At 67.4% G+C, this 57,671-nt stretch carries 45 protein-coding genes, 5 tRNA genes and 3 pseudogenes (1 of these 53 only partly in view); 10 read left to right on the top strand and 43 right to left on the bottom strand.

Features of this window, described 5'->3' with window-relative positions; all coding sequences use genetic code 11:
• Positions 1-37 precede the first annotated feature (37 nt).
• The gene (locus tag VGI12_09205) at positions 38-532 is read right to left on the bottom strand and encodes a DinB family protein (protein ID HEY2432834.1); all 495 of its coding nucleotides are present in this window, start codon (positions 530-532) and stop codon (positions 38-40) included.
• A gap of 96 nt (positions 533-628) precedes the next feature.
• On the opposite strand from VGI12_09205, the gene mutM reads away from it, so the two are divergent.
• Together mutM and VGI12_09195 are read left to right on the top strand one after the other, a co-directional pair.
• Positions 629-1,441, top strand: coding sequence for a bifunctional DNA-formamidopyrimidine glycosylase/DNA-(apurinic or apyrimidinic site) lyase (mutM, locus tag VGI12_09200; protein HEY2432833.1), 813 nt, complete (start codon positions 629-631; stop codon positions 1,439-1,441).
• A 45-nt stretch (positions 1,442-1,486) separates the two neighbouring features.
• Positions 1,487-2,569: pseudogene (locus tag VGI12_09195) on the top strand (AI-2E family transporter).
• A gap of 677 nt (positions 2,570-3,246) precedes the next feature.
• On the opposite strand, the gene VGI12_09190 reads toward VGI12_09195, so the two are convergent.
• Positions 3,247-4,488 carry a crosslink repair DNA glycosylase YcaQ family protein gene (locus VGI12_09190; GenBank protein HEY2432832.1) on the bottom strand — a complete coding sequence of 414 codons (1,242 nt, stop codon included), beginning with the start codon at positions 4,486-4,488 and terminating at the stop codon, positions 3,247-3,249.
• A 79-nt stretch (positions 4,489-4,567) separates the two neighbouring features.
• Positions 4,568-5,356 carry a hypothetical protein gene (locus tag VGI12_09185; GenBank protein ID HEY2432831.1) on the bottom strand — a complete coding sequence of 263 codons (789 nt, stop codon included), beginning with the start codon at positions 5,354-5,356 and terminating at the stop codon, positions 4,568-4,570.
• A 70-nt stretch (positions 5,357-5,426) separates the two neighbouring features.
• Between VGI12_09185 and VGI12_09180 the strand changes: the two genes are divergently transcribed.
• On the top strand, positions 5,427-7,898 hold the full coding sequence (locus tag VGI12_09180; GenBank protein HEY2432830.1) for an ABC transporter permease: 2,472 nt from the start codon (positions 5,427-5,429) through the stop codon (positions 7,896-7,898).
• Positions 7,899-7,942: 44 nt separating this feature from the next.
• On the opposite strand, the gene VGI12_09175 is transcribed toward VGI12_09180, so the two are convergent.
• Genes VGI12_09175 through VGI12_09165 form a run of 3 tightly spaced genes read right to left on the bottom strand, consistent with a single transcriptional unit; the run spans position 7,943 to position 13,647 of the window.
• Positions 7,943-9,505, bottom strand: a complete 1,563-nt coding sequence (locus tag VGI12_09175) for a D-aminoacylase (protein HEY2432829.1) — start codon at positions 9,503-9,505, stop codon at positions 7,943-7,945.
• 3 nt (positions 9,506-9,508) lie between these two features.
• Positions 9,509-11,008, bottom strand: a complete 1,500-nt coding sequence (locus VGI12_09170) for an amidohydrolase family protein (protein ID HEY2432828.1) — start codon at positions 11,006-11,008, stop codon at positions 9,509-9,511.
• Between the two features lie 2 nt (positions 11,009-11,010).
• Entirely contained in the window at positions 11,011-13,647 is a 2,637-nt protein-coding gene (locus VGI12_09165) for an amidohydrolase family protein (GenBank protein ID HEY2432827.1), read from the bottom strand.
• Positions 13,648-13,762: 115 nt separating this feature from the next.
• Here VGI12_09165 and VGI12_09160 point away from each other — a divergent pair, with 115 nt between their 5' ends.
• A complete protein-coding gene (locus VGI12_09160; protein HEY2432826.1) occupies positions 13,763-13,975 on the top strand; it encodes a hypothetical protein in 213 nt (70 codons plus the stop codon).
• Between the two features lie 9 nt (positions 13,976-13,984).
• On the opposite strand, the gene VGI12_09155 is transcribed toward VGI12_09160, so the two are convergent.
• Both VGI12_09155 and VGI12_09150 read right to left on the bottom strand, forming a co-directional pair.
• Positions 13,985-15,277, bottom strand: a complete 1,293-nt coding sequence (locus VGI12_09155; protein HEY2432825.1) for an SGNH/GDSL hydrolase family protein — start codon at positions 15,275-15,277, stop codon at positions 13,985-13,987.
• Positions 15,274-16,143: an alpha/beta hydrolase gene (locus VGI12_09150; GenBank protein ID HEY2432824.1), complete on the bottom strand. Its 870-nt coding sequence runs from the start codon at positions 16,141-16,143 to the stop codon at positions 15,274-15,276. The genes VGI12_09155 and VGI12_09150 overlap by 4 nt, the downstream gene beginning before the upstream one ends.
• 55 nt (positions 16,144-16,198) lie before the next feature.
• Between VGI12_09150 and VGI12_09145 the strand changes: the two genes are divergently transcribed.
• Both VGI12_09145 and VGI12_09140 read left to right on the top strand, forming a co-directional pair.
• Entirely contained in the window at positions 16,199-16,867 is a 669-nt protein-coding gene (locus VGI12_09145) for a hypothetical protein (GenBank protein HEY2432823.1), read from the top strand.
• On the top strand, positions 16,857-17,843 hold the full coding sequence (locus tag VGI12_09140) for a c-type cytochrome (GenBank protein HEY2432822.1): 987 nt from the start codon (positions 16,857-16,859) through the stop codon (positions 17,841-17,843). Before VGI12_09145 ends, VGI12_09140 begins: the two co-directional genes overlap by 11 nt.
• A gap of 25 nt (positions 17,844-17,868) precedes the next feature.
• Here VGI12_09140 and VGI12_09135 read toward each other — a convergent pair whose 3' ends face one another.
• Genes VGI12_09135 through VGI12_09125 form a run of 3 tightly spaced genes read right to left on the bottom strand, consistent with a single transcriptional unit; the run spans position 17,869 to position 21,262 of the window.
• Positions 17,869-18,882 carry a methyltransferase gene (locus tag VGI12_09135; protein ID HEY2432821.1) on the bottom strand — a complete coding sequence of 338 codons (1,014 nt, stop codon included), beginning with the start codon at positions 18,880-18,882 and terminating at the stop codon, positions 17,869-17,871.
• Between the two features lie 14 nt (positions 18,883-18,896).
• Positions 18,897-20,330, bottom strand: coding sequence for a Xaa-Pro peptidase family protein (locus tag VGI12_09130; GenBank protein ID HEY2432820.1), 1,434 nt, complete (start codon positions 20,328-20,330; stop codon positions 18,897-18,899).
• Between the two features lie 14 nt (positions 20,331-20,344).
• Positions 20,345-21,262: a hypothetical protein gene (locus VGI12_09125; protein HEY2432819.1), complete on the bottom strand. Its 918-nt coding sequence runs from the start codon at positions 21,260-21,262 to the stop codon at positions 20,345-20,347.
• 208 nt (positions 21,263-21,470) lie between these two features.
• On the opposite strand from VGI12_09125, the gene VGI12_09120 reads away from it, so the two are divergent.
• A complete protein-coding gene (locus VGI12_09120; GenBank protein HEY2432818.1) occupies positions 21,471-21,632 on the top strand; it encodes a hypothetical protein in 162 nt (53 codons plus the stop codon).
• 44 nt (positions 21,633-21,676) lie between these two features.
• On the opposite strand, the gene VGI12_09115 is transcribed toward VGI12_09120, so the two are convergent.
• The 4 genes from VGI12_09115 to VGI12_09100 all read right to left on the bottom strand — a co-directional run bounded on the left by VGI12_09115 (position 21,677) and on the right by VGI12_09100 (position 27,011).
• Positions 21,677-24,145 carry an ABC transporter permease gene (locus VGI12_09115; protein ID HEY2432817.1) on the bottom strand — a complete coding sequence of 823 codons (2,469 nt, stop codon included), beginning with the start codon at positions 24,143-24,145 and terminating at the stop codon, positions 21,677-21,679.
• Between the two features lie 64 nt (positions 24,146-24,209).
• Positions 24,210-24,695 (bottom strand): VOC family protein, encoded by a 486-nt coding sequence (locus VGI12_09110; GenBank protein HEY2432816.1) that lies wholly within the window; start codon positions 24,693-24,695, stop codon positions 24,210-24,212.
• Between the two features lie 88 nt (positions 24,696-24,783).
• Positions 24,784-26,049, bottom strand: coding sequence for a M20/M25/M40 family metallo-hydrolase (locus VGI12_09105; GenBank protein HEY2432815.1), 1,266 nt, complete (start codon positions 26,047-26,049; stop codon positions 24,784-24,786).
• 29 nt (positions 26,050-26,078) lie between these two features.
• On the bottom strand, positions 26,079-27,011 hold the full coding sequence (locus VGI12_09100) for a hypothetical protein (GenBank protein HEY2432814.1): 933 nt from the start codon (positions 27,009-27,011) through the stop codon (positions 26,079-26,081).
• Positions 27,012-27,052: 41 nt separating this feature from the next.
• On the opposite strand from VGI12_09100, the gene VGI12_09095 reads away from it, so the two are divergent.
• Entirely contained in the window at positions 27,053-28,978 is a 1,926-nt protein-coding gene (locus tag VGI12_09095) for a M20/M25/M40 family metallo-hydrolase (GenBank protein ID HEY2432813.1), read from the top strand.
• A 115-nt stretch (positions 28,979-29,093) separates the two neighbouring features.
• Here VGI12_09095 and VGI12_09090 read toward each other — a convergent pair whose 3' ends face one another.
• The 6 genes from VGI12_09090 to VGI12_09065 form a co-directional block, all read right to left on the bottom strand.
• Positions 29,094-29,903 (bottom strand): DUF6159 family protein, encoded by an 810-nt coding sequence (locus VGI12_09090; GenBank protein ID HEY2432812.1) that lies wholly within the window; start codon positions 29,901-29,903, stop codon positions 29,094-29,096.
• 36 nt (positions 29,904-29,939) lie between these two features.
• Positions 29,940-30,824, bottom strand: coding sequence for an ankyrin repeat domain-containing protein (locus tag VGI12_09085; protein HEY2432811.1), 885 nt, complete (start codon positions 30,822-30,824; stop codon positions 29,940-29,942).
• Between the two features lie 6 nt (positions 30,825-30,830).
• The gene (locus VGI12_09080; protein HEY2432810.1) at positions 30,831-31,124 is read right to left on the bottom strand and encodes a MoaD/ThiS family protein; all 294 of its coding nucleotides are present in this window, start codon (positions 31,122-31,124) and stop codon (positions 30,831-30,833) included.
• Positions 31,125-31,126: 2 nt separating this feature from the next.
• The gene (locus VGI12_09075) at positions 31,127-32,239 is read right to left on the bottom strand and encodes a hypothetical protein (protein HEY2432809.1); all 1,113 of its coding nucleotides are present in this window, start codon (positions 32,237-32,239) and stop codon (positions 31,127-31,129) included.
• 183 nt (positions 32,240-32,422) lie between these two features.
• Positions 32,423-33,088, bottom strand: coding sequence for a hypothetical protein (locus VGI12_09070; protein HEY2432808.1), 666 nt, complete (start codon positions 33,086-33,088; stop codon positions 32,423-32,425).
• Positions 33,089-33,175: 87 nt separating this feature from the next.
• Positions 33,176-35,005 (bottom strand): DUF885 domain-containing protein, encoded by a 1,830-nt coding sequence (locus tag VGI12_09065; GenBank protein HEY2432807.1) that lies wholly within the window; start codon positions 35,003-35,005, stop codon positions 33,176-33,178.
• Between VGI12_09065 and VGI12_09060 the strand changes: the two genes are divergently transcribed.
• Positions 35,004-35,201 (top strand): hypothetical protein, encoded by a 198-nt coding sequence (locus tag VGI12_09060; GenBank protein HEY2432806.1) that lies wholly within the window; start codon positions 35,004-35,006, stop codon positions 35,199-35,201. The genes VGI12_09065 and VGI12_09060 overlap by 2 nt on opposite strands.
• 303 nt (positions 35,202-35,504) lie before the next feature.
• Positions 35,505-36,101 (top strand): outer membrane beta-barrel protein, encoded by a 597-nt coding sequence (locus tag VGI12_09055; GenBank protein ID HEY2432805.1) that lies wholly within the window; start codon positions 35,505-35,507, stop codon positions 36,099-36,101.
• Between the two features lie 126 nt (positions 36,102-36,227).
• Here VGI12_09055 and VGI12_09050 read toward each other — a convergent pair.
• The 22 genes and pseudogenes from VGI12_09050 to gltX all read right to left on the bottom strand — a co-directional run.
• Positions 36,228-36,992 (bottom strand): annotated as a pseudogene (locus tag VGI12_09050) (oxygenase MpaB family protein).
• An 87-nt stretch (positions 36,993-37,079) separates the two neighbouring features.
• Positions 37,080-37,547, bottom strand: a complete 468-nt coding sequence (locus tag VGI12_09045; GenBank protein HEY2432804.1) for a DUF1801 domain-containing protein — start codon at positions 37,545-37,547, stop codon at positions 37,080-37,082.
• Positions 37,548-37,568: 21 nt separating this feature from the next.
• Positions 37,569-38,372 (bottom strand): carbon-nitrogen hydrolase family protein, encoded by an 804-nt coding sequence (locus VGI12_09040; protein ID HEY2432803.1) that lies wholly within the window; start codon positions 38,370-38,372, stop codon positions 37,569-37,571.
• 72 nt (positions 38,373-38,444) lie between these two features.
• Complete coding sequence (locus VGI12_09035; GenBank protein ID HEY2432802.1) at positions 38,445-41,060, bottom strand: ABC transporter permease; 2,616 nt, start codon at positions 41,058-41,060, stop codon at positions 38,445-38,447.
• A 6-nt stretch (positions 41,061-41,066) separates the two neighbouring features.
• Positions 41,067-41,423, bottom strand: a complete 357-nt coding sequence (locus VGI12_09030; GenBank protein ID HEY2432801.1) for a PadR family transcriptional regulator — start codon at positions 41,421-41,423, stop codon at positions 41,067-41,069.
• A gap of 344 nt (positions 41,424-41,767) precedes the next feature.
• Positions 41,768-45,970, bottom strand: a complete 4,203-nt coding sequence (gene rpoC / locus VGI12_09025; GenBank protein ID HEY2432800.1) for a DNA-directed RNA polymerase subunit beta' — start codon at positions 45,968-45,970, stop codon at positions 41,768-41,770.
• Between the two features lie 69 nt (positions 45,971-46,039).
• Positions 46,040-50,305, bottom strand: a pseudogene (gene rpoB, locus VGI12_09020) (DNA-directed RNA polymerase subunit beta).
• A 274-nt stretch (positions 50,306-50,579) separates the two neighbouring features.
• The gene (gene rplL, locus VGI12_09015) at positions 50,580-50,960 is read right to left on the bottom strand and encodes a 50S ribosomal protein L7/L12 (GenBank protein ID HEY2432799.1); all 381 of its coding nucleotides are present in this window, start codon (positions 50,958-50,960) and stop codon (positions 50,580-50,582) included.
• Between the two features lie 117 nt (positions 50,961-51,077).
• Positions 51,078-51,605 carry a 50S ribosomal protein L10 gene (gene rplJ, locus VGI12_09010; GenBank protein HEY2432798.1) on the bottom strand — a complete coding sequence of 176 codons (528 nt, stop codon included), beginning with the start codon at positions 51,603-51,605 and terminating at the stop codon, positions 51,078-51,080.
• A gap of 67 nt (positions 51,606-51,672) precedes the next feature.
• The gene (gene rplA / locus VGI12_09005; GenBank protein ID HEY2432797.1) at positions 51,673-52,374 is read right to left on the bottom strand and encodes a 50S ribosomal protein L1; all 702 of its coding nucleotides are present in this window, start codon (positions 52,372-52,374) and stop codon (positions 51,673-51,675) included.
• A 124-nt stretch (positions 52,375-52,498) separates the two neighbouring features.
• Positions 52,499-52,924 (bottom strand): 50S ribosomal protein L11, encoded by a 426-nt coding sequence (rplK, locus tag VGI12_09000; GenBank protein HEY2432796.1) that lies wholly within the window; start codon positions 52,922-52,924, stop codon positions 52,499-52,501.
• A gap of 3 nt (positions 52,925-52,927) precedes the next feature.
• The gene (gene nusG / locus VGI12_08995) at positions 52,928-53,470 is read right to left on the bottom strand and encodes a transcription termination/antitermination protein NusG (protein HEY2432795.1); all 543 of its coding nucleotides are present in this window, start codon (positions 53,468-53,470) and stop codon (positions 52,928-52,930) included.
• Positions 53,471-53,482: 12 nt separating this feature from the next.
• Positions 53,483-53,752, bottom strand: a complete 270-nt coding sequence (gene secE, locus VGI12_08990) for a preprotein translocase subunit SecE (GenBank protein HEY2432794.1) — start codon at positions 53,750-53,752, stop codon at positions 53,483-53,485.
• Positions 53,753-53,774: 22 nt separating this feature from the next.
• Positions 53,775-53,850, bottom strand: a tRNA-Trp gene (locus VGI12_08985).
• A gap of 295 nt (positions 53,851-54,145) precedes the next feature.
• Positions 54,146-54,295 carry a 50S ribosomal protein L33 gene (gene rpmG / locus VGI12_08980; protein ID HEY2432793.1) on the bottom strand — a complete coding sequence of 50 codons (150 nt, stop codon included), beginning with the start codon at positions 54,293-54,295 and terminating at the stop codon, positions 54,146-54,148.
• Between the two features lie 82 nt (positions 54,296-54,377).
• Positions 54,378-55,577 carry an elongation factor Tu gene (tuf, locus tag VGI12_08975; protein HEY2432792.1) on the bottom strand — a complete coding sequence of 400 codons (1,200 nt, stop codon included), beginning with the start codon at positions 55,575-55,577 and terminating at the stop codon, positions 54,378-54,380.
• Positions 55,578-55,690: 113 nt separating this feature from the next.
• A tRNA-Thr gene (locus VGI12_08970) sits at positions 55,691-55,766 on the bottom strand.
• 88 nt (positions 55,767-55,854) lie between these two features.
• A tRNA-Gly gene (locus VGI12_08965) sits at positions 55,855-55,929 on the bottom strand.
• 149 nt (positions 55,930-56,078) lie between these two features.
• Positions 56,079-56,165: transfer RNA gene (locus VGI12_08960), tRNA-Tyr, on the bottom strand.
• 60 nt (positions 56,166-56,225) lie between these two features.
• A tRNA-Thr gene (locus VGI12_08955) sits at positions 56,226-56,299 on the bottom strand.
• Positions 56,300-56,401: 102 nt separating this feature from the next.
• Positions 56,402-57,133 (bottom strand): 23S rRNA (guanosine(2251)-2'-O)-methyltransferase RlmB, encoded by a 732-nt coding sequence (rlmB, locus tag VGI12_08950; GenBank protein HEY2432791.1) that lies wholly within the window; start codon positions 57,131-57,133, stop codon positions 56,402-56,404.
• Positions 57,134-57,168: 35 nt separating this feature from the next.
• Positions 57,169-57,671: the final stretch of a glutamate--tRNA ligase gene (gene gltX / locus VGI12_08945; protein HEY2432790.1), read on the bottom strand. 1,015 nt of this gene lie beyond the right edge of the window; 503 of the gene's 1,518 nt are visible here — the last part of the coding sequence; its start codon lies beyond the right edge, outside the window; the stop codon is at positions 57,169-57,171.

Here is a 57,671-nt window from a genome sequence, read left to right as displayed (position 1 = left end):
CGGCGTACGGCTGGAACCCTGGTCGGCCGGCAGGCGGTCAGGCCAGCAGCTTCGCCGTCGACGTCGCCTGGCCGATATGACGCTGCGTGTGCTCGGCAGCGTGAAACAGCAAGCCGACAACGGTCGATGGCAGCCTGCCGCGTCCGACGGCACGAGCGTCGGTCAGCGCTGACGCGCTGGTCCCACGCAGCTGATCGAGCGCGCGCGTGACCGCCGCGTCGAATCCGGCGATCAGCTCGTCGGCCGCGAGCTCGGGATCCGGCCCCGCTTCCTGCCGCAGCACCTGCAGTTGCGCGTCTGACAACATCGCGCCGCGCGCGTAGGTGAACAAGCGATCGAGGCTGCCGAGGGCGTGCAGGACGTGGAAACCGACGGTCGCGGCGCCGTGGCGCGCCTGCCAGATCACGGCAGGCGTCATCCCCGTCAGCAGGTGTTCCACTTCTTCGCGGCTCTGCAGCAGGCTGTGTGCGACCGGCTGCAGCAGCGGCGGCACCCCCTCGACGATTCCTCCGCGCAGCCAGACTTCGCGCATCGCTTGTAGCCTAGCGGAAACCGATCGCGGGAGTTCAGGAGATCCGGAGCCGCGGGGCAACGGGATGAGTCGTGGATCTGCGATGCTGAAGCACCCATGCCCGAGCTTCCCGAAGTCGAAACCGTTCGCCGCCGTCTCGAACCCGCGATGGCGGGCAAGGCGTTCGTGCGGGTCATCCTCAACCGCCCCGATCTGCGCACGCCGTTTCCGCCGCGCTTCGCGGCGCGGCTGACGGGGAAGACGGCGCTCGCGGTCCAGCGGCGCGCCAAATATCTCGTCGTCCCGCTCTCGTCTGGGGAGACGCTCGTGATGCACCTCGGCATGTCGGGCTGGTTCGAAATCGACGTCAGGCGCGAGGATCCGGAGGACGCGCGCCACGATCACGTGATCTTCCGGATGTCTTCCCGGCGGGTCGTCACCTTCAACGATCCTCGGCGGTTCGGGTTCATGGATCTGGTCGCGCGAGGCGCGGCGCATCCCGTCCTCAGCACGCTCGGCCCGGAACCGCTGTCGCCCGAGTTCGACGCAGCCGCGCTGGCCAAAGCGGTGACGGGCAGGAAGGCCCCGCTCAAATCGCTGCTCCTCGACCAGCATGTCGTCGCCGGGCTCGGCAACATCTATGTGGTGGAGGCCCTGCATGTTGCGAAGCTGTCGCCGGAGCGTCAGGCGTCGACGATGGCGACGCGGGCGGGAGCGCCGACAGACGCGGCGCGGCAGCTCGTGCGGGCGATCAAGCAGGTGCTGACCGAAGCGATCGACCGGCAATCGCGCGCGACGTATCGCACCGAACGGTTCCGCGTCTACGATCGCGAAGCCAAACGGTGCCGCCGCCCGGGATGCGGCGGCACCATCGTGCGCCGTAGGTTGGCGGGCCGGTCGACGTTCTTCTGCTCTGTCTGCCAGCGATGAACGACACGCCCGTTCCGTGCGGGGTCGCGTGCGGTCGCTCATGGCATGCTTGTATGCGACATGCCCGAGCCGTCAACAGCCGAGCTGCGGATTCCCGAAGCGCGCGCTCTGCTCGCGCTCGCGATCGGCGTCATCGTGATCGCCGCGCTCTACGTGGCGAAGGAGGTCTTCATCCCGATCACGCTGGCCGTGATCCTGTCGTTCATCCTGTCGCCGCTCGTCAACCTGCTCGGCCGCCTCGGACTCTGGCGCGCGCCGGCGGTCGTCGCCAGCGTGCTGGTCGCGCTCGGGGTGATTGGACTCATCGCCACGCTCCTCGGCACCCAGGCGTCGACGCTCGCTGACAACGCGCCGCAATACGCCGAAACGATCGGCCGCAAGATCGACGGCGCGCAGACATTCGCGACGGCGCGCTTCGATGCGCTCGCCAGGCTGATTCCCGGCGTGACGCGCCCGCCGGCCGCCGCACCGCCGGCTCCGGTCCGGACGCCGGCGGGCCGCGCGCGCAGCGCCACCCCCGCGTCGCCGACCGTCGTCGAAGTCGCGCCGCAGGCGGCCTCGCCGTTCGCGATGGCCGGTACCATCATCAAGCCGGTGGTGGGACCCCTCGAAACCACAGTCATCGTCATCGTCGTCGCGATCTTCATCCTGATCCAGAAGGAGGACCTGCGCGACCGCTTCATTCGCCTGGTGGGCTCCTCGGATCTGAACCGCACGACGCTCGCGATCGACGACGCGGGCCAGCGGCTGAGCCGCTATTTCGTGTCGCAACTCGCCGTCAACACGACCTTTGGCATCGTGATCGGCGTGGGATTGTGGGCGATCGGGATTCCATCGCCGGCGGTGTGGGGCGTGCTGGCCGGCGTGCTGCGGTTCGTGCCCTACGTCGGTCCGATCCTTGCCGCCATCGCACCGCTGGCGCTGGCCGCCGGCGTCGATCCGGGCTGGACGGCTGCCGTCTACGTCGGCCTGCTCTTCGTCGTCGTCGAGCCGATCACGGGTTACGTTGTCGAACCGCTGCTCTACGGCCACTCGACCGGGCTGTCGCCGATCTCGGTGATCGTGGCCGCGCTGTTCTGGACATGGCTGTGGGGGCCGATGGGCCTCATTCTGTCCACGCCGCTGACGTTGTGTCTCGTCGTCGTGGGCCGCCATGCGAAGCCTCTCGAGTTCTTCGACGTACTGCTCGGAGACCGGCCGGCGCTGCCGGCCGCCGATCGTATCTACCAGCGGATCCTGTCCGGCGATCTCGACGACATCCTGGCGCACGCCGAGGCCTACGTCGCCGGCCATTCGCTGGTGGAGTACTACGACTGCGTGGCCTTGCCCGCCCTGGTGCTGGCCGCGCACGACGAAGCGCGTGGATCGCTCGAGCCGACGCGGGTGGAGGCGATCCTCCGGTTGATGACGTCGATCGTCGACGAGCTCGGACGCCTGACGGCGACGCGGAACGGCGAACCGCCGGCCGCCAGGGACGGCGTCGTGGCGTGTGTCGCCGGGCGCGGCTGCCTCGACGAAGTGGTGGCGGCGATGCTGGAGCAGTTGCTGACGCGGGACGGTTTCCGGACCGAGCGCGTGCCGCATCACGCGGTGTCACGCGCCGAGATCGGCGGGCTCGATCTCACCGGCGTCAGCGCGGTCGCGATCGCGCATCTCGAGTTGAACGGCTCGCCGCCGCATCTCAGGTACCTCGTCGATCGCGTCCGCCATCAGGCGCCTGCAGCGACGCTCGTCGTCGGCATGTGGCCGGCCGGTGACGCGATGCTGAGCGACGACGCTGCACGCAAGTCGGTCGGCGCGGATCGCTACACCGGATCGCTCGGCGACACGATCGCCGCCTTGAGCTGGGGCGAGAGGCCGCCTTTCCGCGCGACGACGAACGACGACAGCGCGAGCCATCGTGCCAGCGTGCGCAGCTCCGCCGCCAGCGCCAAGGCGACGCGCGCGGCGTCGAAGCCCGGCTCGAGATAGGCGGCGTGCACGATCAGCGTCGAGCGCTTGCGATCCGCCTTGAGATCGACGCGCGCGGCGAACCGATCACCGAGCAGGAACGGCAGCACGTAGTAGCCGTGGACCCGCTTCGGGCCCGGCACGTAAATCTCGATCTGGTAGTCGAAGCCGAACACGGCTTTGGTCCACTTGCGCTCCCACAGCACCGGATCGAATGGCGACACGATGGCGCGCGCCTCGATCGCGCGCGGGATTCGTGCGCCCGCCGCCAGGTAGGCCGGCGCCTTCCAGCCCTCGACGCCGACGCGCACGAGTTGACGGTCCTCGACGAGCTCGTCGAAGAGTCGCTGTCCCCCTCCGGGCTTGCGGAGGCCGTCGGGCGTGAGCCGATCCCACCAGGCGTCGATGTGAAAGTACTGCGCGATGTCTCTTGCGGTGCCAACGCCCATCGCGCGGGCCGCGCGGACGAGCAGCGACTTGCGTGCGTCGTCAGGCGCGGCGCGCGGCGCATTCCAGACCGCTTCGGGAATGACGCGCTCGGAAAGATCGTAAAGGCGCTCGAAATGGCGGCGTCCCGCAATCGCCAGGTGTCCCTGGCGAAACAGCAGTTCGAGCGCTTCCTTGCCGTCCGACCATCCCCACCACGGCCCCGTGCTCTTGCCGCCGATCGACAGCTCACCGGCCGCGAGCGGGCCACGCGTCGAGACTTCCTCGCGGACGCGTTCCAGGAACGCGCGTTTCTTCTTCGGCAGCGCCGACCAGGCCTCCCGCTGGTTGTCCATCCGCCAGCGCATCAGCGGATACAGATCCATCGGCAGGAAACACGCCGCGTGTCCCCAGTACTCGAACAACTCGCGGCGGCTGTGCGCGAGATCGTCGAGCGCCGCGGTCGGATATGGCCCGTACCGCGAGAACGTCGGCAGGTAATGCGCGCGCGCGAGGACGTTGACCGAGTCGATTTGGATCGCGCCAAGCCGGGCCGCGGTGGCACGCACGTGTGGCACACCGGCTCGCGTCGGGCGCGCGGCGCCGAAACCGAGCGACGTCAGCGCCAGCCGCCGCGCGTCCGCAAGTGAGAGGTGGGTGCCGCGTGGCAATGACGTGAACCCGGGAATTGTACGCAGAAAGTGGACGTGGCGCGATCGTTCGACGTTCCGGATCGCCCAGTTTCGTCGGTCAGGACCCCGTCGTCTTGCTCACCGTGATGCGCGCCTGCTCGACGATCACCGGATACGAGTAGCCGCTGCCGATGTCCTTGTTGATCCCGACCAGACCGGTGGCGACGGCGGTATCGCCCGGCTTGACCGCCACGTCGCCAGCCGCCGTCACCGTGATGTCGTTGCTGCCGTCGCCCGCGCTGCCGGTGCCGTCCTGCAGATGGATCCAGGTCAGGCCGAGGATGCCGGCGTTCAGCTTGACGACGACGCCGTGGACGGTGACCGGCTTGCCGGCGAGCGCCGTGCGGTTCGCCCACAGTGCCGCGATCGTGACGCCGCCGGCCGGCGCTGGCATCGGCGTGGTGACGGCGGACGGCGTCGAGCGGACCCCGGCATGCGGATCACCCGCTGGCGCACTGGCTGACGGCGCTCCGGCTGGGGTGATCTGCGTGACGAAATACAGGAGCGGAAAATCGCGCTTCAGGCTTGCGCTGTGGAAGTTGACCATCGGCATCTCGAGCGATACGCGCACCTGTTCGCCGATCCTCACGGCAAACTCAGGGGCCGCGGCCCAGATATCGCCGTTGGCGCCGTGCACCCGCACGTAGGTGTAGGATGCCGCGTTCATGGTCTCGACCACCGCGCCCGTCACCGTTCCCGATGCCGGTGCCGGCGCCGCCCCGGCAGCCGCCGGCGCGGAAGCCGGCCGCGTCGCCACCGCCACGGCCCGCGGGGTGGGCGCCTCGGGCTTCGAGCAGGCGCAGCAGGCGGCAAGTAACACTAGAAGGGCGCGGCTGGATGGATTCACGCCCCCATCGTGTCACCAGCCGGCGTTTTGCCCAAACCTCCCTTCCGCGGCCTGCGTCTAATTCCCCGGAATGGAAACACTGCTGCAAGATCTCCGTTTCGCGGTCCGAGGCTACCTTCGAGCCCCGGCTTTCCCACTTGCGGCCATCGCCACACTGGCGCTCGGGATCGGCGCGACGACGGCTATCTTCAGCACGCTCAACGCGGTCCTGCTCAAGCCGTTACCCTATCCGGACGCCAACAATCTCTACAGCATCCGGACGACGCTGACCGACGGGCGCGTCACGACCGGCTTGCTGTCGAACGGCGAGATCTCCCGCCTCAACGGCACGACGTCGACGATCGTGCGCGCCGCGGGCCTGCAGAGTAACGATCTCACGCTGCTCCACAAGGACGGCACCCCGCAGCACGTCAAGGTCTATGGCGTGACGGAAGGGTTCTTCGACCTCTTCGGCCTGCCGATGACGCTGGGCGGCTTCACGCACCAGAACTTCGCCCGCCCCGTGCCGCCGCCACCGCCGGCGCCCGGCACGCCGCCCCGACAGGCACCGGCCGGGCCACCGCCGGCACCGCCGGTTGTCGTCATCTCGTATCGCGTCTGGCAGGAGCTCTTCAACGCTGACCCCGCGATCGTCGGCAAGCCGATTCACTTCGCCGAGATCAACACGACGATCGCCGGCGTGGCCGGGCGGGACTTCGACACGCCGCACGGCGGCGACTTCTGGTTCAGCCAGCAGCTCGCGCCCGACGACATCAATCACTTCTTCGAAGGCTTCATGCGTTTGAAGCCGGGCGCGACGCTGCCTCGGGCGAGCGCCGAAATGACGCCGATCATGAACAAGCTCGGCCAGGACTTCCCAGCCGCCGACAAGAACCGCGCCTACGTCACGCGGTCGCTCGTCGCGCAGGTGGTCGGCGACCTTGGCCCGATTCTCGTGATCGTGATGTCGGCGACAGGCCTGCTGTTGCTGCTCGGATGCGTGAACGTCGCCAACCTGCTGCTGGCGCGCGGCGCGGCGCGGGCCCGCGAAATGGCCGTGCGGGTCGCCATCGGCGCGCCGCGGTCGCGCATCATCCGGCAGCTGCTCACCGAGTCGGTGCTGCTGGCGACCTGCGGCGCCGTCCTCGGTTTCGCGCTGGCGTGGCTCGGCGTCCGCGCGCTGCTCGCGCTCGGCGCGTCGAAGCTGCCGCGGCTCGACGCCGTCAGCTTCGACGGCCGCGTGCTGCTGTTCTCACTCGTGGCGCTGGTCGTCAGCGGCCTGCTGGTCGGCTTCGCACCGGCCCTGCGCCTGGCGGCGACGGACGTCCGCACGCTGATGAGCGAGAGCACACGCTCGGCGAGCGGCGGCCGCGGCACCGCGCGCTGGCTGAGCACGATGACGGTGATCGAGATCGCGCTCGCGATCCTGCTCGTCGCTGGCGCCGGCTGGCTGGTGCGTGGTTTCGCCAACCTGCGCACGACCGATCTCGGCTTCGCTGCCGACCAGCGCCTCATCTTCGACGTCTCGTTCCTCGGCCCGAAGTATCCCAACCCCGACGCCGTCGTCACGGCCTCACAAACGCTGATGGATCGGCTCGCCGCGCTGCCGGGCGTCACCGGCGTCGGCTCGACTTCGAGCTTTCCGCTGAGGAACACGCTCGAGAGCTCCCTCATCGCCGCGTTCCACGGGCATCCCGTCGATCCCGCGCACCCGATGGGCACGCGCCAGCGCCTCGCCAGCGCCGGCTACTTCCAGGCGACCGGCACGCGCCTGCTGCAGGGACGCGATTTCGGGCCGGACGATCGCCGCAACACGCGCGCGGTGGCGATCGTCAACCGCACCTTCGTCAAGCGCTATCTGAACGGATCCGATCCGATCGGCCTGCAGTTTTCCGCCGGCTATCCCGATCCCGATCCCAGCAACGAAGTCATCGTGATCGGCGTCGTCGACGATGTCCGCCAGAAGACAGTGGCCGACGAGGCGGAGCCGGCCTTCTACCAGGCGATGTCGCAGAACCCGCTCCGTCGCCAGACCGTGGTGGTGGCGACGTCGGCGAGAGACACCGGAGCGCTGCAGTCGGCGATCCGCGGCGAAATGCGCGGCTTCGATCCGCAGGTTGCCGTCGAGTTCGAACTGGTGCGCGACCTGGTGGACGGGACGCTCCGGCGGCAGCAACTGGGTATGACGCTGATGCTGATCTTCGGCAGCGTGGCGGTCCTGCTCGCCGCCATCGGTATCTACGGCGTCGTCGCCTACGCAGTATCGCAGCGCCGCGGCGAGATGGCGACGCGCCTGGCGCTCGGCGCGACGCCCGGCAGCGTGTTCCTGCTGGTCATGCGCCAGGGCGCGCTGCTGGCGCTCACCGGTACGGCGATCGGCCTGTTCATCGCCTACTTGTCGGGACGCATCGTCGCCAGCCAGATCTACGCGATTCGCGCCTCTGACCCGCTCATGCTCGGCGCGGCGATCGTCCTGGTGGCGGGCATCACCGCGCTGGCGACGATGATCCCGGCGTGGCGCGCGTCGCGGCTGGCGCCGTCAGGCGTGCTGCACACCGACTAGCGCGCGCCGGCGGCCCGCCGCCACGAGAGGCCTCGCCTGGCGCACTACTGGCCGCGCCGCAGCGCGCGCCCTGTGTGGACGACGGTCGTCCGGCCGTCCTGGAAGACGATCTGGCCGTTGACCCACACCGTCTTGACGCCGACCGCCTGCGACTGCGCGTGTCCGAAGTCGGCGCGGTCGGCCACCGTCGCGGGATCGAACAGTACGAGATCGGCGGCGTAGTCCGTTCCGATCCGCCCGCGGTGCGCCAGGCCCGCATTGGCGGCCGCAAGGCTCGTCATCTTGCGAACGGCTTCTTCGAGAGAGAAGAGTCTCTTGTCGCGCACGTATGGACCGAGTACTTTCGCGAACGACCCGAAGCCGCGCGGATGCAGGCCGTGCGACATGCCGTCGCTGCAGATATTCGCGAACGGCCACTGCACCAGGCGCTCGACGTCGGCGTCGGACATCCCCTTCGCGACGATGCCGGCGGCATCCCCATCGGGCTCGGCGAGCAGATCCATCAACGACTGCGCCGGTGACGCGTTCCGGATCGCGGCGACCTGCGCAAGCGTTCTGCCGGCGTAGTCGGGGTGGGCAGGAAACGAATTGAAGATGATGTCGCCGGGAAGCGCGACGTGCGCGAGCACGAACTCCGTCTCGCGGCGGTCGCTGAAGTTTCGCTTCGGGTAGAGCACGCCGAGATTCGACTGCCAATATGTGTAGGGATAGATGTCGGCCGTCAGCTGTACCCCGGACGCGCGAGCCTTGTCGAGCGCGGCGCGGAGCTTCCCGGCCTGGCCCCAGAGGTCGTGCATGCCGAGCTTGATGTGCGACACCTGTACCGGCATACCGGTGACGCGGCCGATCGTGACGATCTCGTCGAGCGCGTCCCAGAAATCGCGATCCTCGCTGCGCAGGTGGCTCATGTAGCGGCCGCCGGCGTCCGCGGCGACCCGGGCAAGCGCCAGGACCTCCTCACGCGAGGAGTAGATGCCGGGATCGTACTCGAGCCCGGTCGACAGCCCCAGCGCGCCGGCGTCCATCTCCGTCTGCACCAGCGCCTTCATGCGATCGATCTCCGCGGCCGTCGCGGGACGCTTGAAGTCATCGCCCATCACGCGGCCACGGATCGAACCGTGGCCGGCAAACGACGCCACGTTGACCGACACCGGCTGCGCCTCGAGCGCAGCAAAGCGCTTGCTGAGATCGATGCCGCCGCCGTCCTGGCCGACGACGATGGTCGTCACTCCCTGGCTGACCATCGCCAGCGCGTCGGGTGCCTCGGCGAGCCCGCGGTCGTGATGGCTGTGCGTGTCGATGAAGCCCGGGGCGAGCGCGAGACCGGCCGCATCGACAACCTGTTCGCCGGCGTACGGCTCGAGTCGGCCGATGGCGGCGATGTGGTCCCCGTCAATCCGTACATCCGCCTGGCGTGAGGGGCCGCCGCTGCCGTCGATCAGGCGGGCGTGACGGATGAGCGTTGTCGACGAGGGCGCTGACGCGGCGCCGACGAGCGCTGCGGCCAGCGTCAGAAGGGCGAGTCGGATCAGATGCCGGTGGACCACGCCCGGCCGCTCGCGACCACGCCCATCCTGACGCCGCTGTCGGGCGTCGCCGTTTGTCATGCGCTACTTCGCCATTCGTGATTCGTCACTGGTCGTGCCACGACGTCCACCGCCAGGCGTCGGAGCGCCTGTCGGCACGTCGATGTTCACCGGACGGCCGTCGACGAACACGCGTCGGATGTGCGGCGGGTCGGCGAATAGATCCCCTTCGACCACGAGCAGGTTGGCGATCTTGCCCTTTGCGAGGGTGCCGACACGGGCGTCGGCGCCGGCGATCTTTGCCGCGTTGACGGTCAGGGCGCGCAGCGCCTGATCCGGCGTCAGGCCGCCGTCCCTCACCGCGCGCGCGGCGGCGCGCAGTAAGTCGGATGGGGCCAGCCCGCCTTCCGACGCGAAAGCGTACGGAATGCCGGCCTTCTCGAGCGCGGCCGGGACCTTGGGCGCGTTCTGCTGCATGCGGGTCACGCGAACCGGCGTGTCGTCGCGACCGCCGCGGCCGCCTGGCGCCGGGTTGCCCGAACCCACGGTCAGGATCACTTTCGCGTGCGCCGCCTTCAGATCGGCCACGGTCTGATCCGCCTCGATGCCGCCGGTGACGATCGGATCGAGGTTGAATTCCTTCGCCATGGCGAGGGCTCGCAGGATCTCGCGCACCTCTCCTGCTTCGAATGACACCGGCATCCTGCGATCGAGCGCCGGCGCCAGCGCGTCGAGTGCCGGCTCGAACACCGGGCGCGCCTGGTCCTGGTGCTTGTCGGCCCAGATGCGCGCCTCCTTCTGCCACTTCGCGTCGTAGAATGCCTGCCGCACGAAGGCGACGTCGCCGAGCAGCGCCGCTGGATAGCCGGCGCCGCCGCGACCGGCCGCGAACGTCACGTGCTGCGCGACCGGCGCCGCGATGACCACCGCACCGCGGCGATAGGCGCCGACGCGGCTCACGTCGTCATCGTCGGGCGGCGCCGCGACGTTGACCAGGGCGCTCTCCCCCTTCAGCAGTCCCGACGGCGGTACGGCGAGCAGGGTGGTGATGCCGGCGGCGGCGAGGCGCTGCATCTCGACGCCCTCGTAGCGCACGTGGCTCGCCGCGTCGAAGTCGGGATTGAGCAGCGCGTCGCGCCGGGTTCGATCGGCATCGGCCCAGGTCGGCGGCGGTGCCGCAGCCGCGCCGCGGCCGCGGCCGCCTCCCTGCCCGTCGGGCGCGGCCTCCGCCGCTGCCGGGGCGGCCGCCGCGGCGACGCGCGGCGGATCGACCGCGGTCGTGTTGGTCATGTCGATCAGGCCGGGGTAGATCGTCAGGTTGGCGCCCTCGACCACGACCGCGTCGGCGGGAATCGCGACGCTCGCGCCGACGTCCTCGATGAGGCCGTTGCGCATCACGAGATTCCCCTTTTCGATCGTCGTCCCGGCGCTGACGATCTTCGCGCCCTGGATCGCGTACACCGGCGCGGCCGGCATCTGCGCGTCAAGTGTCGGGTAGGCGAACGCCGCCACGAACACCAATGCGGGCGCCGCGAACAACGTCCATCGTCTCTCGGCTATCGGATATCGGACATCGATCGCCATCGCTACTCCCTCGCCATGAAGCGCTTGTAGAGTTCCGTGTGCTTGCTCTCGAGCGGCACGTCCCGGCCGGCGATGACGACGTGCTGGATCTGCGAACGAATCTCCAGCGCGTCCCCCTTCATCACGACGAGATTGGCCAGCTTGCCCGGCTCGATGCTGCCAACCAGGCCGTTGACGCCGAGGATGCGCGCGGCGTCGAGCGTGATCGCGCGGATTGCCGTGTCGTGATCGAGGCCCCACGCCACCGACCGCGCGGCCTGGAACGGCACGTCGCGCGAAAACTGGAAGCCGCCGCTTGAAAACGCGAACCGGACGCCGGCTTTCGCGAGGACGCCTGCCGCCTGGTACGGATAGGCGTGGAATTCGTCTTCGCGCGGAGGCAGCGCCAGCACGCTGGTGAGAATCACCGGCACATCGTGCTCCTTGAGGAACCCGGCGACCCGCTGCACGTCAGCGCCGCTGCGGATGACGACTCGCACGTGCTGCTTCTCGGCCCAGGTCACCGCGTCGCGAATCGACTGCTCGGTGCCGGCGCTGACGATGAACGCCTGGCTGCGATTCAGAATGGGGAGGAACGGCTCGAGTGACAGATCGATGGGGTGCCCGGCCGGCGCCTTGGCATACGCCGCGGCCCGTTCGAGGAGCGCCGTCAGCTTCGCGATCTGCTCGGTCGGGGTCGGCCCGCCGGTCGGCCCGCCGCCGCGGCCGCCACCACCCCCGCCGCGGCCACCGCCGCCGCCGCCGCCGCCGGGATACGTCATGACAAGACCGGCGCTCTGGCGCACGCGGCCCTCCTCCCACGTCCACCCGTCGAGATCCATCACCGGCAGCGAGCCGCTGATCACACCGCCGCCCGGTGTCACGGCAACCGTCGTGATCCCCTCGACCCGGTCGATGGGCACCGAATCGCTGTCCATCTGGAACGCGCGCTCGGTCCTGAGCGCCTGGTTCCAGTCGCCGATTTCGCTCACGTCGTCATAGTTGCGCGGTCCGGGCTCGTTGAGCCCGACGTCGGTCCCCGCGTCGACGAAGCCGGGATAGACGTTCGCGCCCGCCGCGTCGACGATCTTCGCGCCGGCCGGAGGCGTGACGCTCTCGCCGACCGCGTCGATGCGGTTGCCCTTGATCACGATGGTGCCGCGCGGAATCACCGCGCCCGACACCGTGACGATGCGCGCGTTGGTGATCGCCCACGCCGGACCGTTGGCGTTGGTCTTGGGGATCTGAAGGATCTCTTCGGGCACGAACGGCTGTGCCGTCGCCGCGGGCGCCGCGGCGCCGTTGCCAGTGCCGTTAGCCGGTGGCGCGACCGTGCGCGTGACGCCCTTCTCCTTCTCGATCGCGGCGACGCGGTCGAGATCCTTGACACGGTCGTAGTAGACGACGCCATCGATGAAGGCACGGTCGACGATCGCCTCGGTGCTGAGCGGATGGTGGTTCCAGATGACGACGTCGGCGTCCTTGCCGACGTCGAGCGAGCCGACGCGGCTGTCGATGCGCAGCTGCTTCGCCGGGTTGATCGTCACCGTCGCCAGCGCCTCGTCGTCGGTGAGGCCGCCGTAACGGACCGTCTTTGCCGCCTCGTTGTTCAGCCGTCGCGCCTGCTCGGCGTCGTCGGAATTGATCGAGACGAGCACCCCCTTGCGCGTCATGATCGCGGCGTTGTAGGGGATCGCGTCTTCCGCCTCGATCTTGTAGCCCCACCAGTCGGAGAAGGTCGAGGCGCCGGCGCCGTGCGCGGCGATTTCCTTGGCCACCTTGTAGCCTTCGAGGACGTGCTGGAAGGTGGCGACCTTGAAGCCCATCTCGTCGGCGACGCGGATCATCATCAGGATTTCGTCGGCGCGGTACGAGTGGCAGTGCACGAGCCGTTTGCCCTCGAGCACCTCGACGAGCGGATCGAGCTGCAAGTCCTTCTTGGGCGGCAGCGGATCCTGCCCTTTCGCCTTCGCCGCGTTGTAGTCGTCCCAGGCCCTTTTGTAAGCCTTGGCGCGTGTGAAGGCGTCGCGCATCACGTAGTCGACGCCCTGGCGCGTGCTGGGAAAGCGTTCGGGCGGCGTCGCCGCCTGGCCGCGTTTGCGGGTGACGTTCTCGCCGAGCGCGAACTTGATCCCCGGCAGCGCCCCGTCGAAGACGATGTCCTCGGGACGCGTCTTGCCCCAGCGCAGCTTGATCACCAGCGTCTTGCCGCCAATCGCGTTGGCACTGCCGTGCAGGATGTTGGCGGTCGTCGTACCGCCGGCGAGGTCGCGGTAGATGTCGATGTCGGTGGGGTCGAGCACGTCGCCCATGCCGACCATCGAGCTGACGGACGTGCCCCCCTCGTTGATGTCGTCGTTGGCGATGTGCGAGTGGGCGTCGATGAGCCCCGGCGAGACGAACTTGCCGCTGCCGTCGATCACCTCGGCGCCCGCCGGGATGCTGACGGCGCTGCCGATCGCGGCGATCTTACCGTTCTGCAAGACGATCGTGCCCGCCGCGATGGTGCCGTGACTGACGGTCAGCAGCGTCGCGTTGCGGATGGCGACGACGCCGGTGGCGGCGGCCTGGCCGCCGAGGCGCGCTGCCGAGCCGGGCAGCGCCACGATGGCGGCAAGTATGAAAACAGCGGCGCCCAGTCGGGCGTATCGGTAGTGCACCGGAATCCTCCAGGAGAGCGGAACGCCGCACTCTATCGTACGGCGCGTCGTATGCCCGGATATAAACGGTCCCCTGGCACCTCGCTTGCTACGAACGCGTCCGGAGAGCCGTTGTATGAAGATTGCAGGTATCGTGCTGATCGTCCTGGGTGTTCTCGGCCTCGCCTACGGCGGCTTCGGCTACACCAGGGACAAGAAAGTCGTCGATCTCGGCCCGCTGCAGGCGACGACACGGACACACGAGACCGTGCCGGTACCGCCGCTCGTCTCAGGGGCGGCCGTGGTCGCCGGCATTGCCATGCTCGTCGCGTCGTCACGGAAGGTGTGAAGGCCCGGCTTACCGGACGCTGACTGGCCGCGAGGCGAACACCGCGAGGTCGATCGTCCCGGCGACGGCTTCGTAGCCCGCTGCATTCAAATGCAGATGATCGCCGGCGTCGAATCGCAGCAGTGTCTTCGTGGGCTGGGCGGGATCGTGCACGGCCGCGTCGAAGTCGAAGACCGCGTCGTACCCCTGGCCGCCGCGGATCCACTCATTCAGTTGGCGCCGCTTGGCCTCTCCTTCGGGCGTCCAATAGGCGGCCCCCTCGAACGGCGTCAGAGTGGCGCCGTAGACGCGAAGACCGTGAGCGTGGGCGCGAGCGATGATCTGCTGGTGCGCAGCGATGAGATCGGCGGCCGCCGGCGACGGACTCTGGCGTGCCTGGCCGATGTCGTTGATGCCCTCGAGCACGATCACCGCCGTCACACCGGGCTGCGCGATGACGTCACGATCGAAGCGTGCCAGGGCCGACGGACCGTTCCCCTCGTTGAGCAGCCGGTTGCCGCCGATACCGGCATTGAGTACGGCCACACGCGCCCCCGCGGCGGTGAGGCGGCGGGCCAGATAGTCCGGCCACCGGTGGTTGGCGTCGAGGCCCGAGGCGGTGCCGTCGGTGATCGAGTCGCCGAGCGCGACGATGACGCCGGCGTCCGCCGGCGCGGCCACCTCGACGCGCGTCAGGAAGAACCACGTGGCTGACTGCAGCCCGTCGGCACGCCGATAGGTCGTCGTCGCCTCGACAGGCATGGTCGCCCGGCCGGCGAAATTGCCGGGCGCCGAGACATAGCTGGTCTGCCACGATGCAGGATGGGTCGTGGCCGGCGACGCCATCGCCCCGGTGTCGCCGGGAAGAAAGAGATCGATGGCGAGGTCGGAGAAATCCGGGGCCTCGAGATTCACCGGATCGCTGAGCAGGACAGCGCCTGCCGGGATCGTGGCCTGCGCGACGCCGTCGAACGTGAGCGGCCGAGCCGATGCCGCAACGATCGCCGCGTCGTGGTCGCGGCGGGCGACGCTCGCGGCGCCGATGCGCAGACCGGCTGTCCCGAACGTGTTGGTGAAGACGACGCGCAGCCGAGCGCCGCCGTGCGTGATGTGGACGATTTGACGCAGCGTTTGATCGCTCACCCGCAAGAGCGACTGCCCGCTGGTCGCCGGGGGGGCGCCCGTCGCGGCCGGCGCGTCGACGCGGGCGGTCGACGCCGCGAACCATGTGCCAATCCAGCGCTCGCCGGCTGCGGCGCCCGCCAGCGGTCGCTCGGGCAACACCAGCGCCACCGCCACCGCGGCGGCGAGACACGCCTTCATCGGCGATCCGACGCGGCGAGCGTGTCCTTCAGCCATGCAATCATCTCGGCCTTGTAGTGCTGCTGGTCGGCATCCTTCCAGGTGCCCATGCCGTGGCCGCCGGCTTCGACGGTGATGATGTCGCAGCGCGCGCCGACCGCGCGCATCGCCGCGCACATCATCGTCGATTGCTCGTAGGGGACCTGATCGTCGCGCGTCCCGTGGATGGCGAGAAACGGCGGCATGCCGCGGTGGACGGCGTAGATCGGCGACACGGCCTTGAGTTTCGCGAATCCCGCCTCGTCATAGCCTTCGGCGCCGAGGAAGGCGATGCTGCCGCCGTTCTTCATGTGCCCGCTGATCGACGTCATGTTGAAGCGGTTCGGATAGGCCTGACGCTGGCGCGCGATCTTCTCGTAGTCGACCGGACCATAGATGTCGACGACCGCAGCGACGGTCGTCTCGGGCGTTTCATGCGTGCCGGCGTAGTTGACCAGGAAACCGCCGGCGGACTCACCGGCCAGCACGATCCGCTTCGGATCGACGTGGTAGGCGGCGGCATTCGCCCGTAGCCAGCGGATCGCGGCGTCGACGTCGTCCTTCGCCTCGGCGAAGCGGAATTCCGGCGCCATCCGGTAGTCGATGCTGAACCAGGCGAACCCGGCGTCGGCGAGCGGCTGGAACGTCGGCGCCATGTTGGTGGCGCGGCTGCCGCCATCGAAGCCGCCACCGTGGACGAGGATGGCCGCGGGGAACGGACCCGGGCCATCCGGCACATGGGCGTCCAGCAGCAGCGCGTGACCGTTCGGCTTTCCGAACTCGATTCCCGTCTGCGTGATCGGCGCGAATGCGACGGCGCAGAACACGGCAGCGATGATGGCTCGCATGACGCGGACTCTATCAGAGAACCCCATTGCGGCCGCGACTTGCTACGATACGGTCGTGACCATGCAAGCTCGTACCTTCCGCCGCGACTCGAACGTGCCGGCCCGGCGCCGGTTTCTCGCCAGGCTCGGCCTGGGCTCGGCCGCGATCGGCGCACTCGTCGGATCGGCGGCGCCCGCCGCTGCCCAGGGGAGGTCGCCGCGCCACCATGCCGTCGACGACTGGATGGACGCGCTCCCTTCGGCGCACCGCATGCTCTTCGACGCCATCACACCGCCGGGAGTGAAGACCATCCGGCACTATGCGAGCAACGTCTTTGACGCCAACAAGAGCGGCTATGACGTCGACAGCCGCGATCTCGGCGTGATCGTCATCCTCCGGCACAACGCCACGCCGCTGGCCTTCAACGACGCGATCTGGCGGAAGTACGGCGCCGCCCTGGCGAGCGAGCTGGAGCTGAAGGAGAAGGCGCCGGCCGTGAATCCCGGCAACGCCGGCGGCGAGTCGCTCGACTCGCTGAGCGACCTCGGCGCGCACTTCGGCGTGTGCGCGATGGCGACGCGCCGCTACGCGGGGATCCTGGCGCCCGCCAGCGGCGGGACGGTCGACGCGATGTTCGAGGAGCTCGCCAGGAACCTGATCAGGAACGCGCACCTGACCCCCGCCGGCATCATCGCGGTCGGCCGCGCGCAGGAACGGGGCTTCATGTTCGGCTATGCCGGATGATCGGCGCCGCGGCGCGACGGCCGCGGCCCTGACGGCGCTGGCGATCGCCGCGGCGGGCGTCCTGTCGCAGGCGGGCACCGGCGCGCAGCAACCGTCGCCGGCGGCCGACCTCGCGTGGCGCGTGCCGGACGCCGACGCGCTACCCGCCGGCCTCTGGAAGGACACCGTCCTCTACGGCCGCCAGCTGTTCGCGAACACGCCGTCGCTCATCGGCCCAGAGGCGGCTGACGGCGGGATGCGCTACGCGGGCAACAATCTCTCGTGCCAGAGCTGCCATCTGCTCGCCGGCACGCAGGCGTTCGCGCTGCCGATGGTCGGCGTCTATGCGGCGTTTCCCGCCTATATGGCGCGCGAGAACGAGGTGCGCACGATCGAGGATCGCATCGAAGGCTGCCTGGAGCGCAGCATGAACGGCCGCGCGCTGCCGCCGGATGGGCGCGAGATGAGGGCGATCGTCGCCTACGTGCAGTTCCTCAGCACCGGCGTCCCGGTCGGCCGGAGCGCGGACGGTCGAAGCACGCCCGTCCTGCCGTATCTCGATCGCGCCGCCGACAGCGTGAGGGGACGGACCGTCTATGACGCGACGTGCGTCGCGTGTCACCAGCCCGACGGCCAGGGGCTGCGCAAGGGAAGACCTGGCGACGCCGCCGGCTATCTGTATCCCCCGTTGTGGGGACCGGACAGCTTCAACGACGGCGCCGGCATGCACCGCCTCATCTCCTCGGCGAGCTACATCCGCGCCAACATGCCGTTCGGCACGACGTACCGGACGCCGGTGCTGAGCGTCGAGGACGCGTGGGACGTGGCGGCGTTCATCAACAGCCAGGCGCGTCCGGCACGCGCGCATCTCGAGCTCGACTATCCGGATCGATCGAAGAAGCCCGTCGATGCGCCGTTCCCGCCCTTTGCGGACCCCTTTTCTCTGGAGCAGCATCGTCTCGGCCCTTTCAAGCCGATGCTCGAGCTGCGGCAGTAGGACGCGCCGTCGCGGTCGCCGCCGACTACTTGATCGCGACGACCATCGAATCGGGGCCGACGAGCGGCTCGACCCGGGTCTTGGTGAAACCGGCGTCCTTCATCCAGCCGGCGCAGTTGGCGCCCGTGTAGTCGAAGCCGCCCGGCGTCTCGATCAGCATGTTGAGGCTCATCATCAGGCCGAATGCGTTCTTCGATCGGTCGTCGTCGATGATCGCCTCGTAGACGACAAGGCTGCCGCCGGCCGGCAGTGCCTGGTAGGCCTTGGCGATCAGCATCTTCTTCGTCGGCAGATCCCAATCGTGCAGGATGTGTCCCATCATCACGACGTCCGCTTCGGGCAGCGGATTGTCGAAGAAGCTGCCCGGCACGAACGAGAGGCGATCGGCGACGCCGGCGGCCTTGACGTACTCCTCGAAGATCGGCCCGACCTGCGGCAGGTCGAAGCCCATGCCGCGCAGGTGTGGATTGGCCCGCGCCACCTGGGTCGCGAGATCGCCCTGCGCCGTGCCGACGTCGACGAACGTGCGGTAGCCGCTCCACGGCAGCGCGCGCGCGATCGCCATGTTGGCGCCGCGGCTGATGCCGCTCATCGCGGCGAGGAATTCTTTCAGCCTCGCCGGATCCGAGTAGAGCGTCTCGAACATGGCGGGACCGCCGCTCCTCACCTCGTTCTGGGGCAGGCCGCTGCGGATGGCCTCTGTGAGATGGCCCCAGAACGGATACAGGCGGTGGTTCGCCATCTCGAGGATGCCGCCCACGTACGACGGCTTCCGCTTGTCGAGGAAGAAATCCGTCTCCGGTGCATTCGCGTAGCGATCGCCCTCGCGTTGAAGCAAGCCGAGCGCGACGAGCGTATCGAGGAAATCGCGCGCCGATCGCGGGTGCAGGCCGAGCCGGGCGCGCAGCGCCTCGAACGCCGCGGGGCCGCCGGCAAGCTCGGTGAACACGCCGATTTCGACCGCGCTGAGAAGTGTCTTCGCCGGCCAGAACGCCAGGCCGGTCTGCAGGATTTTTTCGGGTGACAGTTCTCCGCTCATGTGCGGAGATCGTATCACTCGCTGCGCGGCGCGCGCCGCGTCATCGTCTGTTCGATGTCGGCGATTTCGATCGGCACGGACGCCGACAGGTTTTCGTAGCCGCTGTCGGTGATGAGAATCATGTCCTCGAGGCGGATGCCGAGGTGCTCGTCCTCGATGCGCATCTGCGGCTCGATCGTGAAGACGCGTCCGGGCTCGAAGGTCGGCGCCTGGAGGCCGCCCGGATCGTGCACCTCGAGCCCGACGTTGTGGCCCAGGCTGTTGGCGTCCTTCCGGCTGCGAAAGCTCTCGACCATGTTCGCGGCCGCGGTCCGGATGCGATCGTCCGTAAAGTGATACGACGCCATGATGCCGTCCATCTTCAGTACGGCCGCGTGAATCGCGTCAATCGGCTTCTCGTGGACCCTGATCGACGTCAGCACCGCCTGATAGAGCCGCAGGTAGATGCCGTACATCTCACGCTGGCGCGGCGTGAATGTGCCGTTCGCCGGGAACACGCGCGTGACGTCCGATTGGTAGTACTTGTAGTCGGGCGCGTAATCGAACTGGACCAGGTCACTGTCCTGCAGGACTGCGGTATTGCGGTTGTAGTGGGTGTAGTAGGTGTTCTTGCCGGTCGCGATCAGCGCGAAGTAGGCGGCGCCGAGCGCGCCCGCTTTCTTGTAGACGTACTCGGCATCGGCCTGCAGTTCGTATTCGTGCAGCCCCGGCCGCGCATTGCGCATCGCGGCGACGATCGCGTCGCCGGCGATCCGCGTGGCTTCGCGAATCACCGCGATTTCGCGCGGGCTCTTGATCGCGCGCAGTGCGTTCAGGATGGGATCGAGATTCCTGACCTCTGACTGCGGGGCGGAAGTCTTCAGCTTCGCGACGAAGGCCGACTCGCGGGAGTCGCGCCCGTCCCACGGGTCCGCCTTGTTGGCTGACCAGAACCGCGTCGGATCGCCCTGCGACTGGCTGCCGAGTACTTCGGCGGCAAACGGCGTGTAGATCGTGCGATGCTCGCCCGCCAGACTCGCGACGGCGGCGCTGAAGTCCCCCTCCGGTACGGCGGCGTCGACGCCCAGCGCCTGCGCCGTATCGAGACCCGGCGCCAAGGCGGGACCGTACATGCTGTTGTCGCGCCGATCGTTCTTCGGCTGCAGGTAGACGGTCGTCCGTTTCGTGCGGCCGTCGATCACGAGGCGGGCGCGGGGCTCGGCGACACCGGTCAGGTAGAAGAACTGGCTGTTCTGCCGAAACGGCATCTCTCCAGGAGGCCCGGGCGTCCCGAGTACGAGCGCGGCGCCGTCCCCGATCTCGGCCATCAGCTTCGCCCGCCGGGCGGCGTACTCGTCGGCCGGGAAGATCTCGTCACCGCGAAACACCGGCTGCGCGGCCGGCGACGCCATCAACCCGGCTGCCATGAGCGCTGCCGCGACGAGCCGTCGCGGCAGACGTCGGCACACCTTCAAGGGCCGCATCACGGCGTGCAACGCATTGGAGCACCGCCCGTCGCTGGTGCCGCTTTCACCTTTCTCGCCGCGGCGAGCTGATCGAAGGCGACCTGCTGCAGCGCTTTCACTTCCGCAGCCGGCATGCCCAGCTCGAACGCCGAACACTCGCCGTCGCCGAGCGAGCGCGGATCGCGTCCGGTCAGGTCGCCAAACACCATCAGCGCTTCGAGATAGTAGCCCTCGGTGCTGGCGTGATAGTGATCCGTCGTCCACAAGTCGATCTGGCCAGGCGTTGTGCCATCGTACGGATTCGGATCGGCGACGCCGGTTTCCATCGCGCGAATCCACGCGTCGCCGACCGGAATGACCGACTTGATCGCGGGCGACGTCGCTGCCGCCTTCTCGTAGCCGGCTCGTACGTCGTGCGCCATCGCGGCGATTGGCTGGCCGTGCCAGTGCCCAGTCTCGGGATACGTCTGATCGGCCCGCGGCCAGGTGGCCGTGAGATGAATCCGGACCTTCCGGTTCAGGCCGCTCAGCAGATCGGCCATCTCTTTCGTCGTCGAGACGAGTTTCGCGGGATCGCCGGGCTTGGCGGAGTCGAGAGTGCTGTAGCCGTGCATCACGACGACGTCCCATTGCCGACCGGCGATGACATCGCGCTTGTTCTGCAGGTGCCAGTCGAGCCCGATGCCGGGATGCGTCTCGAGCGACACGTCGTAGTCGAGGCCGGCCTGTTTCGTAAACGACTTGAACAGTGCCGGCACCCCGCCGATCCCTTCGTGGTTGAGATCGGTGACAAATTCGGGCCGCCACTTCTCAACGTTCGATCCGGCGGCGAACGTGAAGCTGTTGCCGAGAAAGAGGACGGCGGTCGGCGAAGCGAACGAGGCAGCGGTGAGTGCGAGCCCCGCGCAGACGATACCGAGCGGTGCGAGTCTCATGGGGATGAAGAATACGCGATATTGGCGATGGCGCGCATCAAGGGACGAGCTTGCTGCTGCCCCAACGCCGAGACAGGAGGTCGGCGCCACGGAGGGAAGGAGTCTGCCGTAAAAAGGACTTCGAGTGCCTATCCGACCGGCCCGATCGCGCTTGACCGGCGCCATTCGCGAGCCTCATGATGGCGAAGATTTTGCCTCAGGTCGGACGATGCCGAACTCACTAGTCGTCGGACGATCGCTCGCCGTGGTCTGCCACCCGATGCTGGCGTGGCAGCGGCTGACGCCGAGCGGCCGGGTGGCGCTCGCCCTCGCCTATGCGGTGTTTTCGTACGTGGCGGCTCTCGCGACCCTCCTGACGCTGCGCGGCTGATCGCGGCACACGGCGCCGGCGGCTGCCTATCGACACCGCCAGCGCTACTCGTCCCTCAGAGCGACGACCGGATCGACGCGCGTTGCGCGCAAGGCCGGAACGTAGCTGGCGATGGCAGCGGTCACAACGAGCACCAGCGGAATCGCCGAAAACGTGACGGCGTCGGTCGTGCTGATGCCGAACAGCAGGCTCGCCATCACCCGCGTAAGCGCGGCGGCGCCCAGCAGGCCGATGACACTCCCGGCGATCGTGAGCTCGAGTCCCTGGCGCATCACCATCCGCAGGATGCGCGCGCGCTCGGCGCCGAGCGCCATACGCACGCCGATGTCGTGCGCTCCCTGCGCGACCAGATGCGACATCACGCCGTAGACGCCGACGATCGCCAGGATCAGTGCAAACGCCGCAAAGGCGCCCAGCATCAGCGTCGAAAACCGTTGCCGCGCCATCGACGCCGACATCCGCTGCGCCATCGTCTGCACGTCGAAGACGGTGATGGTCGGATCGATCTCGTGCAGCTTGCGGACCATGTCGCGCGCGATTGACGCGGGATCCGATGACGCGGTGCGGGCGACCTGATACCCGCTCCACGCGCTTGGACGATAGACGACCAGCCGCCCGTCGACGTCGAGGCCGTACTGCTTCACCGTGCCGACGACCCCGACGACGACCGGCTTGGGGGCTTTGGGATCGCCGCTCCACACGTGCTTGCCGAGCGCGTCGCCAGCCGGCCAGAACCGCCGCGCGAACTTCTCGTCGATGATCGTCACCGGCTGCGCGTTCTGCTGCAGATCGGCGTCGGTGAAGAAACGCCCCTGGACGAGCGGAATCCTCATCGTCGTGAAATAGGCGGAGGTGGCGCCGCGTTGATCCACTTGCAGTTCTTCGCCGGGCCGCGGCGTCCAGCCCTCGACATTGATGCCGCCCCAGCCGACCGATGACGTGAACGGCAGCGCCGTGACGGCGCCCCACGAGACGACGCCGGGCACGGCCGCCAGCGCGGCGCCGGCCGTGCGATAGAACGCGATCGCCTGGTCGCGATTGTCGAAGGGATGCGCCCGCGAGCCGATCCGCATCGAAATGACGCCCTCGGGATCGAAACCCGGCGACACCTGCTGCAGACGGATGAAGCTGCGGACCAGCAGCCCGGCACCGATCAGCAGCATCAGCGAGATCGCGACCTCCGCCACGACGAGGAGACTCCGCAGCCGCCGACGGCTGCTCCCGAAGCCGCCTTCTCCTTGCGCGTTTCTGCCGCCCGCCTTGAGCGACGTGTTGAGATCGACGCGCGCCGCCCGCAGCGCCGGCGCCAGCCCGAACAGCACGCCGGTGGCGATCGAGACAATGAACGTGAACGCGAGCACCGTCGCGTCGAGCGCGATCGCCTCCAGCCGCGGAATGTTGCCGGGATTGATCGTACGCACGACCCGCAGCGCCGCTTCGGCAATCGCCAGGCCGGCGGTGCCGCCGAGAAGCCCGAGCAGCAGGCTCTCGGTGAGGAGCTGCCGAACGAGCCGCGTCCAGCTCGCGCCGAGCGCGGTTCTCACCGCGATTTCCTTCTGCCGGCTCGTCGCGCGCGTCAGCAGCAGGTTGGCCACGTTTGCGCACGCGATGAGCAGCACCAGCGCCACCGATCCGAGCACGACCAGCACCGCGACGCGGACGTCGCCGACGACGGACTCCACGAGCGGGACGACGTCGATGGTGAAGCTGCGATCGCGCTTGTCCTTGTCCCTGATCCGCGCCGCGATCGCCGCCACGTCGTCTCTCGCCTGCGTCATCGTGACGCCGGCCTTCAGCCGCGCCATCAGGTTGTAGTTCTCGTCGCCGCGGCGCGTCACGGCGTCGGCACCGAGCGGCAGCGGCACGAACACGTCCATCCGCTGGATGCTCGCCACCGTCGGCATGATCTCGGCGTCCATCAAAAACTCCGGCCGCAGCACCCCGGCGACTTCGAACAGGTTCTTCGCGTCGCCGCCGCCCTGGCCGAACCCATTGAGGGTGATGCTGGTGCCGACCACGTTCGGATCGGCATTGAACGCCCGCTTCCAGAAGCCGTAGCTCAAGATGACGACCGGCGGCTTGCCCGGCGCGTCCTCGTCGGCACGCAGCAGCCGGCCGAAGAGGGGCTTGGCACCGAGCAGATGGAACAGCGTCGACGAGGTTCTCAGCCCCTCGACGCGGATCGCCTCGTCACGCGTCAGAATCGTGCCGTCGCGTCCCTGCGAAATCGACATCTCTTCGAACGATCGATTCTCGCTGCGCACGTCGATGAACTGTCCGGGCGACGGCCAGTCCTGCGGGATGCTGATGCCGGGCGACCGCAGCCACAGCATGGCCAGCCGGTTCGGATCGGGATACGGCAGCGGCTGGAGCAGCAGCGCGTTGACGACGCTGAAGGTCGCGGTATTGGCGCCGATGCCGATGGCAAGCGAGGCGACGATCACCGCCGACAGGGCCGGCGTGCGGCGCAGCGCGCGGAGTGCGTAGCGAAGGTCTTGAAGGAAGGCGTTCATAGGCTCCCTACCCGGTACGTTGAACGGAGCGGTATCGGGCCTCGATTCTACCTAAAGAAGAATGTCATCGGCGTCCCCAGCCGTCTATTGCTTTCCGGTGAAGCGACTCGGGCCCGAACTCCATCAATTCGATCGTCGTCCCGTCTGGTGTGTGGGCGACCGCGATCTTCGACTTCGTGCGGGCGCTCACCGACGGATCTCCCACTTTGACGCCGTGCGAGCGCAAGCGGTTGACCACGGCGTCGACATTCTCGACTTCCAGGCCGAAATGCACGAAGCCGACCGGACGCTGCGGCGTCACCGGCATCAGCTCGACGAACGTGTTGCGGTTCACCTGAAAGTACGACAGGTATGGGCTGCCGTCCGCCTCGCGGAACGAGAAGACGTTCGGGAAGCCCATGACGGCGCCGTAGAACGCCGACATGCCGTCGAAATCCGTGACCGCGATTGCGACGTGATTGAGACCGGCGATGTCGCGCTGCTGGCCGACAGCGGTGGTGGCAGCGGCGCCGATCACGATGCCGGTGACGAGACAGAGGACGCTGCGCATCGGAGGCTCCTGTTACCGCGCGTATTGAATCAGATCCGAGCGCAAGGCGCGGACGCCAGCGCGACGTGGGCAATGGCGTGCGTCATGGCTAACCGCCGAGCGCGACGGCGAGTGCGATGAGCGACTTGACGCCCGGCACGATCGTGCTCGCCTCGGCGTACTCCTCGAGGCGATGCGGCGAGTGCTCCATTACCGCACCGATCGCGACGGCGGGAATCCCAAGCGCGACCGCGTTGTTGGCGTCGGTCGAGCCGACGTCGGCGGGCACGATCTCGGGCGAGCCGGGCTGTCTGAAGTGATTCGCGACGGCGAGCGCTGTCTGCACCAGGGTGGAATTCAGACGCTCGTCCTTCGGGCGCGCCTTGGCGTAGTCGCCGAAGGCAGACTTCTCCATCCGAAAGCCGACGTGCTCCTGGTCGGCGGCGTGGCGGGCGGCAGCCTCGACCTGCTGTTCCAGCCTCGCCTGCGTCGGAGTGTCGAGCGAGCGGAGGTCGACCGTGAACCACGTTTCCCGCGGTACCGCATTGAACACCGTGCCGCCGCCGATCATCCCGACGTTGGCCACCGGTAGCTTGAACGAGTCGAGGCCCGGGGCGACGGGCGGCAGCGGGATCTCGTAGATCGAGTCGATCCCCGCGGCCACGGCTTTCGCCGGACTCGGTCCGCCCCGGCTTTCCATCGTGTGCGCGCCAGGCGAGGTGTAGAAGAACTTGTACTGCGTGATGCGCAGCGCGCCGTACCACACCTGGTTGGCCGCGACGTCGGCGGCGACGAACATGTCGGGTTTGTAGCCGCTCGTCTCGAGCCAGTGCTTCGCGCCGAGCAGCCCGATCTCCTCCTGCACGCTCGCCAGGAAAATCAGGTCGCCCTTCGTCTTGACGCCGCCGCGATCCAGGGCGCGAAACGTCTCGAGGAGCGCCATCAGATTCGACGAGTCGTCGCCGATCCCCGGCGCGCGCAGGATGTCGCCGTCGCGCTTCACGGTGAGATCGGTGCCCTCGGGGAAGACGGTGTCCATGTGCGCGCAAAAGACGATCGTCGGTCCACCGCCGGTCCCTTTGCGAACGCCGCTGACGTTCGAGAAGTCGTCGACCTTGATGTCCGCGAGGCCAAGCTTCTCCATCTCGGCCTTGATGTGCTGCGCGCGCGCCTGCTCATTCTTCGACGGCGCGGGAATGCCGACCAGACGTATCCATTCGTCGACGATCGCCGTCGATCGGTCGTCGACCGATTTCATCGCATTCTTGACGTCCTGCCGCTCGAGGAGCGGCGGCTGAAATGCGCTGGTCTGGGCCGCAGCCGGGGCGGCGGCGATCAAAAGTAGCGCCGCTGTCGCGGCCAGCCGAATCGACATCGAACCCTCCTCCGCCGCGCGTCAGCGAATCACTCGCGCGATCCCCACTCCAGCACGCGCATCGCGCCCAGCGTGATCCAACGATTCGCCTCGGCAACGGCGCCGGCCATGTCCTCGTACAGCGTGTCGCGGTGACGCACGTCGAGCAACCAGCGCCCGTCGGGCTGGCGGCGATCGCGGATCAGCGACAGCGCTTCTGTCGTGTGCGAATCCGGCGCGGTGCCGGCCGCGCGCAGATAGTCGAGCGCGCGCAGCACGTCGTAGTGCCACAGCGGCGGAAACGCCAACCGCGTCCACGCCGGATCGATGATCTCGCCGGTCGACAGTCGCCGCAGCAGCCGGCGATCGAGCAGGTACGCCTCCCCGCGCTGCCGCGCCTCGGTCACCGTCGGCATGGCGCCGAATGCCCGCTCGAACGCCAGCAGTCCCTCCAGCACGCAGAGCGTGGTGTGGAACGACGAACGTGTCGAGCCGCGCTCCGCCTCGCAGTTCCACCCGCCGTCGGCGAGCTGCTCGCCCAGCAGCCGATCGACCAGTCGATCGCTGCGCACGCCGAAGTAGCCGCCCAGCGCGACGACGCGGCCGTTGATACAGGGCTCGATCTCGCCGTCGAAGAACGGCGAATGGCCGAACTCGGCACCCCAGGTCACCTGGCTGCGGATCCGATCGATGGCCGCCCGCGCCGGCGCGCTGGTCGGATCGATCCCGAGATCGCGCAGGAACACCAGCGTGTACATGTTCGTCCACCAGAACGGCGTCGACACGCCGTCGCCCCACTGGCCATCTGGACGCTGGCGATCGAGCAGCCACGCGCCCCAGCCCTCGGAGGCAACCCGCGATCGCTCGGCGACGACGACGTCCGCGGGCGCATGGATCAAATCGAGCAACACCTGCCAGCGGATCGCCGGGTCGGCGTCGAGCAGCCACGCGATCACCGGGTCGTTCGGGACGTGAGGATTCACGGGTAAGCCGTTCCTGGCGCGCGGCAGTATACAGTGTCATCATGCGTCACAGACTGGTCACTTCACTGGCGGTGTTGGGCCTCGTCGTCAGCCTCTCGGCCGCGCAAGCGCCCGGCGACGGCGTCGATACGGCGGCCAACGCGGCGATCCGCGCCGAGGGCCTTGAGCACTCGAAGATCATGTGGATCGAGCACTACCTGACCGACGTCTATGGACCGCGGCCGATCGGCTCGCCGAACCACAAAGCCGCCGCCGAGTGGGCCGTGAAGACGATGACGGGTTGGGGCATGGTCAACGCACACCTCGAGCCGTTCACCTGGCGGGGCGTCGGCTGGCTGCCTGGGCGAGCAACCGGGGCCGTCACCTCGCCGGTCAAGGCCAACCTGAAATTCGAAGCGGTTCCGTGGTCGCCATCCACGAACGGGACGGTCAGCGGTGAAGTCGTGGTGGTGGCGCCGCCGGAGGCGCCGACCGATGCCGAGCTCACCGCGTATCTGGCTGGCGTGGCGCCGCGCGCGACGGGCCATATCGTCATGGCTGGCGCGCCGCCGACGGTGCCGGTCAACTTCAACGAGGCCGTCAAGCGGATTCCGGAAGAGCAGGCGCGCGCGCGATACGCGACCGGTGACGCCAACGCCGGGCGGGGCGGACGCGGTGGACGCGGCGGCCGCGGCGCGCCGCCCGTGGTGCCGGAAGGGCACCTCTCGGCGCAGCAGGTCAATCAGCGCATCGCACAGTTCCTGCGTGACAATCCTCCGTCGCTGCGTCTGGTCGCGCAGGGGGCCGGCCGCATACCCGGCGTGATCGTCGCGCAGAACGGCGCCGGACAGATTTACGACGACACCACCCCGCAGTCGCCCGCGGTGATTCTGCGCAACGACGACTACGGCCGCATCTTCCGGATCAGCGCCGATGGCACGCCGGTGTCCGTCGAGTTCAACGTGCAGAACCAGTACTTCCCCGACGGTAAGACCTCGTACGTAACCGTCGCCGAGATCCCTGGCACCGACAAGGCCGATGAAGTGGTCATGCTCGGCGGCCACCTCGATTCCTGGACGAGCGCGACCGGCGCGACCGACAATGCGATCGGCTGCGCCATCATGATGGAAGCGGCGCGCATCATCCAGGCGACGGGACTGAAGCCGCGCCGCACGATCCGCGTCGCGCTGTGGAGCGGCGAAGAGGAAGGCCTGCTCGGCTCGTTCGACTACGTCAAGCGGCATTTCGGCTCGGCGGAATCGCCGCTGCCCGACTACGGCAAGATCGACGCCTACTGGAACATCGACGACGGGACCGGACTCGTGCGGGGCGCGAGCGTGTTCGGCCCTCCGGCGGCGGCCGCGGTCGTGGCGGGATACCTGAAGCCCTTCGAGGAATGGGGCGTCTATGGCGCGAATCCCTCGAGCGCGCGCGTCGAGGGAGGCAGCGACAACGGCGCCTTCGCGGTGGCCGGTCTGCCGGGGATCGGGGCCCAGCAGGACCCGATCGAATACAACAGCACGACGTGGCACACCAATCTCGACAACTACGAGCGCATCGTCCCGGACGACGTCATGAAGAACGCCGTGATGACCGCGTCGGTCGTCTACGGCCTGGCGACGCGTGATGCGATGCTGCCGCGCTTCCCCTCCGGCGAGATGCCGGCGATTCCCGCGCGCGGTGGATTCGCAGGCCGCGGCAACGCGGCGCCGCTGCCCGAATCGCGCATCTTCCAGATCGAGAAGGGGAAGACGCTGACGGTCGCAGCGCCCGGCTTGATTCCGCCGGCGCCCAGAACCGACGAAGCGCCCGCACCCCGCAGCGCGGCGATCGATACCGCGCCCGCGCACGGCAAGGCGACCATGCAACCGGACGGCGGATTCACCTACGTGCCCGAGAAAGGATTCGCCGGCACGGACACGTTTACATTCCATATCGCCGGCGGCGCAGCGCCGCTGCCAGGGACGGTGACGATCCTGGTGAAGTGACGCGCGCTACCTCGCGATGATGCCAACGGCCTGCATCCACGTCTCCGCCCGCGGCCATCGGGTGATGGCGCATCGGTCGGGCGCAGACCGAACGCATGGCCGCCCGTGGCGGACTTCACCGCGTCTTGGGCCGGAACGCCTGTTCGAGCAGCGCTGGATCGAGCCCTGGCGTCGAACCGCCGCCGGTGGCGAAGCGATACAACGATGCGACGTAGACGCCCTGCATCGCCGAGAAGAACACCATCAGGACCACCGCGCCGGCGAAGAACACGGCGAGCGCCGCCAGCCCGATCGCCATCCCGAGCAGCCCGCTGATCGCGACGAGCGTCAGCCATGCGCACACCGCTGCCGCGCCCAGCGTCGTGCCGCCGACAACCGTCTCTCCCCAGGTCTCGCGGAACACGTCGACAGAGCGCTTGAACGAATCCGGCATTGATCGATCCTCGAGCACCAAAACGGGGACGATGAAGAATGTGGCGAGCGACCAGGCGACGCCGAGCAGGCTCGCGAGGATCTTGCCGACGAAGCCGACCCGGTTGTGGATGGCGCGGATGACCATGCCGACCGTGGCGGCGACGACCGCCCACATCAGGATCTGACCGATCCGGCTCGCAGCTGCCGCGAGCGCGCTGCTCACCGTCGGATCGCCGCCGCGCATCCGCTCGGTCGCGCCGGCGATGACGGCCGCCTGAAAGAAGATGCCGATCGTGTAGGTGACGAGGTAGAACAGGAACCCGGGAATGTAGAGTGCCGGTCCCTTCTTCGGGAGATCTGAGGCACTCAGGCCGAAGCCGGCCGCCATCGCCACGACCGCGACCACGACGAACACGCCGGAGATGAGCGGCAGGACCATCAGTTCCTTGTCCTGCATGAGGATGCGGTACGACTGACCTACGAGCTGAAAGCTACGGCCGATGCGTCCCATGCTGGCTCTCCTTCGGGTGCGAGCTGTATCGCGTCGTCAGGGTCTTTTCGAATCGAGGTAGCGCGCGATCTCCTCGTAACGCGAGCGGCGTTCCGGTTCAACGCTCGACACGTAGTGGTCGGCCCAGCCAAGCGGGGTGCCGTTCCATGCCGTGTCGGCGATCGTCTGGTCGGCTCCGCCCTCGACGAACGCCTGCACGGTGTCGAGTGATCCGGAGCAGACGGCATGATGGAGCGGCGTACCGTGCGAAAAGAGGTCGGCGCTCGGCTGGTTGGGCGACACCCCCGCCGCAAGCATCCAGCGCACGGCGGCGGCCGTGCCGTTGAGCGCCGCCAGAACGAGCGCGAACTGTCGTTGTCCGGGATTGGCTTCGGCGAAGAGGCGGGGAACCTCGTCCCACCGGTCGAGGCAGAGCGCCGCGGCCAGTGTCAGACGCCCGCCGAGCTGAATCAGCCGTTCCGCCGCGGCCACATGCCGGTTGACGAGCGCGTTGTTTGCGTTCGCCGCCGGCGACGCGCCGGCCTCGACCAGCAGGTCGATCAGCGCCAGCTGCATGCCGCAGCGGGCGGCGACGCCGGACCACGCGACGAGGCGCAGCGCCTGGTCGAGTTGATCCGGCAGCGACTCGCGCGCATGACGGCGGGCCGCCTCGATGATCCGGCCGGCCACCTCCACGATGTTGGCCGGCAGGCGATTCTGTCGAACCGGATCCTCGGCGACGAACCAGAGCAGATACGGGGCCTTGAAGAAGCCGTCGAGCGCGCCGCCGACGCGCTCGCGCAGCCACGCGCCGGGCGCGTCGAGCCTGCGCGACACCAGCTCGGGGTGCTCCTCCAGCAGGCGGTCGAGCGTCGGGAGATCGCCCCGATCGATGGTGTCGACGGCGCGCTCGAACCACTGATCGAGCGTGTGCGCATCCATGTGGACCTAGCCTCCGGCGATGGCGCCGAGCACGATCACCGGTTCCGCGCCGCGGGCGACCGCCTCGGGCAGCGGCGCATCCAGCGGCGCGAACGAGATGTCCTCGTCGCAGGCGAAGAACCGCAGCAGCGGCCGTCGCTGGCCGCTGAGGTGATCGCGGATGGTGCCCTGCAGCATCGGATAGCGCCGCTCGATCGCGTCGAGCACCTGCCCCATCGTCACGACACCAGGGACGTCGAGCACACAGTCGCCGTCGATGCCGGCCAGCTGCCGCAGGTGATACGGAAGCTCGACACGCACCATTAGATCGTCTGCACCTCGACCGAGACGACCGGCGGCAGATCGCGGACGATCGCCTGCCACGACTCGCCGCCGTCGGCCGAGCAATACACCTGTCCGCCGGTGGTGCCGAAGTAGACGCCGCAGGCATCGAGCGAGTCGACGTCCATCGCCTCGCGCAGCACGTTGACGTAGCAGTCCTTCTGCGGCAGGCCTTTGGTCAGCGGCTCCCACTCATGGCCGCCGCTGCGGCTGCGGAACACCTGCAGCCGGCCGTCGAGCGGATAGTGCTCCGCGTCGCTCTTGATCGGCACCACGTAGACCGTCTCGGGTTCGTGCGCGTGGACGTCGATCGCGAAGCCGAAGTCGGTCGGCAGGTTGCCGCTGACCTCGTGCCACGACTCGCCGCTGTCGTCGGTCCGCATCACGTCCCAATGCTTCTGCATGAAGAGCGTCTGCGGCCGCGACGGATGCATGGCGATGCGATGCACGCAGTGGCCGATCTCGGCATCGGGGACCGGCAGGAACTTCGAGTACAGCCCTTTCGTGATCGGCTTCCAGGTCACGCCTCCATCGTCGCTGCGGAACGCGCCGGCCGCGGAGATGGCGACGTAGAGGCGATCGTGGTTCGAGGGATCGATCAGGATCGTGTGCAGGCACATGCCGCCGGCACCCGGCGCCCACTGCGAGCCGGTGCTGTGACCGCGCAGCCCCGACAGTTCCGTCCAGGTCGCGCCGCCGTCGGCGGACTTGAACAACGCCGCGTCTTCGACGCCGGCGTACACCGTCTCGGGATCGGTGAGCGACGGCTCGAGGTGCCACACCCGCTTGAACTCCCACGGATGCGCCGTGCCGTCGTACCACTGGTGCGTGCCGGCGATGCCGTCGTAGATGAACTTGTTGCCGACGGTTTCCCACGTCTTGCCGCCGTCGCTGCTCCGCTGCATCGTCTGGCCGAACCAGTCGCTCGACTGCGACGCGTAGATGCGGTCGGGGTCAACGGGCGAAGCCTTGAGATGGTAGAACTGCCAGCCGCCGAACTGCGGCGCGCTGACCTCCCAGCTCTGACGCCTGCCGTCCGACGTCAGGATGAAGGCGCCTTTGCGGGTACCGACGAGAACGCGAACTCGGCTCATGGGGTGCTCCGGGTGACTAGCCTACCATCGGACGTCAGCCGCAGGTTTACCCGCGCGGACGGCCTCGTCGCGCGTGCTCGACGCATCGCGATGGCGCGGCCCATCACCGTCACGGCCGCGGCGGCGCCACGAACCGGCGCGACTGCCGCTCGTAGGCCGTCCTGGTCCATGTCGAGCCCCGCCCTACTTCGGCGCGATCTTCAGATTGGCGAAGTAGCCTTCGGTGCCTGGTCCGACCCACAACGCGACTCGGCCCGGCATCGGGTCGAGCTTGAGGTCGTCGACGATGAGACAGGGCTGCTCCGTTCCATTGACGTACAGCCGCGCCTTGCGGCCGTCGACGTCGATTCGATACCTGGTCCACACGCCCGGCTGCAGATCCACGTACGACTCGTACTTCTCCGGCGCTTCCTGCCGAGACCTGGCGAAATCGAAGTCCGGGTAGGAGCTGTACTGAGTGGCGTGATTCCGCCTGACTTGATCGTCGGCCCGGCCGTTGGTCGGACGCAGGTAGATGTACTCATAGCGTCCGTCAGCCTGCAGCCGAAAGGCGATGCCAATGAAACCGCGCGCGCCGGTCCCCGCGCCGGCCGCCGGCTGGCCGGCGAGATCGACCTCGATCGATCCGTCTCGAAACGACACGTCCTTGACGACGGCGTACGACGAGGCGTTCTGCGCCTCGGGTGCGGCGATCACCTGGATGGCGCTTCGGCCCTTGTAGGTCACCGACGCGATCGTCACGTTCTTCCCCTCGAGGCGATCGACGCTTTGCGCGGTGGGCCGGACGGCGCACAGGAAGACCAGCAAGACGACCGTCGCGGTGATGGCTGAATGGAGTGTTCGATACATGCGACCCTCCCGAACGTCCTTCGTGAACGCTAGCGATACGCTCGAAATTCGCTCCCCGGCATGGTGCTCATGTCATCGTGTCATGGGTCAGCCACGCGACGTCCGCACGTACTCGTCGACGTTCTTCGCGAGCACGTCGAGCGGCACGTTGCCGCCGAGGACGACCGTGTCGTCGAACGCCTTGAGATCGTACTTCGCCCCGAGCGCCGCCTTCGCCTTGTCGCGCTGGTGGTTGATCTCGCTGTGGCCGACTTTGTAGCCGCACGCCTGGCCCGGCCACGCGCAATAGCGATCGACCTCGCTCGCGACTTCCAGCGGATTCGATCCATTCATGTCGACGAAGAACGCGACGCCCTGCTGGCGGGTCCACTTCTTCGCGTGGATGCCGGTGTCGACGACGAGGCGGCAGGCACGGAAGGCGATCGACTGGAGGTAGCCCAGGCGCCCGACGTGATCCTGGTCGTACGCGCCGAGCTCGTCGGCAAGCTGCTCGGCGTAGAGGCCCCAGCCCTCCGAGTAGGCGTTGAACGCCAGCATCTGGCGGATGAGCGGCATCTGGTGCGTGTACTCCCCCTGCCAGATGTGGCCGGGGATCGATTCGTGGAACGTCAGGTCCGCGAGGCTGTACTTGCTGTGCAGCTCCGACGTCCGCAGGTTGATCCAGAAGCGACCGGGAATCTTGCCGTCGATCGATCCCGCGCCGCCGTAGGCGGCCGGCGCGCCCGGTTCTTCCTCGGGCGGCAACCGCTTCACTTCCATGTGCGGATCGACGACCGATCCGAACGCCCGCGGCATCTGCCCCCTGATCCAGGTCAGGCGATCCTGGATGAACGCCAGGATCTCGGCGCGTCCCTTGTCCCCTTCCGAGAACCTGTATCGCGGATCCCTGGCGAGCGCCTTCATCCGCTCGCCGACGCTCCCCTGCCTGTAGCCGATCTCTTTCAGGATCGCATCCATCCGCGCGTGCAGCTGCTGCAGCTCGCTGCGGCCCATCGCGTGCACGGCGTCCGGGCTCATCGCGGTCGTCGTCGAGGCCTTGAGGGCCCAGCGATAGAACTCGTCACCGCGCGGCCTCGCCCAGATGCCGGCCTCGTCTGTCGCGACCGCCCGCTCCGTCTTCAATTCCTCGAGCTGCCGCTCGAGTGCCGGCGCGATCTCCTTCGCCGCGATCGTTTGCGCGCGCGCGGCCCAGTTGCCGGGGATCGCCGTGGTCCGCCGGTCGATCGACTCGACCAGACCACCGCCCGCATGCGCGCCGGTAATCGACAGCGTCATCTGCGCGATCGCCTTGTCGAGCAGGAAGGACGGCGGCACGAGACCGGCGCCGCGCGCCGCCTTCATGCGCCCGAGTTCGCCGTCGAGCGCCGTCGCGTAGGCGTGGAGCCGCGCCAGATACGCCTCGGCGTCGCCTGGGCTCTCGACCGGATGGTCGCTGTCGAGGAAGCGCGGAATGTCCAGATAGGCGCCGACGTTCTGCACGACGACGTAGGGCGTGTTGCGCCAGCCGCCGACGGTGATGTCGCCGTACGGCAGCGCGAAACCCGCCAGGGCGGTCGCGTACGCGCTCTGGACGACTTCGATGCTGACGCGCAGCGGATACGACAGACCGTCGGTCTTGAACGCGTTGACGCGCTCGAGATCCGCTTTGACCTGCGTCGCGAGCCGCTGCTTGCCCGCCTCCGATCGGTCCGCAAGCCGCGATCGCAGCGCCGACAGGTTGCCTGTGTCGACGCCGAGCGACGTCGCCTCTTCCGGCTGCAGCGTGAGCAGGTTCGTGGCGATCCCGTTCAGCAGCTTCAAGGCGTCGGCGTCAGTGGACATCGAAACGATCGACTCGTGACCGCCGGCGCCGACGGTCGTCAGAGGCAGGGCGGCAGCCGAGACCAATGCGGCGAGGGCTTCGCGGCGCGTGAGCATGTCCCCGATCATAGGCCAGCCGCGCGCGGGGCTTCGGAAGGAGTACGATCGAGCCCGTCCCGGCTCGCTGTCCCCCGTGCACGTCGTCTACAGCGCGGCCGACGATCACGTCGCAGTCGGCGACCTGCTGCGCAACCAGCGGATCTGGCCGCGATGGTTGACCTCATGCGTCAACACGTGGCACCACTTGAAGTAGTTGTTGACGCGCACGCCGCCCCGAACGTCGTTTCTTCTTCGAGTGGAGCCGCCGACAGGCCAGACACGGCTGCCCGACGTCGGCGATCTCACGTAGTTCATCATCGAGACGAGGCGGCCGACCTGCGGAGTGAATCCGGGCAGACCGGCGATGAGGAGATTGGCCTTCTCCGCCATCTACGGTCAGAGCATATGCCATCGCGTAAAACGTGTCGGGTTCCGATGCGTTTCTCGACAGGCGCGCGCCGTTCACCGCCAAAATACGCGCCGAGTCGTCGGCATGACTTCTGCTTTCAGACAATCGATGCTTGAGAAAACGACCCGTCGTCATGGGCCCTGCTCGTTGCGAGTAACGGCATGCCTCGCCGCGCTGCTCCTGGCTGCCGCCACCGCGCAGGCGCAGGGGTTCGTCGGCGTGTCCTACGGATATAACTTCGCCGGCGACGCGGGATGCCGGAGCGCCACCGACTGTCAGAACAAGAACTGGAACTGGGGCGGCTCGCTCGGGTCGCTGGGCTCGCTGGTCGGTTTCGAGGCCGAGTTCACCCACGAAGGGGAGTTCACCGGCGACCGTGTGAATCCGACGTCGGTGACGACGCTGATGGGCGACTTCATGCTCGGGCCACGGATCACGATCGTGCAGCCGTACGGCCTGATCGGAATCGGGGCGATCAAGACGACCGCCGACGCGGGACTGGGTTCATCCGAGTCGGAGACGCAGGCCGGGTGGTCGATCGGCGGCGGCGTGCTCGTCTACGTGCAGAAACACATCGGGCTCAGGGGTGACGTCCGCTATTACCACTCCTTCCAGACACTCAACCTGCTGGGAATCGATCTCGCGCGAGACCAGAACAAGATCGACTTCGGGCGCGCGGGTTTTGGCGTCATTCTGAAGTTCTGAGGCCGTCGCGCCAACGTACTCGTCGGGCGAGATGCGCGCTGCGTCGGGAATTCGGTCCAGGCGTCTGGCCCTCGGCCAGTGGCGCGCCGCCGGCGGCAGCCACCGGATCGCTGTACGGAGCACGCCCGTCCAACGCGCGAGCGCGCGCGCCTCGCGAGTGGACCACCCGAACCCGTACACCTTTCGGATGGACGGGGGCAGCGAGCCGATGGTGACGAGCTGCAGCACCCGCCAGACCGGCCACGCGACGCGCCAGCCCGTGGGATATAGGATGGCCCGCGCAAGCGCGCGGGTCGTATCGGCGACGGCCAGACGGCCGCCGCCCAGCATGTCATGCGTGCAGGCGGCGAGCTGCGCAGCGTCCCTTGGGAGCCATCCGGGCGGTATGCCCAGCAGCGGCTCGACAATCGCTGCTTCCCGGCAGTACTGATCGCGCTCGTCCACCGTCAGCGGTCCGACGAGCCGCTCGTAGGCGAGTGAAACCGATTCGACGAGCGTCGCGTGCACCCAGCGCTGCAGGTGCGGATCGTGAGCGGAGTAGTTGGGACCGCGCACGCCGTCATGAATCGCGTTGACGCGCGCCGCCGCCGCGATCATTTCCTCGCTGTCGCCGAAGCTGATCGCCTGCATCGCGACGGCCGTTGCGCGCAGGCGGCGCAGTCCGGAGAGAATGCCGCCGCGGTACGCGCTGTGATTGCGGAGTCCGGCGGCGATCGCCGGATGCGCGAGCTGTAGCAGGATGGCCCGTGCCCAGCCGGAGAGCACGATCAGCTCGCGGTTGACCCTCCAGGACACGCTGCCTGGGCCGGCGCGGCCGATGCCGGCGGCGCGCAGACGAGCGCGGATCAGGGAGCGATGGCGTTCGAACGCAACCGCGTCGTCCCGGTGCATAACTTTGTAATGTAAAGCACGGCGACGGGAGGTGTCAATCCCGATCTGAGGCCGCCAGCGGCGTCCCGTCCCTGACGGGCACGGGGATCAGCCGACCGCCCGCTTCAAGAGGGCGGCGATGCGGGCCTCTTCGGCGGCTGTCACCGTCTTCAGCGCGAAGACGGTGGGCCACATGGCGCCCTCGTCCAGGTTCGCCTGGTCGCTGAAGCCCAGCGTCGCATATCGCGACTTGAACTTCTGCGCGCTCTGGAAGTAGCAGACGACCTTCCCGTCCCTGGCGTAGGCCGGCATGCCGTACCAGAGTTTTGGCGTCAGCGACGGCGCGCTCGCTCTGATGATCTCGTGCAGCCGCCGCCCGATTTCCCGATCCGCCGGCGGGAGCGCGGCGATCTTCGCCACCACCTCGGCTTCCGCGTCCTGGCCGCTGCCGGCTCCCTTCAGTTCCTTGACGCGCTCACGCATGGCCGCGCGCTCGTCGGTGGTGAATCCCTGGGACGGCTTCCGGCTCGCGCGGATAGGCTTCGCCGGCTTCGAGGCGGACTTCTTCGAGGTCATCGGACCATCATAGTGCGGGTGTCAGAGCGGCGCTGTCCGGCACCGGCGCGCCAGCAATCCGGTCGCCGCATCCAGGTTCAGATCAGCGACGAGCAGGCCCTCCCGTCCGTAGGGTTGGAAGCACTGCAGCGTCCCATCGGGCCGGACGACGGCCGATGTCGTTCCGGAGCCTTCGCTGGCGCAGTTGACCGACGCGACGTAGCAGGTGTTCTCCGCCGCGCGGCACAGCAGCGCCTTTTCGTGAAAGGTGTTCAGCGGATCCGCGAACGACGCCGGGCGATAGCTCCCAGGCTCGGCGACGTGCGCGTGCGGGTGGAACACGACCTGCGCGCCGCGACGCACCGCCCACCGCACCGTCTCGGGATATCGCCACCCTTCATGACAAATGACGATCCCGAAGACGAGCGATCCCGCGGTGAAGACGCGCCGTTCGATCGCCAGCGCAGGATACGTCGGCTCCTCGGCGGGATCGATCTGGCCTTTGTCCTGCCATCCCGCAATCGCGCCGTCGGCGTCGATGACGCAGGCCGTGATCTGCAGCCCCCGATCGGTCAGACGCTCGGTGCCCAGGATCACCGCGATGCGCGCGGCCCTGGCGGCGCCAGCCACCTCGGACCACGCCCGCTCGAGAAACGCCGTATCCGGGGGCGGCATCTGCGTCCCAGGCCAGCGATAGCCGGGAACGAAGCATTCGGGAAAGCAGACGACACTGGCGCCCAAGCGCGCCGCCTCAGCGATGGCGGCCGTCGCCAGCGCGACCGAGTCCTCTCGCGTCGCGGGCACGCGGAGGTTCGCGAGGGCGATGCGGACGGAGTGTGTCGACACGGTCGTGGTCAGGATACGAGCATCATCGCATCGCGGCGCGGCACGGCACAATCGGACGCAGGACCAGTCCCGCTACTCGTGTCTGAGCATTGTCAGCGGATCCGCGGACAGCGCTCTGCGGGCCGGAATCCACGTGGCCGCCAGCCCGAGCAGCACCATCACGGCGACCACCGAGCCGAGGACGACCGGATCGCGGGGTGTCGCGCCGTACACGATGGCCGTGAGCAGCCGCGACGCCAGCGCGCCGAGCACGACACCGGCGGCGGAGCCGCATGCCAGCAGTTTCAGGGCGCGCCCGAGCGCGACGCCGAGCACGTTCGCATGTCGGGCCCCGAGCGCGATCCGGATCCCCAGCTCCTTGAGACGGCGGCTGACCGAGTAGGCTGCCATCCCGAAAACCCCGGTGATCGCGAGCACCACCCCGATGGCTCCCATCACCCCGAGCGTCAGCGTCGCCATGCGCGCCGGGAACAGCGCGAACTCGAGCTGCCGGTTCCAGCTCTCAACGTAAATCGGCAGCGCCGCATCGAGATCGCGCAACGTGGCCCGCACCGCCGGGGCGAGCGGATCCGGCTGCCCGGCCGCTCGCACCAGGAGCCACGTCTCGCCGATCGGCATCTGCTGCAGCGGGAAGAACACGGCCGGCTCCAGATCTTCGGCGATGTTCTCGTACTTGCCGTCTTCGACAACGCCGACGACCTGCACACGCGTCGTATCGCGCAGCCGGAACCAGTCGCCGACAGCCTGTTCAGGCGAGCCGGCCAGGCGGCGAGCCAGCTCGCGGTTCACCACGGCGACGCGCGGCGCGTGCCGATCGTCGTGCCAGGTGAATCGGCGCCCGGTGAGCAGCCTCGTCTGCGACGCTTCGAAGTACTCGGGCGAGACCTGAAACCGATGCGCGCCGAACAGCGCCTTCGTGCTCCTGAAGTCCGTGGCCTCGTCGGCAAAGATGTAGGAGAGAAATCCGCCCGCGCCGAGCGGTGGACGGCCGATCACGCCGACTGTGGCGACTCCGGGAACGGCGGTCAGTGCGTCCACCATCCGCTTCTGCATGGCGGGCACGTCGTCTCCGGTGAAGCGGCCCATGCTGAGATCGGTGTCCGCGAGCAGCACGTGGGAGGGGTCGAATCCCAGCGGCGCGTCGACGGCGTGCAGCAGGCCACGCACGGCCACGACCGACGCAGTGACGAGCACCGCGCAGATCGCGACCTGCGCCACGAGCAGGAGATCGCGCACGCTGATCCGCTTGCCGGCCACATGGCCCGCCCCCGTCTTGATCACTTGATACGGATCGGTGCGGAACACCTGGCGCGCCGGGACGATGCCGAAGAGCAGCCCGCTGACGACCGCGAGCGCGATGGCCGCCGCGTAGACGGTGGCGTCCGGCGCGACCGGTGCGGCGACTGGAAACCTCGGCGCGGGCTGCCAGGCTGAGAGCCAGCGCAGCAGCTCGATACTGCCCCACAACCCGAGCGCGCCGCCGGCGAACGAGATCATCACCGCCTCGGTGAGGAGTTGACGCAGCACGCGCCCGGCGCTGGCGCCGAGCGACAGCCGCACGGCGACCTCGCGCGATCGGTCCGAGGCGCGCGCCGCGAACAGGCTGCCCAGGTTCGCGCAGGCCGCCAGCAGCACGAGGCTGGCCAGCACCATCAGGCCGGTCAGGAAGGCCCGCATCGGCCGGCCAAGGTAGTTGCCGTACAAGTTCGGCCGGGCCAGCACGAACGAGATGGCGCCGCGCTCGTTGGGGTAGGTCCGATCGAGATAGGCGCCCACGCCGTTCAGGTCGGCGGCCGCCTGGGCGGGCGTCACCCCGGGCTTCAGATGCCCGAACGTCGAGAACAGCGTCTGCGCGGCGCGAGTCTCGAGCGGATTGCGCCCCTCGATCTGTTCCAGGTTGACGAACGGCACGTAGAAGTCCGGGTTCACGATGGCGAGCGTGCCGCGGAAGCCGCGCGGCGCAACGCCGATGATCGTGAAAGGAAACGTGTTGACCCGGACCGCGCGTCCGACCACGCCGGGATCGGCGTTGAAGTGCGTGTGCCAGTAGTCGTAGCCGAGCACGATCAGCGGCGCGCTGTTGGCGCCGTGCTCATCCGAGGCGTGGAAGAAGCGTCCGAGGTACGGCTGCAGCCGCAGCACGTCGAAGTAGTTGCCGGTGGCGTCGATCACCCACGCACGCACGGCGCGGTCGCCGGCGTCGAGCCCGACTTGCGAGATCTCGTTGCCGGCGAGATCCTCGAAGCTGTGATTGCGGTCGCGCAGATCGCGGTAGTCCGGATACGACTCGTACATCGAACGCTCGTTGGCGTGTTCGATGCCGTAGAGCGAGGCCGGATCGGGCACGTCGAGCGGCCGGAGCACCAGCCCGTTCATCACGCCAAACACCACCGCGTTGGCGCCGATGGCCAGCGCCAGCGTCAGCACGGCGACCAGCGAAAACCCAGGAGACTTGCGCAGGACGCGCACCGCGAAGCGGGCGTCCTGGCGGACGCTCTCCAGCGCCTCGAACCAGCGGCCGAACCACACGCGGCGCATCGAGTCGCGGACATCGCCAACATAGCCGAGCTCGGCGAGCGCGGCGCGGCGGGCCGCGACGGGATCCTCGCCGCGTTCGATCCGCTCCTGCACCGCCAGCGCCAGGTGTCCGCGAATCTCGTCGTCCAGCTCGCGTTGGTCAGGCGCCATCGTCGTTCAGTCCTTTCCTTCCGCGGGGTTCATAATGCGGCCGATCGCGTGCACCAGCTGCGCCCAGCGGTTCTGTTCTCTGGCGAGCTGGGCCTTGCCGCCGGCGGTCAGCTGGTAGTACTTCGCCCGCTGATTGGCCTCGCTGACGCCCCACTCCGTTTTCAGCCAGCCGCGCTTCACCAGGCGATGGAGTGCCGGGTAAAGGGAACCGGTTTCGACTTTGAGGAGGTCGTCGGACTGCGTGCGGATGGCCTGGCCGATGCCGTGGCCGTGCTGCGGGCCCCATTGCAGGGTCCGCAGGATCAGCATGTCGAGGGTGCCCTGGAGGAGCTCGAGGCGCTCTTTCTCGGTGTGTTTTCCCATAGCCGTAGGCAGTCTACGGCCTTAGACGTAGGATGTCTACGGCTGGTTCCTCGGGGCCTGCAACGTCAGCGGTTACGCCGTCGCCTGACCTCGACGCTCATAGGCGCCGCGCCGGAAATTGCGATCGGCACACCTCCTCCGAGGAGGCACGCCGCCAGACTCGCAGATGCCAGCCACAGCACGCCAGAGACGGCCTGGCCATGGAAGCCGCCCGAAAACCCGGTCCGTATCTGGCGTTGCGCGTCAGCGATGTCCATTTCAACCGAAAAAGGGCGATGGTTCGAGAGAACCATCGCCCCCATACTTCCGAAGCCGAGCTCCGCTCTGCTTCGCGTCCGTCGTGCCTATTCGACCTCGTCCCTCGTGAACGCCTCTTCCGGCTCCACGAAGTACTCCATCTCGCGCTCCAGCTCCAGTTCCTCCGGCGACGGCGGTGGCGGCGGCGGCGGTTCGTCCGCCGGGATCCGCACGCTGCGGTAGAACTCGAAGCCGGTGCCGGCCGGGATCAGCCGGCCCATCGTCACGTTCTCCTTCAGGCCGCGGAGGTGATCCACCTTGCCCGAAATCGACGCTTCGGTGAGCACGCGCGTCGTCTCCTGGAACGACGCCGCCGAGATGAACGAGTCGGTCGAGAGCGACGCCTTGGTGATGCCGAGCAGCAGCGGCCGGCCCTGCGCCGGACGGCCGCCGCTCGCGATCACACGCTCGTTCTCTTCCATGAATCGGAAGCGGTCGACCTGCTCCTCGATCAGGAATTCCGTGTCGCCGACGTCCTCGATCTTCACCCACCGCATCATCTGACGGACGATGACCTCGATGTGCTTGTCGTTGATGTTGACGCCCTGCAGCCGGTAGACCTCCTGGATCTCGTTGACGAGGTAGGCGTGCAGCGCCTTCTCGCCGAGAACCGAGAGGATGTCGTGCGGATTGCTCGGCCCGTCCATCAGCGGCTCGCCAGCGCGGACGCGGTCGCCTTCCTGGACGTTGACGTGCACGCCGCGCGGCAGCGAGTACTCACGCGGTTCGCCCCCCTCTTCTGGGACGATGATGATCTTGCGCTGCCCCTTGACGATGCCGCCGTGGCGGACGATGCCGTCGATCTCCGAGATGACCGCTGTTTCCCTGGGCTTGCGCGCCTCGAAGAGCTCGACCACCCGCGGCAGACCGCCGGTGATGTCCTTCGTCTTGGTCGTTTCGCGCGGGATCTTCGCCAGCACCTGGCCGGCGTTGACGGCATCGCCGTCTTCGATCATCAGGTGGGCGTGGGACGGCATGTGGTACTTGCGCGTCACCTTGCCGCTCTTGTCGCGGATCTCGATGGTCGGCTGCTTCTTCTCGTCCGGGCTGTCGACGACGATCTTGCGCGACAGGCCGGTGACCTCGTCGACTTCCTCGTGATAGGTGACGTCGGAGATGAGGTCCTTGTACTTGATCGTCCCGGCGTCCTCGGTGAGGATCGAGAACGTGTAGGGATCCCACTCGACCAGCACCGTGCCCTGCTCGATCTGCTGGCCGTCGCGCACCTTGAGGCGCGCGCCGTAGACGATCGGGTAGCGCTCGCGATCGCGTCCCTTCGAGTCCTGGATGACGATGGACCCGGTGCGGTTCATGACCACGAGCTGGCCGGCGTTTTCGCCCTGGCCTTTCGCCTCGACGACCTGCAGCCCCTGATAGCGGACGGCGCCGGCGTGCTTGGCGTCGAGCGTCGACTGCTCGCTGACCCGGGACGCCGTGCCGCCGATGTGGAACGTGCGCATCGTCAACTGCGTGCCCGGCTCGCCGATCGACTGCGCCGCGATGACGCCGACCGCGAGGCCGAGCTCGACCAGCTTGCCGGTCGCGAGATCGCGGCCGTAGCACTTGGCGCAGCAGCCGCGCCGCGCCGCGCAGGTCAGCACCGAGCGGATGCGGACCTTCTCGATGCCCGCCTCCTGGATGGCCGTGGCGTTCTCTTCGTCGAGCTCCTGGTTGGTGTCGACGATGACTTCACCGGTGAACGGGTCGGTGATCTTCTCGAGCGTGACCCGGCCGATGATGCGCTCGCGCAGCGGCTCGATGATCTCGCCCGACTCGACGATCGCCCGCGCCTCGATGCCGTCCATCGTGCCGCAGTCGATCTCGTGGATGATGACGTCCTGGGCGACGTCGACGAGACGGCGCGTCAGGTAGCCCGAGTCGGCCGTCTTCAACGCCGTGTCGGCGAGACCCTTGCGGGCGCCGTGCGTCGAGATGAAGTACTGCATGACCTCGAGGCCTTCACGGAAGTTCGAGGTGATCGGCGTCTCGATGATCTCGCCCGACGGCTTGGCCATCAGGCCGCGCATGCCGGCAAGCTGGCGGATCTGCTGCTTCGATCCACGCGCGCCCGAGTCGGCCATGATGTAGACGGGATTGAAGTTCTTGCCCGACTGGTCGAGCTCCTCCATCTCGCTGAACATCGCGTCGGCGATCTTCTCGGTGACCTCGGACCAGACCGCGATGACCTTGTTGTAGCGCTCGCCGTTGGTGATCGCCCCTTCGAGGTACTGCCCTTCGACCTTGATCACCTCGGCGCGGGCGCCGTCGACCAGCGCCTGCTTCTCCGACGGGATGACCAGGTCGTCGATGCCGATCGACAGCCCGGACCGGGTCGCGTAGGTGAAGCCCAGCGTCTTGAGCGAGTCGAGCATCTCGACGGTCTTCTCGAGGCCGAACCGCAGGTAGCAGTACTGCACCAGCTGCTGCAGCCCCTTTTTCTTGAGGAGGCCGTTGACGTAGGGCATCTCCTTCGGCAGCGCCGAATTGAGGATGACCCTGCCGACGGTGGTGTTGATCACCTTCTTGGTGACTTCCTGCACCTCGGCGTACTGCACGCCCTGGTCGTCGCGCGCGACGGTCAGGTCGATCAGCTCGCCGCTGATGCGGACGCGGATCGGGGTGAGCGTTTCGAGCTCGCCCGCTTCCAGCGCGAGCACGACGTCCTCGGGGGTGCCGAACGCACGGCCCTCACCCTTGGCGCCGGCCTTGGCCTTGGTCAGGTAGTAGCAGCCGAGCACGACGTCCTGCGACGGAATCGCGATCGGCTGGCCGCTGGCCGGCGACAGGATGTTGTTCGAGGCCATCATCAGCACCGAGGCCTCGATCTGCGCTTCCGGCGCGAGCGGAATGTGGACCGCCATCTGGTCGCCGTCGAAGTCGGCGTTGAACGCCGTGCAGACGAGCGGGTGGATGCGGATCGCCTTGCCCTCGACCAGCACCGGCTCGAACGCCTGGATGCCGAGACGATGCAGGGTCGGCGCGCGGTTGAGCAGGACCGGATGCTCGCGGATGACTTCCTCGAGGATGTCCCACACCTCCGAGCGCTGCTGCTCGACCATCTCCTTCGCCTGCTTGATCGTGGCGACCAGCCCGCGCTCTTCGAGCTTGTTGTAGATGAACGGCTTGAAGAGCTCGAGCGCCATCTTCTTCGGCAGGCCGCACTGGTGGAGCTTCAGCTCCGGCCCGACCACGATGACCGACCGGCCCGAGTAGTCGACGCGCTTGCCGAGCAGGTTCTGGCGGAAGCGCCCCTGCTTGCCCTTGAGCGTGTCGCTCAGCGACTTGAGCGGACGGTTGTTGGCGCCGCGCAGCACGCGGCCGCGGCGGCCGTTGTCGAACAGCGCGTCGACCGCTTCCTGCAGCATCCGCTTTTCGTTGCGGATGATGACGTCGGGCGCCTTCAGCTCGATCAGCTTCTTCAACCGGTTGTTACGGTTGATGACCCGACGGTAGAGGTCGTTGAGGTCCGAGGTCGCGAAGCGGCCGCCATCGAGCGGGACGAGCGGACGCAGCTCCGGCGGGATGACCGGCACGACGTCGAGGATCATCCATTCGGGCTTGTTGGTCGACTTGCGGAACGAGTCGACGACCTTCAGCCGCTTGGCGTACTTCAGCTTCTTCTGGACGCTCGACTCGGCGCGCATCTTCTCGCGCAGCTCCGTCGCCATGCGCTCGATGCCGACCCGCTTCAGCAGCTCCTTGATCGCCTCGGCGCCCATCTGCGCGCGGAACTTCTGGCCGTAGTCTTCACGCGCCTTGCGGAACTGATCCTCGTTGAGCAGCTGGTTCGGCTTCAGATCGGTGTCGCCCGGCTCGATGACGACGTAGGCCTCGAAGTAGAGGATGCGCTCGAGGTCGCGCAGCGAGATGTCGAGCAGGTGGCCGATGCGGCTCGGCAGCCCCTTGAAGAACCACACGTGGCTGACCGGCGTGGCCAGCGTGATGTGGCCGAGCCGCTCACGGCGCACCTTGGCCTGGGTGACTTCGACGCCGCACTTGTCGCAGATGACGCCGCGGTGCTTCATCCGCTTGTACTTGCCGCACAGGCATTCCCAGTCGGTGACCGGGCCGAAGATCTTCGCGCAGAACAGCCCGTCGCGCTCCGGCTTGAAGGTGCGGTAGTTGATCGTTTCCGGCTTGGTCACCTCGCCGTGCGACCACGAGAGGATCTTCTCCGGCGACGCCAGGCTGATCCGGATGGCGTCGAAATCCGTCGTCAGAGAACCGCGATTGTCGAATGATGGTCTCATGTAATTTTAGTTCTCCGCCAAAGCCGGCACGCCCTCGTCGGTGGTCGGCACTTCAGGCTCGATCAGCTTCTTCTTCGTCTTCATCAGCTCGACGTCGAGGCAGAGCGCCTGCAGCTCGCGGATGAGGACGTTGAACGACTCCGGCAGCCCCGGCTGGAACGACGCGTCACCCTTGACGATCGCCTCGTAGATCTTGGCGCGACCGGTGACGTCGTCCGACTTCGCAGTCAGCAGCTCCTGGAGGATGTGCGCCGCGCCGTAGGCCTCGAGCGCCCAGACCTCCATTTCGCCGAAGCGCTGGCCGCCGAACTGCGCCTTGCCGCCCAGCGGCTGCTGCGTGATCAGCGAGTACGGTCCGATCGAGCGTGCGTGAATCTTGTCGTCGACCAGGTGCGACAGCTTCAGCATGTAGATGTAGCCGACGGTGACCTCCTGCTCGAACTTCATGCCGGTCATGCCGTCGTAGAGCTCGGTCTTGCCGCTCGTGGGCAACCCGCCCTTCTCGAGCCAGTGCTTGATCTCCGTTTCACGCGCGCCGTCGAAGACGGGGGTCGCGAAGTAGAGGCCGAGCGCGTGCGCCGCCCACCCGAGGTGGGTCTCGAGGATCTGCCCGACGTTCATACGCGACGGGACGCCAAGCGGGTTGAGCACGATCTCGACCGGCGCGCCGTCCGGCAGGTACGGCATGTCCTCCTCGGGGAGGATCCGCGCGATGACCCCCTTGTTGCCGTGGCGGCCGGCCATCTTGTCGCCGACCGACAGCTTGCGCTTCATCGCCACGTAGACCTTGACCAGCTTGATGACGCCGGGAGGCAGCTCGTCGCCGCGGCGAACCTTCTCCTTCTTCTCCTCGAATTGGTTGCGGATGACTTCGACCTGCCGCTCGGTGCGCTCCTCGAGCTCGCGGAGGTCTTCCTCGAGCCGCGGGTCGTCGGCGTTGACCTTCAGCCGCACGATCGCTTCGTAGGGCAGGTTCTGCAGGACGTCTTCCGTCAGGCCGGTGCCCTTCTTGAGCAGCCGCTCGCGGCCGTGCTCGTCGTAGAGGTCGGCGCGCGATTCCTGCCCCTTCAGCATGCCGATCACGCGCTTCTTCACTTCGTCGTGAAGGATGCGGATCTCATCCTGGAGGTTCTTCTCCATCATCTCGAGCTCGTCGTTCTCGATCGCCTTGGCGCGGTCGTCCTTCTCGATGCCCTTGCGGGAGAAGATCTTGACGCCGACGATGATCCCTTCGATGCCCGGGGGGCAGACGAGCGAGGCGTCGCGGACGTCGCCGGCCTTTTCACCGAAGATGGCGCGGAGCAGCTTCTCTTCGGGCGTCAGCTGCGTCTCGCCCTTCGGCGTCACCTTGCCGACCAGGATGTCGCCCGGCTTGACCGACGCCCCGATCCGGATGATGCCGCTCTCGTCGAGGTCGGCGAGATAGCCCTCGCCGACGTTCGGGATGTCGCGGGTGATTTCTTCCGGCCCCAGCTTGGTGTCGCGCGCCTCGATCTCGAACTCCTCGATGTGGATCGACGTGTAGGAGTCCTCCTTGACCATGCGCTCGGAGATGAGGATCGCGTCTTCGAAGTTGTAGCCGCGCCACGGCATGAACGCGACCAGCACGTTCCGCCCCAGCGCCAGCTCGCCCAGCTCCGTGCACGGCCCGTCGGCCAGGATCTGCCCCTTGTGGACCTTCTGGCCCACCCGGACGATCGGCTTCTGGTTGATGCAGGTGTTCTGGTTCGACCGCTTGAACTTGGTCATCGGATAGATGTCGGCGCCCATTTCGCGCGACATCGATTCGTTTTCCCCTTCGACGCGGACGACGATGCGCTGGCTGTCGACGTAGTCGACCGTCCCGGAGCGGCGCGCCACGACGCACGCCCCCGAGTCACGCGCCGTGATGTACTCCATGCCAGTGCCCACGTAGGGGGCGCGGGCGCGGAGCAGCGGCACCGCCTGCCGCTGCATGTTCGATCCCATCAGCGCGCGGTTCGCGTCGTCGTTCTCGAGGAACGGGATGAGCGAGGCCGCGACCGAGACGAGCTGCTTCGGCGAGACGTCGATGAAGTCGACCTTGTTGCGCTCGGAGAGGATGAAGTTCCCCGCCTGGCGGCAGTTGACGCGGTCGGCGGTGAACTTGCCGTTGTCGTCGACCTTCGAGTTCGCCTGCGCGATGATGTACTGGTCCTCTTCCCACGCCGACAGGTAGTAGGAGTGGGGCTCGTACTCCAGGCCGCGGCGACGGCGGCCGCCGGCTCCCGGATCGCTCGGCTTGTCCTTGTCGGCGCCGACATCCGACGCCTCGACGATGTCGCCGACCTTGTACTTGGCATTGCCGCCGGCGTTGGTGATGACCACGAAATCGATGACCCGGCCGTCCTTGACCTTGCGGTAGGGCGACTCGATGAAGCCGAACTCGTTGATCCGCGCGTAGCACGAGAGCGACGAGATGAGGCCGATGTTCGGACCTTCCGGCGTCTCGATCGGGCAGATGCGGCCGTAGTGCGTCGGATGGACGTCGCGCACCTCGAACCCGGCGCGCTCGCGCGAGAGACCGCCCGGCCCGAGGGCCGAGAGACGGCGCTTGTGCGTGACTTCCGACAACGGGTTGGTCTGGTCCATGAACTGCGACAGCTGCGACGACCCGAAGAACTCGCGAATCGCCGCCATGACCGGCTTCGCGTTGATCAGGTCGTGCGGCATGGCGGTCGCCATTTCCTGGTAGACCGACATCTTTTCCTTGATCGCCCGCTCCATCCGCACCAGGCCGATGCGGAACTGGTTCTCGAGCAGCTCGCCGACCGACCGCACGCGGCGGTTGCCGAGGTGATCGATGTCGTCGACGTTGGCCGGATAGCGCCGCAGCTTGAGCAGGTATTTGATCACCTCGTAGAAGTCCTGCGGGTGCAGGATCTTCTCGTCGAGCGGCGTGCTCAGCTTCAGCTTGGTGTTCAGCTTGAGCCGGCCGACCCGCGAGAAGTCGTACTTCTGCGGGTTGAAGAACATGCTCTCGAACAGATTGCGCGAGCTGTCGAGCGTCGGCGGGTCGCCGGGACGCAGCCGGCGGTAGATCTCGATCAGCGCCTCTTCGTGGGTGTGGATCGGGTCCTTCTTGAGGGTCGCCGACAGCACGTTGCCGACTTCGTCCTTCTCGGGGAAGAAGATCTCGATCTTCTCGACGTTCTTCTCCTGCGCCATCGACAGGACGCGCGGCTCGAGCGGCTCGTTGGCCTCGAGGATGACCTCGCCGGTCTCCGGGTCGACCACGTCGGTGGCGGCAAAGGCGCCTTCGAGCTCGGCGTCGGCAATCTCGACCGACGGCACCCCCGCCTTCTTGAGCGTCGCCAGCGCGGTGGCGTTGATCTTCTTGCCGGCGGCGGTGACCACGTCGCTGCCCGCCTTGATGTCCTTGGCGGCGCGCATGCCGAGCAGGCTGTCGCCGACCGCCCAGCGCGTCGCGCCGTTGGCGAAGCTCAGCTTGTCGACGGTGTAGAAGCTCCGGATGATCTCGTCGGCGCCGCGCAGGCCGAGCGCGCGCAGGAAGACGGTCGCCAGGAACTTGCGCTTGCGGTCGATCCGCACGTAGAGCAGGTTCTTGGCGTCGTACTCGAACTCGACCCACGAGCCGCGATACGGAATGATCTGCGCGATGTACAGCGTCTTGTCTTCCGAGTGGAAGAAGGCGCCCGGCGAGCGGTGCAGCTGCGAGACGATGACGCGCTCGGTGCCGTTGATGATGAAGGTGCCGTTGTCCGTCATCAGCGGGATGTCGCCGTAATAGACCTCCTGCTCTTTGATGTCGCGGATGGTCTTCACGCCGGTCTCGGGGTCCTTGTTCCAGACGACGAGACGGATCGTCACCTTGAGCGGCACGGCGTAGGTCATGCCGCGCTCCTGGCATTCGTCGACGTCGTACTTCAGCTTGAGGCCGACGGTGTTGCCGCAGACGTCGCAGATGTCGCCGCGCGCGTCGTTCGGCTTGCCGCAGCGCGGGCACAGCACCTCGTGCTCGCCGTACGGGTCGGCGATCAGGGTGTGGCCGCAGCTCGTGCAGGGCTGCCGCAAGTGATGCAGGCCCTGGAGCCGGCCGCACTTGCACTCCCAGTTGCCGATCGAATACTCGATGAATTCCAGCGAGGAGTTCTCGCGGAAGTCACTGATCGGGAACACCGACTTGAACACCGACTGCAGCCCGGCGTCTTCGCGCTCGGACGGCAGACGGTTCATCTGCAGGAACCGCTCGTACGACTTCTTCTGGATCTCGATCAGGTTCGGGATCGGCACCGTTGTCTTGATCTTGGAGAAGTCGATGCGCTCGCGGTAGACGTTCTTGGGAAGGCTGTACATGCTGATGAAGACCTCAAATTTGTCCCAGGGCCGTCGCCCCGCCGGACCCCTCTACACCGCCGCTCGCTCGCCGTGTCGCCGTTCGACGCTGCTCACGACGCCCTGAGCATGTCGATGGGCGCCGGCTCGCTACGCTCCGGTGGCTCGCTTCGCTTCGCTCCAGCTGGCTCGCGCCGTCTCAGACGCGGGGCGCTTCGCGCGCGCTCAATACGAATAGCCGGGTCTCTCGACCCGGCCTGGAGGACACATCGCGCAGGCCTCAGAGGCCCTCACGCTACTTGACTTCGACCTTCGCGCCGACGTCCGCGAACTTCTTGACGATCGCGGCGGCCTCGTCCTTGGGAATCCCTTCCTTGATCGGCTTGGGGGCTCCCTCGACGAGATCCTTCGCTTCCTTCAGCCCGAGGCTGGTGACTTCGCGGACGACCTTGATCACGTTGATCTTGTTGGTGCCCACTTCGGTCAGGATCGCGGTGAACTCGGTCTTCTCTTCCGCCGCCGGGGCGCCGCCGGCCGCCGCGCCGCCGCCCGCCACCGCGACCGGCATCGCCGCCGCCGCGCTGACCCCGAGCTCCTGCTCGAGTGCCTTGACGAGCTGGCTGAGCTCGAGCACCGAGATTCCCTTGATGTAGTCGACAACCTGCTGCTGATTCAGTTCGGACACTGTCATACTCCTTACGATGAAAGCTTCCAGCTCTCAGTTTCCAGCCTCCAGCCGCCGGCTCTAGCCGCCAGCGACGCCGGCAGCCGGAAGCGGGAAGCCGGACGCGTCCTACGATTCCGACTTCTTCTTTTCCGCCTGGACCAGCACGCTCATCAGGTCGCGCGGTGTGGCGTTGAGCACGCTCACCAGCTGCACCATCGGCGCCTGGAGCACGAACAGGAGTTTCGCGTAGAGCTCCGGCTTGCCGGGCAGCGACGCGAGCTCGACCACCTCACCCGACCGGATCGCGCGGCCCTGCACCACCGCCGCTTTGATCTTCAGCGCCGACGCGGTCTTCGCGAACGTGGTCAGCACCTTCGCCAGCGCCACCGGATCCTCGCCGGCGTAGGCCACCGCCGTGGTCCCGGCGAAGTGCTCGGACAGCGGCTCGAACGACGTCCCCTTAAGGGCGCGTCTGGCGAGCGTGTTCTTCACGACCTTGTAGGTCGCCTTGACGGCGCGCACCTGACGGCGCAGCTCGGTCACCTCGGGGACCTTCAGTCCCTTGTAGTCGAGGACGATGGCGCTCTCGGTGCCCTTGAAGGAGGACTCGAGCGCCTGGAGCTCTTCCGTTTTACTTGCTCTCGTGACAGCCATAAATTTGCTGGCAGGGCCAAAACCCGCGCTTCCGATCGTGGCAGCGCCTGGCTTCGGATCCGCCCTCCTAGTGCTTCACCGTCTCGGTCACGTGCGTCGTGTCGATGGTGATGCCCGGTCCCATCGTCGAAGACAGCGTGACGCTCTTGAGGTACTTGCCCTTGGCCGCCGCGGGCTTGGCCTTCACGACGCTGTCGACCAGCGCGTGGGCGTTTTCGATCAGGCTCTGCGCCGGGAACGACGCCTTCCCCACCGGGGCATGGATGATTCCCGTCTTGTCGACGCGAAACTCGACCTTGCCGGCCTTGATCTCGCGCACCGCCTGCGCGATGTTCGTGGTGACGGTGCCGGTCTTCGGATTCGGCATCAGCCCGCGCGGGCCGAGCACCTTGCCGAGCTTGCCGACCGCGCGCATCATGTCGGGGGTGGCGACCACCGCGTCGAAGTCCATGAAGCCGCCCTGAATCTTTTCGACCATCTCTTCGCCGCCGACATGGTCGGCACCGGCCGCCTGCGCCTCTTTCTGTTTGTCGGCGCCGGCAATCGCCAGCACCTTCTTGCTCTTGCCCAGTCCGTGCGGCAGCACGACGGTGCCGCGTACCATCTGATCGGCGTGCTTCGGGTCGACGCCGAGGCGAAGCGCCAGCTCGACGGTTTCGTCGAACTTCGCGAACTTCACCTTCTGCATCAATGGAATGGCTTCCTCGATGGTGTGCGGACGATCAGGCACGGCCTGCTTCGCCGCAGCGAATTTCTTTCCGGACGGCATACTTACCTCCGTGGTTCAAGCGGCCGCGACGCGGCCTCCCACTGTTGATTTGGAAATCTCGTAATGGGGAAATCTGGAAATTCACATTTCCACATTTCCACCTTCCCAAATTTCCAAATTCCGACTACCCGATGACGTCGATGCCCATCGAACGGGCCGTGCCGGCGACCGATTTGATCGCCGATTCGATCGTGTCGCAGTTGAGGTCGGGGAGCTTGGTCTTGGCGATCTCCTCGACCTGCTTCTTCGTCACGGTGCCGACTTTGGTCTTGTTCGGCTCGGCCGATCCCTTGGCCAGGTTCGCCGCGCGCTTCAGCAGGATCGCCGCCGGCGGCGTCTTCGTGATGAAGGAATAGGACCGGTCCGCGTAGACGGTGACGACGACCGGAATGATCAGCCCCTCGTCCTTGGCCGTCTTCGCGTTGAAGTTCTTGCAGAAGTCCATGATATTGACGCCGTGCGGACCGAGCGCGGTCCCGACCGGCGGCGCCGGGGTGGCTTTCCCCGCCGCTATCTGGAGCTTCACCATCGCCTGTACTTTTTTCGCCATGTTCTAGAGCTTCTCGACCTGCAAAAAATCCAGCTCGACCGGTGTCGACCGGCCGAAGATCGTCACCATGACCTTGAGCGTGTTGCGCTCGTTGTTCACCTCGTCCACCAGGCCGTTGAAGCTGGTGAACGGCCCTTCGTTGATGCGAACCTGATCGCCCTTTTCGAAGGAATACTTCGGCTTGGGCTTCTCGGCCGCCTCGGTGACCTGGTTGAGGATCTGGTCGACCTCCTCGCGGGTCAGCGGTGTCGGCTTGGCGCCGGCGCCGACGAAGCCGGTGACCTTCGGCGTGTTCTTGACCACGTGCCACGCGTGGTCGGACATGTGCATCTCGACCAGGATGTAGCCCGGGAAAAACCGCTTCGAGCTGACCACCTTCTTGCCGCCGCGCATTTCGGCGACTTGCTCGGTCGGGATCAGGATCTCGCCGATCTCGTCCTGCAGTCCGTAGGCGTTCACACGCTGTTCGAGCGACTCCTTGACCTTGTTCTCAAAGCCGGAGTAGGTGTGCACGATGTACCACTGTCTTGTCCGATCGTCCGTCATCGTTCCCATGCGTTACGCCGCGCTGAAGAGTTTGTAGACCCAGCCAAGGCCCTTGGCCAGGATCAGGTCCACCAGCCAGAGGTAGACGCCCATCGAGACCGAGAAGAGGATCACGACGATCGTCGTCGCGTAGACCTCCTTCTGAGAGGGCCACGTGACGCGGCCCATTTCGTTGCGGACCTCGGACAGGAAGCGGCGGGATTTTCCCCACCAGCCCGTCACGCTCTCGCGCGCCCGTCCCTGGAACGAGTCTTCGTTGGACTCCGCCATCGCCTTTGCCACTACCGTGAACCTCTTCTCGAACTGGCAGGACAGGAGGGAATCGAACCCCCAACCCCCGGTTTTGGAGACCGGTGCTCTGCCAATTGAGCTACTGTCCTAATCTTCCGAGGGGCTTGGCCCCTCGGACTCCCCTGCACCGTCGCTCGCTCGGCGCTTCGCCGCCTCGCTCCGCTCCGGTGGCTCGCGTCGCTGCGCTCGCTCGCATCGCCCAACCGACCAGGTTCGCGTCGCTGCGCTCACTCGTAACGCTCAACCGACCAGGCTCGCGTCGCCCAACCGACCAGGTTCGCGTCGCTGCGCTCGCTCGCATCGCTCAACCGACCAGGCTCGCGTCGCTGCGCTCACTCGTAACGCTCAGCCGAACTCTCCGGTGCCTCGCCTCGCTCAGTCGCACTACTTCGTTTCGCGGTGCGGCTTGTGGCAGCGGCAGAACCGGCAGTACTTCGACAGCTCGAGCCGCTCGCTCGTCTTCTTCTTGTTCTTCGTCGTGCTGTAATTGCGCCGCTTACATTCGGTGCACGCGAGCGCGATGATATCTCTCATGGCAAACCCCGTCAGCGACGACCCGCGACCGACGACGCCGATACCGCAGCGTCAGTCGTCGGCCGCCAGTCGTCAGTGACCGCTATTCGATGATCTCGCTGATCGTGCCGGCGCCGACCGTGCGGCCGCCTTCACGAATCGCGAACCGCGCGCCCGTCTCGAGCGCGACCGGCACGTGCAGCTCGGCGATGATTTCGGTGTTGTCGCCCGGCATCACCATCTCGACCCCCTCCGGCAGCTTGAGCGAGCCGGTCACGTCGGTCGTGCGGATGTAGAACTGCGGACGGTAGCCGTTGAAGAACGGCGTGTGACGGCCGCCCTCTTCCTTCGAGAGCACGTAGACCGTGCCCTTGAACTTCGTGTGCGGCTTGATCGAGCCGGGCTTGGCCAGCACCTGGCCGCGCTCGACGTCGGTCTTTTCCACGCCGCGGAGCAGGACGCCGACGTTGTCGCCGGCCACCCCCTCGTCGAGCAGCTTGCGGAACATCTCGACGCCGGTGACGATTTTCTTCTCGGTCGGCTTGAACCCGACGATCTCGATTTCCTCGCTGACCTTGACCTTGCCGCGCTCGATACGGCCGGTGACGACGGTGCCGCGGCCCGAGATCGAGAACACGTCTTCGATCGGCATCAGGAACGGCTTGTCGATTTCACGCTGCGGCATCGGGATGTAGGTGTCGAGCGCCTCCATCAGCTTGAGCACGGAATCGACGCCCGCCTGGTCGCCGTTGAGCGCGCCGAGCGCCGAGATGCGGACCACCGGAATGTCGTTGCCGGGGAAGCCGTAGGAGCTGAGGAGCTCGCGCACTTCGAGCTCGACGAGGTCCACCAGTTCCGCGTCGTCGACGGCGTCGACCTTGTTCAGGGCGACGACCATGTACGGCACGTTGACCTGCTTGGCGAGCAGCACGTGCTCGCGGGTCTGCGGCATCGGACCGTCGACGGCGCTGACCACCAGGATGGCGCCGTCCATCTGCGCCGCGCCGGTGATCATGTTCTTGATGTAGTCGGCGTGGCCCGGGCAGTCGACGTGCGCGTAGTGCCGGTTCGGGGTCGCATACTCGACGTGGCTCGTCGCAATCGTCAGGATCTTCGTCGCGTCGCGACGGCCCTGTGATTCCGAGGCCTTGGCGACCTCGTCATACGGCACGAACTTCGCCCAGCCCTTGTCGGCCGCGACCTTCGTCAGGGCGGCCGTCAAGGTCGTCTTGCCGTGGTCGATGTGGCCGATGGTCCCGACGTTGACGTGCGGTTTGGAACGATCGAATTTCTCTTTAGCCATGTCGTTATACCGTCCTCGCGTGTGTGTCCAACTTCGACAGTCCGCCTTGGCGCCCGACTTCACTCATCGCTTCGGCGAGACAGTTTTTTCGCGTGCTCCACCGCCGAAAAAACTGGAGCCGATGACCAGGATCGAACTGGTGACCTCGTCCTTACCAAGGACGCGCTCTGCCAACTGAGCTACATCGGCTTGAATCAGCTACCAGTTGCCAGTATCCAGCTCACCCCAGACCGCGTGCCAGCAGCGAATCCGACTTCGCGCGGCGCGTGCGAGGAACTGGAGCGGGAGACGGGGATCGAACCCGCGACCAACAGCTTGGAAGGCTGTGACTCTACCACTGAGTTACTCCCGCCTTCGCGGCTCGCCTGCCTCGCTTCGCTCGCCGCTTCGGCGCGGCAGGCCCGCTCACGTTCTTCATCACACCGACCGCCGCTCGCATCACCATCTGTGGCCGGCCATCCGAAGCCCCCTCCGCGCGACGCGCTGCCTGGGGGCGAAGGATGGTGGCGAGGGAAGGACTCGAACCTTCGAAGGCGCAAGGCCGACAGATTTACAGTCTGCTGCGTTTGACCGCTTCGCTACCTCGCCGATGCGTTGTCTGGCTGAAAACTTTCGAAACTCTTGCCCTTGCGCTGGCCTCTGGAAGATAGCTGGCGAAGGGATTCGAACCCCCGACCGGCTGATTACAAATCAGCTGCTCTACCGGACTGAGCTACGCCAGCCCAGACAAGAGAGTATTAATAGCACGCTCCGTGCCACCAGCGCAAGCGGGCGCGGCGCGCCTAGATACCACCCAGTGCCTAACTTGTTGCAAATACAATAGCTTAGGGCGCAGCGCTACGCTGGCGGACAATCTCATATAGTACCACAGCTGCCGCCACCGACACATTCAGGCTGTCCACGTGCCCGAGCATCGGGATCCGCACCAGCCGATCACACCGCTCACGCACCAGGCGGCGCAGCCCGGTCCCCTCGGCGCCCAGCACGACCGCGGAGGGCGCCGTCCAGTCCACGGCCGTGTGCAGGTCCGGGGCATCGCCGGCAAGCCCGATCGTCCAGACGTTCGCGTCTTTCAGTTCCTCGATCGCGCGCGCGATGTTCACCACGGTCGCGATCGGCAGGTGCGCGAGCGCGCCGGCGGACGCCTTGCCCACCACGCCGTCGAGCGCGGCGGCATGGCGCGCTTGTCGTATGACGCCGGTCGCCCCCGCGGCGTCGCAGGTTCTCAGTATCGCGCCGACGTTGTGTGGATCCTCGATGCCGTCGAGCACGACAATCAGGGGAGCGAGGGGCGCCGCGCGAGGCGGGAGAGAAACGAGTTCGGCGATCGAATAGTCGCGCGGCTCCTCGACGTCGGCCAGGACGCCCTGGTGCACGCCTCCTCTGGACGCACGCTCGAGCATCGCCGGATCGACGCGTTCGACGGCAACGCCCTGTCGTGCGGCAAGCGCCAGCACCTGGTCCATGCGCCTGTCGGCGCGGGCACTGACGCGCAGCCGTGTGACGCGCCCTGCTTTCAGCGCTTCGGCGACCGGATGAATGCCATAGACGAGCAACGCTGTCCTCGAAAATTCGCGCCTTGCGTCACGCCTCAGCGCGACGCCACCGCCGCCGCGAACGTCTTCGCGCGCTCGCGCGCGCTGGCGATCCTGGCCACGCCGGCATCGGCCGGCAGCGCCGCCCCCCGGTCCATCGCCGGGACCGCCAGATCCAGCTCGGGGCCGCCGCTGTCGCCGGTCAGCGCCGCGCGGATCGGATGGAACAGCGCCTTCCCCTTCTGCCCCGTCTTGTCCTTCACGCGGTTCGCCATCGCCCGGAACGCCTCGCGATCGAGGAGCGGGCCGTCGATCGCCTCAGCCAGCGCCGCCACCACCGCGCGCGCCCCAGGCTCGTGCAGGACCACGGCGACTTGCGGCCGATCGACGGCATGCACGGCGTCGTACTCGAACAGGAACGCGAGCCGATCGGGAATCTCCTCGAGCCGATCGACCGACCCCACCGCCATCGGCAGCAGCGACTCGAGGTAGGCGAGCGCCGCGTCGCTGCGCCGCTTGACGAACCCCTTCGCCTGGAAGAACCTGGCAGCCTCGGCGG

This window comes from Vicinamibacterales bacterium (assembly GCA_036496585.1).
Classification (GTDB): Bacteria; Acidobacteriota; Vicinamibacteria; order Vicinamibacterales; family 2-12-FULL-66-21; genus JAICSD01.
The sequence above is the reverse complement of the archived record's forward strand: the minus strand, read 5'-3'. Positions and strand labels throughout refer to the sequence as shown.

Bases quoted from the DNA above. Each gene is read 5' to 3' on its own strand.
- VGI12_09205 (HEY2432834.1), bottom strand. From the start codon at position 532: ATGCGCGAAGTCTGGCTGCGCGGAGGAATCGTCGAGGGGGTGCCGCCG.
- mutM (HEY2432833.1), top strand. From the start codon at position 629: ATGCCCGAGCTTCCCGAAGTCGAAACCGTTCGCCGCCGTCTCGAACCC.
- VGI12_09180 (HEY2432830.1), top strand. From the start codon at position 5,427: ATGGAAACACTGCTGCAAGATCTCCGTTTCGCGGTCCGAGGCTACCTT.
- VGI12_09175 (HEY2432829.1), bottom strand. From the start codon at position 9,505: ATGACAAACGGCGACGCCCGACAGCGGCGTCAGGATGGGCGTGGTCGC.
- VGI12_09170 (HEY2432828.1), bottom strand. From the start codon at position 11,008: ATGGCGATCGATGTCCGATATCCGATAGCCGAGAGACGATGGACGTTG.
- VGI12_09160 (HEY2432826.1), top strand. From the start codon at position 13,763: ATGAAGATTGCAGGTATCGTGCTGATCGTCCTGGGTGTTCTCGGCCTC.
- VGI12_09155 (HEY2432825.1), bottom strand. From the start codon at position 15,277: ATGAAGGCGTGTCTCGCCGCCGCGGTGGCGGTGGCGCTGGTGTTGCCC.
- VGI12_09150 (HEY2432824.1), bottom strand. From the start codon at position 16,143: ATGCGAGCCATCATCGCTGCCGTGTTCTGCGCCGTCGCATTCGCGCCG.
- VGI12_09140 (HEY2432822.1), top strand. From the start codon at position 16,857: ATGCCGGATGATCGGCGCCGCGGCGCGACGGCCGCGGCCCTGACGGCG.
- VGI12_09135 (HEY2432821.1), bottom strand. From the start codon at position 18,882: ATGAGCGGAGAACTGTCACCCGAAAAAATCCTGCAGACCGGCCTGGCG.
- VGI12_09125 (HEY2432819.1), bottom strand. From the start codon at position 21,262: ATGAGACTCGCACCGCTCGGTATCGTCTGCGCGGGGCTCGCACTCACC.
- VGI12_09120 (HEY2432818.1), top strand. From the start codon at position 21,471: ATGCCGAACTCACTAGTCGTCGGACGATCGCTCGCCGTGGTCTGCCAC.
- VGI12_09115 (HEY2432817.1), bottom strand. From the start codon at position 24,145: ATGAACGCCTTCCTTCAAGACCTTCGCTACGCACTCCGCGCGCTGCGC.
- VGI12_09110 (HEY2432816.1), bottom strand. From the start codon at position 24,695: ATGCGCAGCGTCCTCTGTCTCGTCACCGGCATCGTGATCGGCGCCGCT.
- VGI12_09105 (HEY2432815.1), bottom strand. From the start codon at position 26,049: ATGTCGATTCGGCTGGCCGCGACAGCGGCGCTACTTTTGATCGCCGCC.
- VGI12_09095 (HEY2432813.1), top strand. From the start codon at position 27,053: ATGCGTCACAGACTGGTCACTTCACTGGCGGTGTTGGGCCTCGTCGTC.
- VGI12_09090 (HEY2432812.1), bottom strand. From the start codon at position 29,903: ATGGGACGCATCGGCCGTAGCTTTCAGCTCGTAGGTCAGTCGTACCGC.
- VGI12_09085 (HEY2432811.1), bottom strand. From the start codon at position 30,824: ATGGATGCGCACACGCTCGATCAGTGGTTCGAGCGCGCCGTCGACACC.
- VGI12_09075 (HEY2432809.1), bottom strand. From the start codon at position 32,239: ATGAGCCGAGTTCGCGTTCTCGTCGGTACCCGCAAAGGCGCCTTCATC.
- VGI12_09070 (HEY2432808.1), bottom strand. From the start codon at position 33,088: ATGTATCGAACACTCCATTCAGCCATCACCGCGACGGTCGTCTTGCTG.
- VGI12_09060 (HEY2432806.1), top strand. From the start codon at position 35,004: ATGTCCCCGATCATAGGCCAGCCGCGCGCGGGGCTTCGGAAGGAGTAC.
- VGI12_09065 (HEY2432807.1), bottom strand. From the start codon at position 35,005: ATGCTCACGCGCCGCGAAGCCCTCGCCGCATTGGTCTCGGCTGCCGCC.
- VGI12_09055 (HEY2432805.1), top strand. From the start codon at position 35,505: ATGCTTGAGAAAACGACCCGTCGTCATGGGCCCTGCTCGTTGCGAGTA.
- VGI12_09045 (HEY2432804.1), bottom strand. From the start codon at position 37,547: ATGACCTCGAAGAAGTCCGCCTCGAAGCCGGCGAAGCCTATCCGCGCG.
- VGI12_09035 (HEY2432802.1), bottom strand. From the start codon at position 41,060: ATGGCGCCTGACCAACGCGAGCTGGACGACGAGATTCGCGGACACCTG.
- VGI12_09030 (HEY2432801.1), bottom strand. From the start codon at position 41,423: ATGGGAAAACACACCGAGAAAGAGCGCCTCGAGCTCCTCCAGGGCACC.
- rpoC (HEY2432800.1), bottom strand. From the start codon at position 45,970: ATGAGACCATCATTCGACAATCGCGGTTCTCTGACGACGGATTTCGAC.
- rplJ (HEY2432798.1), bottom strand. From the start codon at position 51,605: ATGGCTGTCACGAGAGCAAGTAAAACGGAAGAGCTCCAGGCGCTCGAG.
- rplA (HEY2432797.1), bottom strand. From the start codon at position 52,374: ATGCCGTCCGGAAAGAAATTCGCTGCGGCGAAGCAGGCCGTGCCTGAT.
- rplK (HEY2432796.1), bottom strand. From the start codon at position 52,924: ATGGCGAAAAAAGTACAGGCGATGGTGAAGCTCCAGATAGCGGCGGGG.
- nusG (HEY2432795.1), bottom strand. From the start codon at position 53,470: ATGACGGACGATCGGACAAGACAGTGGTACATCGTGCACACCTACTCC.
- rpmG (HEY2432793.1), bottom strand. From the start codon at position 54,295: ATGAGAGATATCATCGCGCTCGCGTGCACCGAATGTAAGCGGCGCAAT.
- tuf (HEY2432792.1), bottom strand. From the start codon at position 55,577: ATGGCTAAAGAGAAATTCGATCGTTCCAAACCGCACGTCAACGTCGGG.